The following is a 57671-nucleotide window of genomic DNA, read 5'->3' on the forward strand; positions in this document are numbered from 1 at the left end:
TCAGTTGAAATGAATTAAATGGACTCAACGCAGGCCCAAAATCTCTTAAGCCTTCCACTCTTACTCTGATGGCAAAAGCAATATTGGGAAGTCCAAGCGGGTTGTTGATTCCGAAAATATCAGAGAAAACCAATCCATGATATCCTTCAGATGGTTCAGAAAACTGCGGGAATTTTCCATTGCCCCAGTTGTAATTTCCTCCATCAACTATGATTCCACCTATGCTTGTACCATGACCTCCGATCCATTTTGTCGCAGATGCTGTCACTATATTTGCTCCATGGTCAAATGGCCTGAATATATAACCAGCTGCACCAAAAGTATTATCTACTACCAAGGGAATGTCATGTTTTTTAGCCACAGCTGCTATTGCTTCAAAATCCGGAATATTGAATTGAGGATTGCCAATCGTTTCCAGATATATGGCTTTAGTTTTATCATCAATCAAGGCTTCAAATTTTTCAGCGCTGTCACCTGATGCAAATCTGGCATCAATACCGATGCGCTTGAAAGCAACTTTAAACTGATTGTACGTACCACCATACAGAAATGATGTACTCACAAAATTATCACCTGCCTGCAATATGTTGTTTAGTGCAAGAAACTGTGCTGCCTGACCGGACGCCGTTGCCACAGCTGCTACACCACCTTCCAGAGCGGCAATTCTTTGCTCAAAAACATCGGTGGTAGGATTCATGATACGTGTGAATATATTTCCAAATTCCCTGAGGGCAAATAAGTTTGCTCCATGTTCAGCATTTTTGAAAACATATGAAGTCGTCTGATAAATGGGGACTGCACGCGAACCAGTAGTAGGGTCGGGTTGTTGTCCTGCATGCAACTGTAAGGTTTCGAACTTATAATTTTTGTTGTTTGACATGATTTTTAAGAATTAATTTGTTAAAAATAAAATATTAAAGATAGTGTTATAGAAAACCCGGGCCCTGAGTTTTACAACACATTAAAAAAAGCTAAACCAATTTTTTTTGAATGATAAGAACTTAATTTATGTGATGTGTCAATTGCAACAACAGCAACAACAGCAACACATAGAATTCTGATCTTGGATAGAAGTGGAAAGTGTCCTGAATTTTGAATTTTGAAGATTCATTTTTTAATTCATTAAATTTATATATCCCAATATCGGGAAGGAATTGGCACCTTGCTTTTGTAGGTTGCCTGAGGGTCAGTGAGCCTTTTCTCTCGCCTCATCGTTATAAATTATTCAGGAAAGAATTAAATTCCTCTTGAATTTTTCTAAATGCAAAGATACTGTCAATCTTTTTTAAAAATCAAGTAAATATAAATATTTTTTTGTTAAAATTTAAATATTTATTTATACGTATGTATTAATTATTGATTATCAATCTTAAAGATATATTGATGGAATGTAATATTTTTATTTAGAATGTCTGCTCCGCCTGTAGATGTCAAAAAAAACAACAAAAGCAGCAACAGGAATTACAAGTTTATTGATATTGGAACTTGTGGGATTTTTAGAAAATAGAAACACCATTACAATTAAAAACAGGAAAGATGCTATGAGACCACCCAGCTTCCATCTATTGTCATGTACACGATTGGGTCTGAATTTAAGCAAAAGTTTGTCTATGATGATGGTGAGAAGAAAAAGACAAGCCACCACTGTAAGGATAATCTTCATTCCGTGGTTTTCGGTTGGATAACTCTTATTTCCCTTTGTGGAATAGGAATGATGATATTATTGTCCCGAAAGATCCTGTCAATTTCAAATCTGACGTGACTTCTGACATCTTCTGCCCACATCACCTGTGTAGAAAAGAAGTACAAGCTGAAATATAATCCATTATCTCCAAAGTCATTTAATCTGACAAATGGTGCCGGTTTACTTAATACTTCATTATTGTTTTGCAAAGATTTTAATAGCAATTCTTTGATCAGGGAAGTATCAGATCCATAAGGTACAATCATGCTTACTTCAAATCTGACCACATTGTCAGAGTGGGTCCAATTTACCACTGATTGATTCACTAATTTGCTGTTGGGTATCAGCATCGAAACACTGTTTCTGGTTTCTATCCTTGATGCCCTAAGTCCTATTTTGATCACACGACCTACTTGACCATCTATTTCCAGAATATCCCCAATCATAACAGAACGTTCAAATAGTAAGACTAAACCGGAGAAAAAATCATTGAAAGTTTGTTGAAGCCCCAATCCAACACCTACTAACAATGCCGCAGCACCACCGTATATAATGCTCATATCTGAGACGATACGATCTAAAGCAAATATTATGGCTACGACATATATCACATACGAAACTAATTGATTGATAGCAAATTGAATACCTTCGTCAGTATCATTATTTTTATACATTCTGTACAATGAAATCTGAGTAACAAACCAAATGATCACCTTAGCGACAAGGATAATCATGATGGCGACCATAATATCAGATATCTGGATGGTAAATAGTTCGCCCTTGATGGTTCGTTGCATTAGGATTGCATCCAGATTTATCCTATTTAGTAGGATTTGCCCTACATATAGGTAGACAATATATCGGACCAGGCTGGTAGCTTTTGATTCATTGGTTTTTTCATCTCTGAATGACGTTCTTACAGGCACTTCTCTTTTTCTGAATCTGTTTCTTATCACTACGTGACTTATAATCCAGTCAAAAAGTACTCCGACACTAAAAAGTGTTAAGATCTCTAATGTCTGACTAAATGTAATTTCAAGGTCATTGTAACCTAATAAAATGACATCAAAATTGATGATTCTTGAGATAATCAAAGATGCTAAAAAGAATAATGAAGCTGCCAACCTTGGTTTAAGTCCGTTTAAGTTGAATCTTTTGAGCTGCTCATCACTACTATCAAAAAATTTGTAGGATTGAAACCTGAAATAGAGAAAAAAAGCAATAATTATTACCAATACACATAAAAAGACTTGAAACAAGGTAATATCAAATCCTGAGATTGAAAATATGATTGTATCCATCAAATTTGTTATAAAACAGCCGCAAATATAGCAATTATTAACATGACTCCTTGTATATCATTCCTCTAAATTGCCAAAGATGAAGTATGAAAGCCAAATACTTGAATTCACCTTCGTAAACAAATGATATTCTTGGTGATATCTAATTTAAATTTATCAGACTATTCTGTCAATTAAAACCTATGCTTCATTCTTTAGTAAACCAATTTATTTTGAGTTTAACTTTCCATTAAATTGGTAGTGGTATCAGATTTTAATACTTTTGCTTTCAAAATCATGACATATGACAGAAAATGAAAAAAACAGTAAATTGATTTTTATAAAAACTGTTGTAAATCATTCCATCAATCATGATTCCTTTAAAATAACTCTATCCAAACCCAGAGATAAAGATGCCAAAGTAGTCAATGTATATATCAAGCCATCACTTATCAAAGGAGAAATAATGTATTCATTTACATATAGATACGCTATCAGGGATGAAGTAAAAAATTATAAACAGGATCAGCTTGAAGACATGATCAGAGAACTGTTGAATATCCACTTTTATAACGCAGTACTACTTCATGAGACTAAAGAGCTTACCCTTTTGCAAAACAATAAAGGCAAAGCTTCTCTGGTATCCAAATACTTAAAATCCAAAGTAGAAGTTGAAATCACTCATGATCATCAAAAGATAAGATACATAGATGCGGGTGCAGTCTGGCTCAAAGACCTTGGCATAGCAGGTGCTGATGGCAAGATTTTGGATAAAGCTCAGGACAAATATAAACAAATCAACAGATACATTGAATTATTGGATCATTTGCTATCAGGAGAAGATGTAGGGGATGTTATCAATATTGCAGATATGGGCAGTGGTAAAGGTTATTTGACTTTTGCATTGTACGATTTTCTGGTCAATTACAAAAACTGGCGTGTAAAGATAACAGGATATGAATTGCGTGAAGACTTAGCCACAATGTGTTATAATATTGCTATGAAAAACGACTTTATTGGCTTATATTTTCAACAAAAAAGTATAGAAGATATATCACTTTCAAATGTAGATATGGTCATTGCACTCCACGCATGCGACATAGCTACAGATATGGCCATTGCTAAAGGAATACAGGCTGATGCCCGATTCATTGTGGTAGCACCTTGCTGCCATAAACAAGTTAGACTGGCTATGAAACACAGCAATCAGTTGACACCCATTTTAAAGTACGGAATTCTGGAAGAAAGACAATCTGAATTACTGACGGACGGTATCAGATCACTCATGCTGGAAGCCTATGGTTACAAGACACAAGTGATAGAGTTTGTATCGCAGGAACATACAGCAAAAAACATCATGATCACAGCAGTAAAAAAATCAGGTTTTGATGCTTCATATATTGAAAAGGTAGATGCAGTGAGAAAGTTATTCGGCATTGATTATCACCACCTTCAGAAGATGATGGATGATTGGGAAAATAACAAAAGGCACTAACAAATCCTGATGCCAATGCCTTTTGGTGTTTAACGAATATGGTTGAAATATCACAACCTACAAGACTGTCTTGAAACTATACACAATGATTTACTTGCTGCCCATCAACAGATCATCAAAACTTAAGTCGGAACACTAGTGTCTGTGAGTCAGGAATTTGTAATATTCACTTTTCAATTCCAAGTATAATTTTTTTTCGGTTTCTATTTTATCTCTGAGTAAGTCATGGTCATCAACCGGAATGGTTTCAAGGTCTTCCAAGTGTCTTTCTGCATACCGTGCCATTACTTTTTCATGCTGATTGACTTCTTTCACGAGCTTATTGATGGCATTATGATGCAGGACAAACCTGTTATGAAAGTGCTCAACTTTAGCTTTTTTTTCGTTTTCAGTATATCTTCCTACTACTTCTTCTAACCTCCTGTTAAATGAGTTTAACTCTTCGTCCCAAAATCTAAGTTCACTCAACCATTGCATATGTTCAAAGTGAAGGTCTGAAAGATATACTTTTGCTTGCTCTGTCATTATTATAAATTTTAACAAATTGTAAATATATTATCATCACAAAATTATTTTTTAAAATGGCAAAGTAAGATGACCATAGTTTTTGGTGACTATGATTTTTATCATTGAAAATGAAAGAAGCCCATTTTGTGGTTTTGGCCTCAAATATTTTATTTCCTGTAGTTTTTGAATATATTTGTTTTTTTATTCACAATCACAATATACAACAATGAGAATATTATTCCTTCTTTTGACATTTGTCACCCTGTTCATGTCATGCAAGAACACCAATGAAAACATCGCACCTAAAACAGTAAAACAATACACCATAGAACAATTCTATAAAAATATCAGGATCAATGGTGGGTTTTGGTCTACTGATGAATCAAAATTGCTTGTATCAAGTGACGAGTCTGGAATCTTTAACTTGTATCAGATCAATATCTCTGATGGTACAAAAAAACAAATTACAAAATCTGACAAAGAATCCTTTTTTGCTGCAGGTTATGTGCCCGGTACTGAACAAATGCTTTATTTGGCAGATAAAGGTGGTGACGAACTAGATCACATTTATTTATTAAATACGGATGGTACGACAAAAGACCTCACACCAGATCCAAAAGAAAAAGCAGATCTGCTCAACTGGAGTCAGGATAAAAAAACTATGTATTATATTTCCAATAAAAGAAATCCCCAGTTTTTTGACATTTATAAAACTTCTGTAAGTGACTGGAAATCTGTCATACATTTTCAGAATAATGACGGTATGGAAGTTTCCGGAATTTCAGGTGACGGAAATCTGATTGCTCTTCAAAAAAGTATCACCACCAGTGAAAATCAATTGTATTTTTATAATGTTGGAACAAAAGAAATGAAAGAAATTTCGGATCCGGTTGCCAAAGGCAATTATAATGCTTCTGGTTTTAGCAAAGATGGGCAATTCCTGGATTATATCACGAATGCCAATACGGAATTTGCATTTCTGGTCAGATATAATATCGCCACTGGTGAAAAAACTAAAATCTATGAGACAAAATGGGATGTCATGTACAGCTACAACAGTGAAAATGAAAAGTACAGAGTCATAGGTATCAATGAAGATGGAAAAAACAGCCTCAAAATTAAAGATAATAAATCAGGAAAAGACATAGAATTCCCCGAGATACCTGATGGAGATATCATGGCTGTCAACATTTCTGACAGCGAAAAATGGATGCGCTTGACAGTAGGTACTTCCAAATCTCCCAACAATATTTATGTATACAAGTTTGAAACCAAAGTCCTTAAAAAACTCTCTGAAACCCTCAATCCTGAAATAAGTGGTGATGATTTAGTTGGTGCAGAAGTAGTTCGTTACAAATCATTTGACGGACTAGAAATTCCTGCAATATATTATAAACCGCATAATGCATCACCAAATACCAAAGTGCCTGCGCTTGTTTGGGTTCATGGAGGACCTGGTGGCCAGTCTCGAGTGGGATATTCTTCTTTTATCCAATATCTGGTCAACAACGGCTATGCTGTACTGGCAGTTAACAATAGAGGCAGTAGTGGTTACGGGCAATCATTTTATAAGATGGATGACAAAAATCATGGAGATAAAGACCTGAAAGATTGTATTTGGGGTAAGAAGTGGCTTCAGGCACAAGATTATGTAGATCCTGAAAAAATTGGAATCATAGGAGGAAGTTACGGAGGCTATATGACTATGGCAGCTATGTCATTTTCTCCTGATGAGTTTAAAGTAGGTGTCAATATCTTTGGTGTGACCAATTGGCTGCGCACACTAAAATCCATTCCACCTTATTGGGAATCGTTCCGTAAAGCTTTATACGACGAACTCGGTGATCCCACTACGGTTGATTCAGTTCGCCTTTACAATATATCTCCATTGTTCCATGCGAAAAATGTCAAAAATCCTGTGATGGTATTGCAAGGTTCTAATGATCCCAGGGTGCTGCAGGTGGAGTCAGATGAAATAGTAGAAGCTGTTAAAAAGAATAATGTTCCAATAGAGTACATCGTCTTTCCTGATGAAGGGCATGGTTTTGTGAAAAAAGAGAATGAGATAAAAGGGTATGGAAGTGTTCTTGCTTTTTTAGATAAACACCTTAAAGGAAACGGCAAACTAAAAGATTAATCATACCAGGATGGTAAATAAACCATGTAGTTTAGATATTTTGAAATATTAGATATGGTCACACCTGATTTTAGTAATTTTCCTGTACTCCAAACACCAAGACTGGTACTCCGCAAACTGGAGAAGGATGATGCTCCTGGAGTATTCAGACTCAGATCTGATGCAGCAGTGATGAAGTACATTCCAAGGCCATTGGCTGTAAATATCAACGATGCAATAATTCATATTGAAATGATTCAGGATTTGGTCGCAAAAAATGAAGTGATCAATTGGGTGATCTGTGAAAAAGATGATTTATCAACCTTTCTTGGTATTATAGGAATATATCGGATGGATATTAAAAATTGGAGAGCTGAAGTAGGGTATATGCTTCACTCCCAGTATCATGGTAAGGGCTTCATATCAGAATCTTTAAAAGCAGTGCTTACTTATGCTTTTCAAGAGTTGCAATTTCATTCTATTCAGGCTTTGATAGATCCGGAAAACGTTGCTTCTGAAAATGTATTAAAAAAATGCGGTTTTTCCAAAGAAGCTCATCTTAGAGAATATGAATACTATGATGGTAGATTTTGGGATACAGTCATTTACTCTATTCTTAGTAGTGCTTATGATGATCAATACCAGTTTTAGGTTAAACCTAAATATCTAAAATGAGTTCCGTAATGAAGATCAAAAGTAAAATAAAATAAGCATTTTTGACTTCGCATCATAGCATCGCTATGGTGCATGACTGAACGGTGCGACTGCAAAATTGAGTGGAAGCTCAATTTAGTGAAGGAACCGTCAGCACACCTGACGGCATGGTCATCTTGTTTCATAGGTCAGAATGCAGTAATTTTGGTCTGTAATAGGAAATTCATTTTAGATTTTTAGGTTAAATACAAAAATATTTTACCCCAGCCATTTGTCATGACTTACAATTGGGTGTATCCCATTTTTTATTCAATTGTAGTAAAATTCCTTTTGCCCTCCTTTATTAAAGTGCAATTTCGGGATACATCCTTACATCCTATGTATCATATCCATCCTGCTGGGCTGTTTTGGGGCGCCCAAGGCATTGATGTTGTAGGTGCAGCTGAGCATAAAGTACTGACCGATACTATTGGATACAGACTCAGAGATGTTGGTTTCTGATGCAGATCTGCTGACCCCTTGATTTTGATTGAGAATATCAAATACCCTCAATTTTGTATTGATTTTGTTGTCCAGAAAGTTTTTAGATATGGAGGCTTGCCACAATTGAATGGTTGTCGACGCTCCAAAAGAACCTTGCCCGTACAAATTGATATCGTAGCGGGAATCCAGAGTCCATCCCTTACCAGCAAACCATGCAAAATATGCTTCATAACTCTGATTTAAAAAATCTGTATTGAGTGACTCATTTTGTTTGTATATATTCTGAGTGTAGCTCAATCTTGTCGTAGCTGAGATGTCGATTCTGTTTTTTGATTTGTTTTCAAGCGTAAAACTTCCTCCGTTGGACCATCTGTTGATCTCGTTTTCAATTCTATTGATAAAATTGATTCCATTGGTGACTGAAGAATTGAGATTAATTCTGTATTTGGCTTTGATCACATTCAGTGGACTACTGAAAGATAAGGAAGTTGACATAGATTTTTCTGAGTCAGTATTTACGGGGTTTTGAGTCCTGATAAATAGTTCAGGGTCAAAGAAAGATGAAGTAGTAATTCTGTTTTTAGTATAACCGAGTCTTACATTTGCAAATAAACTTCTGAACGTAAACTGATCAAAAAGGTGATACATCAGACGCATACTATGTCTGTACTCAGGTACAAGATCAGGTGACCCCTGATACAGATTGAGCGGGTCTGTGTTGTCAAGTACAGGCTGGAGTTGATCCATAGATGGCTCCCGTACAGATGTAGAATAATTAATTCTTACATGTAGTTTGTCCAGCTCGAGGTTGAATTTAGGAAGGAAATAGTTAAAACTGCGGTCTATTTTTTCACCTACACTTGGCAATCCTACCAGAGAAGAATTTTGATAATCTACTCCTGCACTGAATGAATAATTTTCTTTATTAAATCGAATATTGGTACCTGCAGTAGTGTACTTAAAGCTATTATCAAAAGTTCGGCTCAATTCTTCATTCAAGGTTCGCAATTCCGTATTATCACGATCCAGATTGAAAAAATCCTTGATCAGATCTGTTTTATTGTTTCTCTGACTTAGAGAAGTTGTCAGGAAGGCTGTAGAGCTTAAAGGCTCTGTATAAGTTGCGCCTAAATTGTAATTATTGTTGGCTGAAATTTGTTCCTGATCCTGAAATACACTGGATTTAGTATTTAGTATCAGATTCCTCCCATAAACTTCGCTCAGCACCTGATTGAGAGATTCTGATGTATTATTTCCGATACCACTATCAAATGTGATCGTGCGACCTCGCTTTTTTAATCTTTTTCTGAAATTTAGCGTAAAACCATAATTGTTGCTTATTGAGCTGTTATCTCTTTTTTGTTCATTTCTATTGAGGAGGACATTGGAAACATTGCTTGATGAGTCACTTGATGTACTATACCTGTCATTGTCCCGGATCGCGAGATTTCCGGTCACATTCATCTCAGAAGTTGAATCTATCCTAAGGTCCAAAGCAGAGTAAAAATTATGATTCAAACCATTGGTGTTACTTGTGGTGTATTTATTTGAGATCAAGGCTCCTGTCGGAAGAAATGAGTTGGTAAATGTATTTTGGATCAGATCAGTACCACTTTGGGTGAGGAAATAACTAAAATTGACTCGATTCCTCACACCAAACTGATTATTCAGATTCAAGCCCAAGGTGGCAGAGTTAGTTTCCCCGTTATTATTTTGACCAAAATTGACAGGTGCTCCCGTATTCATATTCATATTTCGGCCACTACTACCTGTCATAGAGCCGAAATCCGCTGCACTGATACCGGTATTGTTGAGATTGTTTAATGTCCCTATGAAAGATAGCTGAGTTTTTGCAGAAAATCTATTCATCATTGTTTTACCTTCATATCTTGAATCAGTGCCGGCACCTGCAGATGCATTTCCGAAAAAACCATTCCTTCTGTCTTCCTTAAGTTCGAGGTTGATCGTCGTTTCTTCCTGACCGTCACTGATGCCAGTAAATTCAGCATTTTTTGATTTTTTTTCAAAAACCTGCACTTTTTTCACAGCATTAGCAGGAAGATTTTTTGTTGCCATCTTTGGATCTTTTCCAAAAAAATCTTTACCATCAACTGTCACTGCTTTGACTTCTTCACCTTTGACTTTGATCGTTCCGTCTGCTTCTACTTCTACACCCGGCAATTTTTTCAAAAGGTCTTCAACTACAGCATTGGGTTGTGTCTTAAAAGCATCGGCTGTAAATTCAAGTGTATCTTTTGTGATTTTTATTGGAACATATTCCGCTGAAATAGTTACAGCATCGAGCATAGCTCCTTCCTGAAGCATTTTGATGATACCCAAATCAAGAATTTTTTGCTGTGGTGTTAGTTCCACCGTTTTCTCGAGGGTACCGAATCCAATGTATGTTATCTGAAGTCTAAATTTACCTTTATCAATATCTGTCATAGTAAATTTTCCATTATCAGCTGTCACAGCGTAACTTACCATCACTGAGTCTGAAGGATTCAAGGCTACTACGACGGCCCCAATCAGATTATTTTTTTCAGGGTCCTGAATCTGACCTTTTATGGAATATTCCTGGGCTGTAGCAGAAACTTGGGCTATGACTAAAACGAGTAATATTTTTAGTATTTTCATTTAAAATTGATTTTTATTTTTTCTGCTGCAAATATTATTTCTGCTGCAAATTGTATTTTTATTGACCTGAGGATCTTCGACCCATACGGTCTCCCCACATTTGTCTCATTTCCTCCGTCTTTTGTTTTACCATGGTTGTAAACTCCGATCTTGACATTTTATCTCCTTTGGAAGGTATGACCAGTTCAGTAACAGGAGAATTGATGACTTCTGTGGCTATGATGTGTGTTTGTGCACTTTGCACTTCAAGGATGACGCCCGGCAATCCACCAAACTTGTCCGGACCATTCTTTTTAGGAATTTGGGTTGTAAAAAACACAACAAAGTTATTGGTACTATCTTTATAAAATGCTTTCATGCACGTATAGCCAGCTACCACTTTTTGTTCACCTGCACTTATTTTCCATTTGAAATTTTCTATAGTATCCATTACTAAAAAATCTTTACCAAACATATTTTGATGTTCGATCACTTTGGAAGTTGAGATGTTTTTATAAATGGTTTTAGTTGGTCGCATCCTTCTGAACATCCTTGGGGTATTTTCGCTGTCATTATTTTGAGACTTGACATCAGGATCTTTTTCGTATACTGATTCATCATTTTTTAAAATCATCCTGTGGAATGATTCCATTGATTTTGGCATATCGGCCGGCATATTTTCAAACTCAAAGTACACTGTTTGTTTGTACTTGATGATACCTTCTTTAACCTGACCGATCAATGCTGATGAGTGTGCAAATAGGACTATTATAAAAAAACTTTTTAGGGATACATTCATTTTCAAAATAAAATTATTAAGAATTTTAAATAACAGAAATAGAATAAACTGAGAAACTGTATAGTTTCCCTACATATGTCAGACAATATTTAAGTGTAAAGGTTTAACTCAAAGTCAATAATCATTGAATTATATTTCTTTTAACAAGATTTTAATATAATTATATCCGGTATCTTCCAGAAATAAGATTTGAGTAATTGTGATTTCGTAATAAATTCTCACAACATTTTGCCTAATTTTATGATTTATAAAAGGTAAATTTCAACAATTGCCGATCGCAAAGGGTGTTGATTTTTTGTGTAGTATGTAGCAGTTTTTAAAAAAAATATCAAAAAAATTTATCTTGAAAAAAGTAATCATAGTAAGGCACGCAAAATCTTCCTGGGATGATTTCAGGATGACTGATTTTGAACGTCCACTTGACCAACGTGGTCTTCGGGATGCTCCTTATATGGCAAAATTATTGAAAACTGAAGGTCTGAAACCTGATGTGATCTATACCAGCGATGCTAATCGGGCTCAAACCACTGCCAACTTTTTTGCCTCAGAATTTGATATGGAAATCAAAAAAAAACATAGCCTTTATCACGGTGCACCTGATGATTATCTCGATGTCATCAGAATGGAAAATGATCATTATCAAACCATTGCATTATTTGGACACAATCCAGGCATTACTTTCCTTACTAATCTGATTAGCCCTGGAAGTACACACAATATTCCTACTTGTGGCATCATCGTAGCTGAATGGAACAGCTCAAAATGGGGTAATTGCGACTGGCAAAAAATGAAGTTATTAAAAATTTTTACACCTAAAGGCGATAATCATGAGTAAGGCCTGTGTGATTTGGCTGCTTTTAATAATTATAGGATGTGGGAAAGGCCATAGTCCGAAGCTTATCCTGACAAATGATGAGCTCGTAAAAGCCATGGTAGAGTTGTACACCATCAATGCAGCCCTCGAAATAGACGATATGACTCTCAGGGATAGTCTTTCAGCAGTTTATCTCCGCAAAGTTGCAGATATCACAGGTCATTCCCCTGAAATCATCAGGAACGATTTTGACAAATTGATTTTAATGCCTGATACTTTGCTCATGATTCAGGGTAGGGCATTGGATACTTTACGCTTTCTTCAAGATAAATCTCCCACATCATCTCCAATTAGCATTGGTTTGGAATGACTTATTTATACCAGTATAAGCTTACAACTAATATAATATCAATATATTACATAGCTGTTAATTATTTATATATTTAATTTCAATCATTCATTACTCTTTGATCAGGTTATATTTTTACTTTTGCAGTTTATTGACTGACTTTTTAGACCCGTAAAACCTTAAAATTTAAAGCCATGAGTTGGTTTAAAAGACTGAAAGAAGGAATCCAGACAGCAACAAAAAACAAAAAGGAAACACCGGATGGTTTATGGCATAAATGTCCAAGTTGCGGTGAAATGACCACGGTCAAAGACCTTCGGGAGAATCTTTTTATTTGCCCGAAATGTGATTACCATACACGTATTAGTTCATTAGATTATTTTGAAATTATATTTGACGGAAAGTACTCAAGAATGTTTGACAATATCATCTCTGTCGATATGCTTGAATTTAAGGATGTAAAATCCTATGAGGACCGTCTTGCAGAAGCCTACAAGAAAACCAATCTCAATGATTCTATGTGTGTCGCTGCTGGAAATGTCAATAAATATCCATTAGTTGTTGCCTGTATGGATTTTGGTTTTATCGGTGGTTCGATGGGATCCGTAGTAGGAGAGAAGATTTCTAGGTCTATTGACTACTGTATAGCACATCGGGTACCTTTGATGATCATTTCCAAATCAGGAGGTGCGCGGATGATGGAGTCTGCTTTTTCTTTGATGCAAATGGCAAAAACATCCGCGAAGCTGACTCTTATGGCAAAAAATGGAATTCCTTATTTTTCATTTATGACTGATCCAACCACAGGTGGAGTTACAGCTTCTTATGCGATGCTTGGAGATTTAAATTTTGCTGAACCGGCAGCACTTATTGGTTTTGCAGGTCCGAGAGTTATAAAAGAAACTATCAAAAAAGATCTTCCTGAGGATTTTCAGACTTCTGAATATCTTTTGGAACATGGCTTCCTTGATTTTATTGTACATAGAAAAAACCTTAAAGAAAAACTTGGAGATATTCTATCCTGTTTTGATCTCAAAAAGTCAGAAAGTAAAGAATTATCAGAAATACAAGAATAAAAAGCTCTTTTCAAAGGGATCACAAATGGCTATAAGTTCATCTTGCAAGGACATACCTTCCACTGATAAGTACTGCAACATGCTTTCTTTTCTTTCCTGAAGGTTGTTTTCAGGAAAGAGTTTTTGCCTTATGTTCTTTAATTGGTTTATGGCTGTTTCTTCTTTATGTTTGATGGATTTTTTGAGCCTTGCTTCAATACCTTCTATATTCTTGATCACTTTATGTCCCTCACTTAAGACATAAGGAGCCAATGTTGGGTCAATGATTTTAGCACGTTCTGATATTGATGTAAAAATCTGATTGACTTTTTCTATTTCATTGGCTAAGTGGAAATCAACTTCTGCAACATGCTCAAGATATTCCGTGATCATTTTATTTTCGTCTTTCAAAAGCAAATGGAGAGTAATTCCAGGTTTGTCCATAGATTTCTGCACTGCTTTTGTCATCATCATGAGAGAATTTCTTCTGATAAGTGCCGGAAAGAAAACACCAAAATATTCAAACTGCGATTTCCTTTCCAACCAATATGCTATTTCGCCTCCACCTCCAATATAGGCAATATTGGGCAAAATATATTCCTGAAATATAGGTCTCATAATGACATTAGGGCTAAATCGCTCCGGATACTCATCAATCAACTGCTTTATTTCAGCTTCTGAAAAAACCAGTTCTGTGTGATTTACATGATATTGATTATTTTCAAAATAGATGCGCTCCCGCAATCCATCCAGCATGTAAAATAAATTGATATCTCTCGCAAATGCTTGTGGTCGGAAACCCAAAGTAGACAATTCATCCTGCGTTTTTTGAATTAAATGAATACTTTTTCTCTCTAATATTTCTTTTTTTATGTGCGGAGCAAAAGCATTTTTAAATCTTGAATCATCCATATTAAGCACAATGAGTCCGTTTGCTCCAAAAAAATTATTCAACCATGAAAATACAAAATCATTGTAAGTATTTGCATTGTAGAGAGCTGTTTCAAATGTAGAGATGATTTCTTTTACATGATCATTGTGACCGAGGATTTCCTGAACATTTTTGATCACTTCTTCCAGACCAGCCGTCGAAAATCTACCTACCGGGCCTTTTGATTCATTTTGCCACTCAATGGATTTATTATACAAAAATATAGATTTGACTTCATCAAAGTCATGATCCTCAGATCCACTGATAAAAACCGGCACAAACTTGCAATCATTAAATTTTTGACTTAATTGTCTGCACAGATTTATAGTGGAGTATATCTTATAAAAATAATATGCAGGCCCACCCATGAGACACGGTTGATGTGCGGTGACAATAGTAAATGTATTTTCTTCCTGCAGATCTTTAATATTCTGAGTTTGAAGATCAGTGGGTTCTGATTTTGTGTACTGATCCTGCAAAACACTTACCAGGAGAGCTCTGTCTACAGGAAACCGATTCCTCCTGACTTCAATTGCATCTTTCAAACCATCCAAATCAGGCGTAAATTCAATGAAATGTTTAAGTCTCTCCGGATTTTGCTGATAAAATTTATCTTTAAATGAAAGTGAATTTATCTCGTTAAAAGGTACTTTTTCTATGCGAAGCATGTGGGTGTTACATTAAAATTTACAGGTGTTGGTATAACTTTTTGATTTTCTAATAAAGATTTTTTTTTAAACACATTGACAACAACCTGAAATTTAATAGTTTTGTTCATTTAATATAAAAATCTAACTCAAGCAGCATCATGAAAGGATTACATATAAATTGCGATATGGCAGAATCTTATGGCAATCTGACATGTGGTAATGACATTGATATCATGCCGTTCGTAGATGCAGTAAATATTGCTTGTGGATTTCATGGCGGAGACCCGTTGACTATTTTGGATACTATCACTCAGGCTCATAAATTTAATAGACAGATTGGTGCTCATCCATCGTATCCTGATTTAGTAGGATTTGGCAGGAGATACATTGAGATGACATCATCTGAGCTTTATGCAGCATTACTGTATCAGATTGGGGCAGTAAAAGCTTTGACGGAGACTATTGGAGGTAAATTATACCATGTCAAACCTCATGGTGCCTTGTACAACACCGCATTTTTAAATCAAAACGTGGCATCAATTATTGTTGATGTTGTGAAAGCTATCGATGCAGGTTTGATAATTTTCGCCCAGGAACATTCTCTTCTTGAAAAAACAGCGAACAAGTCAGGTTTGAAAGTAATGTATGAAGGATTTGCTGACAGAAAATATAATGATGATGGCACTTTGGCACCGAGACATCTGCCGGGAGCGGTTATCTCTTCGCCTGCAGAAGTCAAAGAGCAAACATTTTTGCTTCAGGAAGGAAAGGCTATGACCATCTCCGGAAAAATAATTAAAGTTGCAGCGGATACAATTTGCCTTCATGGTGACCACCCTGAAGTTATAAAATCCTTAACTTTGATCAGAAACTATTCTTAGTTTTAGTCCCATGTTTGAAAAAGTAAGACAGTTTGGTCCCAATGCTATATTGATAGAATGGCAACAATCCATATCAGACGATGTCATCGACGAAATCGCTTTTTATACCACAGAGTTAAGAGATGCAAATATTGATGGTATCGTAGATATTGTTCCTGCATATGCATCATTGACGATTTTCTTCAATCCGGAGTTACAAAATCTTCAAAAGTTGATGGAGATTTTAAATAATATCAAATACCACCAGGTTAAGTCTGTCAATGTAAATATTTGGGACATTCCGGTACGGTACGACAGTGAGCAATCAGCAGATATGATGACTCTAATGAAATACACAGGATTAAACAGAGACAGCATAGTAGCATTACACTCTGAAACAATGTATAAAGTGTGTTTCATAGGTTTTTTGCCAGGTTTTTTATACCTTAGTGGTCTTCCTTCAGAGCTTTGTATACCTCGGAAAAATGTTCCATCTACCCACATCGAAAAAGGGTCAGTGGCGATAGGTGGATGTCAAACAGGTATTTATCCCTGCGATAGTCCAGGTGGATGGCATGTGATAGGAAACACAGATTTTGATTTTATTCAATATATTAATATGCCGTATTGTCCTGTTCAGCCTGGAGATACAGTTAAATTTGTTCCTTTATTATCATCATAAAATTTTTAAAATTTTGATAAAGATACTCAGATGACTTCTTTCAGCTTTTCGATTGTATAATTCAATTCTTCGACAGTATTATATGGTGAAAATGAAAACCGGATAGTTTTTCTTTCTTTTGGATGTTTTATAGCTTGTATGACATGTGAGTCTTCTTCAATACCGGCACTACATGCGCTTCCTGATGATGCAGAAATGCCATTAATATCCAGATTCATCACCAGCATTTCAGTTTTCGGCCCAGGAGGAAATGAGACACTTAAGATATGTGCAAGAAAGTGATCATCCTGATTTCCATTGAAAGAGATGTCGCTGATACTATTTGACAATTGTTGTTTCATTAGATTTCTCAGATTTAGGACATACTTATAGTTTTCAACCATATTCTTTACAGACATATCCAGTGCTTTTTCTAAACCTGCTATAGCAGCTACATTTTCAGTACCGGCTCGCATATTTCGTTCCTGAGCACCTCCATGTATATAGGCTGGAAGTATGTATTCATTACTTATATACACAAATCCGATTCCTTTGGGACCATGAAATTTATGGGCTGATGCGGATAGAAAACTGATATTGGATGATTGGATGTCGATCGGATATTTACCAATTGTCTGAACAGCATCACAATGAAAAGGTACATTAAATTTTTTACATATTTCACCGGTTAATTGTAAGTCAATCATGGTTCCTATCTCATTGTTGCCGTGCATAAGGCTGACCATAGTTGCTGAACTGTCTTCTTCCAACAGTTTTGTGAGTTGATCAGTATCCGGATTCCCTTTTTGATCGACACGTAGATAAATGACTTCGATCAGCCTTGATATTGCTAAATATTGGACAGTGTGCAGGATACAATGGTGCTCTGTCGGTGATGTGATGATCCTTTTGATATGGAGATATTCGACTGCGTTTTTCAGAACCATATTATTGGCCTCGGTCGCCGAGGATGTAAAAAACACTTCTGATATTGAAGCATTGATTGTTTTGGCGACAGTTTTTCTTGCTTGCTCGATCAGTGACTTGGTCTTTCGGCCATGCCAGTGTATAGAAGATGGATTGCCAAAATCTTCTTTGAAAATACGACACATCACTTCGACAACCTCATCTGTCATTGGTGTTGTTGACGCATTATCAAAATATACTCTCATATTTAGATTTTTGTGTAAAAGTAAAAATATTTTGAAATCAATGTATACCAAACAGAAAATTGATTTCGAAAATTTACAATCATAATTATTTAATTTACAATACATTATGTTTTAAATATTTCGCAGAATATTTTCTGTCCACTACAATTCAGTTAAGACATCTTTATTAAGTCTTTCCCTTGTATATGAAAGATTTAGATAGGGTAAAAACAAAGAAAAATTCCTTATCTAAACGAGATTGATTTTGAAATAACAAAAATGCCGTACCTGCGAGGCAGATACGGCATGGTATTGTATCCTTTAGGATTTCATTTATAAAACTGGTATCCGTAATACTTGACCAGGGTATATAAGATCAGGTGAAGTAAGCATAGGCTTGTTTGCTTCGAAGATCGCAGGATATTTCATCATATCCCCATAATGTTCTTTTGCGATTTTTGAAAGAGAGTCACCTTTTTTGACTTCATAAAAAGTGGCTTCCGGTTCTGCATTGATCACAGAGATTCTGTCGTCTACAGTAGCAATACCTTCCGTATTACCAACTATAAGAATCACTTTTTCTTTTGCGGTTGTCGACTCTACCTGACCGTATACAGTCGCTTTGTCATCATCTACCACGATGTCCAGATTTTCTACAGGAATACCATGTGAAACTACCTGAGCTGCGAGTGCTGCGGCTTTGTTTTTTTCTGCGGCTTCTTGAAGCGCTTCCATTGCTGCATTAGGATTTGTTGCAGGTGCTGTGGGTGCTGCTTCAGATTTTCCTCCAAAAAGTTTTGATCCGGCAGCCTTTAAAAATGAAAATAATCCCATAATTAATTGATTTTAAAATTAATAAAATATAACCAATATCGGTTACGACGCAAATAACGATAATTATCTAAAATTAATTTCAAAACTTGGAAAATATTTTAAAATTTTCATATCAAATTTTAATTTTTTAATTGAAAAACTCTGATTAAAAAGACAGGTTGTACTTCATTTTTTCGCATCACATTAAAATTCATAATTTTTTTTTGCGATTCAGGCAAGATGCCTTAACATATTGCATCGTAGCTAAAAGCTACGACGAACAAACGATGCTTTAGAGACATGATCCTGCAGATAAATTACTCCCGCCAATCGGGGCAGGAGCGTAGCTCTGTCATCTTTGTAGAAAATATTAACACCTGAAACATGAGGGGTGTAGCCCTGACATCTTATAATTACCACATCTTTTAAGATCGCAGGGCTACGCCCCTACGTAATGGTGTGTGGATATTTTCGCTACAAAGATCTCAGGACTACGTCCCATTTATTAATCTCGGACATAAAGATTAGAGATAATACACAGGTTGTATTTCATTTTTTCGCATCACATTAAAAATCATCATTTTATTCGCAATTTAGGCAAGATGCCTTAATATATTACATCGAAGTTACAAGCTACGACGAACAAACGAAACTTGATAAGAAATCGAGCACAGTGCGAAAAAATGATATGCACCTAAAAGACTTCTTCTAAGATTGTAAAAAAAATATCAAAACCATTCCCTTTTCTAATGCTTTAATTGATGAAGCAAGCCATATACTATAGAATGTATTGCAAAGTCAAGCTATTAATAAACAATTTTTTAAATGCTCTTTTGAAAGGGGAAATAAAGTAGCTGATTATCATAATTTGAAAAATTAAAATAAAAATCATTTTACATTAATAAATTATATTATTTATAATCAACAGTAAAACAGTATTTTAACAAACTGATATTTTTTTTTAAAGATATGTTTTTATTATTTTCTTACAAATTTAACAAAAGTCGTATATTTGCGGAGTTTTTTCAAAAATGACATATTATTACAATGCAAGGAAAAGGTTTAGTTAAAGTATTTTTGGTATTAATTATATTGGTTTGCTTATTGCAATTCGCTTATTTTATACCCACCAACAAGATAGAAAATGCCGCAGATGATTATGCAATGAATATTGCAGGACCAAATGCTACGGAAGCAAGTAAAGAATTTAAAACTGCGAGAGCTAAATTTCTTGACTCTGTTTCAGGTCAGGAGATTTTTACTATTCCACTCATAAAATCGTACACCTACAGTGAGGTGAAAAAGCAACAATTGGCTTTGGGTCTTGACCTGAAAGGTGGAATGAGTGCCGTTCTTCAGGTTGACCTGAAAGACTTTTTAAAATCTTTGGCCGGACGAAACAGCAATAATACAAATTTTCAGAAAGCTTTGGAAAATGCCACTGCTGCTCAGAAAACTTCGCAATCCGATTACATTACATTGTTTGCAGAAGCATATAGAGCAATTGCAGGTCCTGATCAACTTGCCAGAATATTTGCCAGAAATGAAACATTGGGTGAAATTAATGCCACTACCAATGATGGAGTGGTCACTCGTCTGATAAGACAGAAAGCAAATGAAACTGTCAATCTTACCTTTGAAAGACTTAAGAAAAGGATTGATAAGTTGGGCGTAGCACAGCCAAATGTGTCTCTCGACCCCAACAGAGATATCATCATCGTGGAGATGCCAGGTATCGACAATCCTGCCAGAGCGAGACAATTCCTTTCTGCGAGTGCAAAGCTGGAATTTTGGGAGACATACAGATTTTCTGATCCTGGTGTTGTTGAAGCCTTCAGAGCGGCTGATGCAGCTTCTTCTGTCGGTGTAGTGGATACGGCTAAATCATCTGTACCATCCATAGTGATGAGGGATTCAGTGATTTATGATAACTTAGGTAAACCTGTAGATACTGTTCAGGTAGCCACTACAACTAATAACAACTCAACAAACACAGGAGTTTTGCTTAAAAATCTGTCGCTCAATGGCGGTACCATGAGTCCCAGTGTCATTGGGGTATCTGACAGAAGTAAAATTTCTACTATCAATTCCATTCTGCAAAGGGAAGATATTAAGGCAATGTTTCCAAAAAATGCTCAATTGATGTGGTCATACAAACCAAGCCAGGATGTGGATGGACTGGTTACCAATAATTATGAGCTTTACATGATCAGAAAACAAGCGAATAGCGAAAATGCTCCTCTTGATGGAGACGTAGTGACAAGTGCTGTACAGACACTAAACCCTGTAAATGGTGAAGTAGAGGTAAATGTAAGGATGAACGCTACAGGGTCTAAAAAATGGGCTGAAATGACCACCAAAGCTGCTAATGACGGCAACAGAGAGATAGCAATAGCATTGGATGGTGAAGTGGTGTCAGCGCCAAGAGTAAATGATGCAATCACTCAAGGATCTTCTTCTATTACAGGTAACTTTACGGTAGAAGAAGCGATCGATTTTGCCAGTATTCTTGAGGTAGGAAAACTTCCTGCCAGAACAGAAATCGTTCAGGAATCTAATGTTGGTCCTTCTCTTGGAAAAGCAAATATATCTAAGAGTATTAATTCACTTCTTATTGGATTCTTATTAGTCATCCTGACTATGATTGCTTATTACGCAGGAGCAGGTGTCATAGCCATCATTACATTATTGTTAAACGTATTTTTGATATTTGGTACACTTTCAAGTTTTGGTACTGTACTTACCTTGTCAGGTATTGCGGGTATCGTATTGACTATCGGTATGGCCGTGGATGCCAATGTCATCATATTTGAAAGGATAAAAGAGGAGTTAACAGCAGGTAAAACATTAAAACAAGCTATCTCTGATGGATTTTATCATTCATACTCAGCGATCATCGATGCCAATGTGACTACTATTCTTACTGCGATGATACTTTCATATTTTGGTCTTGGGCCTGTAAAAGGATTTGCAGTAGTATTGATTATAGGGGTACTGTGTTCTATATTTACCGCTGTATTGGTGTCAAGGCTTTTGATTGAATGGTGGGTTGGCAAAGGAAATGATTTATCATTCTGGACTAATTTTTCAAAAGGTGCTTTTAAAAATATCAACATAGACTGGATTGGTAAGAGAAAAATTGCATATATTATTTCAGGAGTGTTTATTCTGGCAGGACTAATATCCATATTTACAAAAGGCTTTGACCTTGGCGTAGACTACAGAGGTGGTTACTCCTACAATATACAGTTTACGCCGCAAGATGGCATGACTGCGGAAAAACTCAGAGATGGAATGACCAAGGCTCTTGGCGGTGCTCCGATCGTCAAGCAGGTGGATGCAGATAACACCTTCCAGCTTACAACTGCTTATCTCATCAATGAAACAGCTGAAGGAACTTCTTCAAAAGTGCTTGCAAAGGTGCATGAAGGAGTACAAAGTGTCACCGGATCTCCAATATCTTTAGAGGATTTTTCTAATCCTGAGACAGCAGATGAGAAGATTCATATAGTAAGCTCAGCTCAGGTAGGACCTACCATTGCAGATGACCTTAAGAGATCTTCATTATATGCGGGACTTTTCGCACTATTGGCTATTTTTCTTTATATTTTGCTGAGATTCAGCAAGTGGCAATATAGCGCAGGTGCCATTATTGCATTATTTCATGATGCACTGGTAGTATTAGGAGTATTTTCAATTTTTTACGGAATTGTGCCTTTCTCACTTGAAGTAGATCAGGCTTTTATTGCAGCCATTCTAACGGTGATAGGATACTCTATCAATGATACAGTGATCATTTTTGACAGAATCAGAGAGTACTTTGGGCTTCACGTCCATCAGTCAAAAGATGAAACTATCAATATGGCGATCAATACTACTTTATCAAGGACGTTGATGACAGCTTTCACAACAGTGATAGTTGTGTTGATTTTATTCATGTTTGGTGGTAGTAGTATCAAAGGTTTTTCATTTGCACTGCTGGTGGGTATTGTAGTAGGTACGTATTCTTCCGTATTTATAGCAGCTCCTATACTGCACGATTTGGGATCTGATCTCAAGATAACCAGACGTGAGCCAACAAAAGATGCCGGCAAATCGGAAAAGAAATCATTTGCCCGTGCAGGTAAAAATTAGTTACATTTGGACCTTTGAACTTTGATGTTCTCAAAGTTAATAAATTTTTAAAGACTTCTTCATTTGATCATACAGAACGGTTGATAAAGACCATTCTGGATTAAATGAAGAAGTTTTTTTTATTTACATCTTGTTTTTTGGTAAGACCACATCATTCTTCAGTATCTAAATTCAAATGTCGTTTAGTTAAGACCTCATTATGAAGTCTTTCCCTTGTAAGGGAAAGATTTAGATAGGGTAAAAACAATGAAAAATTGGGTGTATCCCAAAATTGCACTATGTTATCTAATTTTTAAGTTTCTAATTTAGTGTATTATTCTAGTAGTTAAGAGTTAAAAGGTGGGTCGTCTCAAGCTACGCTTGGGAATGAGGGTTATTGGGAAGGTAATTTTGGCTTTTCTTACCCCTGCCCCTTATATGTTTGCATTTTAAAAATTAATGGTTTCAAGATAAACAAATAATTTATAACTTGGCGGTTGAAGGGGAACACCCCTTGATACTTAGATATCGTCCTTTAGTGTCCCTTTCGCCAAGCTTAATCATGAGGTATAACTTGATACATTGATATCGTATAACATAAGGGAATGTAAGGCTTGACACTTTTTTTAAAACATTTTAAAGTAATTTATGTATGAAAGTTGGATTTGGAGGACTGGACGCAAGTAAAGGTTATTGTGATTTCAGTTTAATTTCGAAGGGTAATGAATTTACTAATCGCAGGATGAATTTTATTGATAATCAATCCGGTCTTGATGAACTCAAAAAGTCTTATCACAGGCACTTTTGTCTATTGATAAAATTTATTTGGCTATTGAAAGTACCGGTGGGTATGAAAACAATTGGTATAATCAATTGGTAAGTTTTGATAAGCGAATCATCATGTTCAGGATTAATCCGTTGCGGACACATCATGAGTCAAAAAAGAATATGCATCGCAATATTAATGACGCCATCAGTAGTGAAATTATAGCTAGGCATGTATCTGAAAATTATGAAGAACTAGAGAAAGCCAAGCCTAGATCCTTACATTTTTATACTGCGAAACAGATGCACAAAACTATACAAGGATTTATTAAACAAAAGACGAGAAATATCAACCAACTTGAGAAAGTAGTGTATAGTTGTATTCCTGGTCTTTTAACTTTTAGTAAAAATGGCATGCCAAAATACATGTATAAATTACTTCAAAAGTATCCATCAAAGGCAAAGATATTAAATGCGAAAACAGCTTCTTTGGCTAAAATCAAAGGGTTAACCATGGAGAAGGCTGAGGCCATCCAAAAAGCGGTGAAGCTAGATTCAGGGTCGGGTAATACGATACTTACTGAGCTAAATATTAAAACATTGGCCCAAACTATTAACTTATTCTCCACCCAGATCAAAGAACTTCAATCAGAGCTTGCTAAACACGGAGCCAACGACTTAGCGGATTTCTTAGTCACAATTCCTGGTTGCGGCATCGAGTCAGCAGTGTCATTAAGCATAGAAATAGAAGATATAAATCGATTTAACAGTGCCGCATCACTTTGTTGCTATTTTGGAGTACACCCAGAAAACCATACAAGTGGTGATATATCAAAGAAACCTAAAATGAGCAAAAAAGGAAGTAGTTCATATAGGGGTACAATATACATGGTAGCTAAAAATGCGATTATGTATGACCCTTATTTTAAAGAGATATATTCAAATCAAAGAGCGAAAGGTAAGACCTATAACGATGCTTTAGGTGTAATAATGAACAAGTTAACAAGAGTAATCTATGGTATGCTTACAAACAAAGAGGCATACGATTCATCAAAACCTAAAACACAAAAAAGCAAACCAGTAGACGCAGATCAGCAAATAGAGAAGTTGGAAAAAGAAACCGCAGATTATAAATCAGAGCTGGAAAAGATGCAAAACGCACCAGTTTCTCGTAGAGCAGAAAATAAAATAAAAAGGCAATGGAAGAGTCTCAAAACTCAATTGAAGAGTTGCGCACGAGATCAAAACCATTACCAAGTGCAAACATATAAATTTGTTTGCACTTGGTAATAAAAAACACCGCCAAATATTATAAAATCAACGGTATAACTAAAGGGGAATTCAGCGCTTATATTAGGAGAATTTGAGTGGGTCGTCTCAAGCGTAGCTTGACAGGCTCATCAGAGCTTGCCAAGCTATGCTTGGGATTGAGGGTCGCGGGCAGTTTAAACAATTTAAGTGCAAAAATGGGATACACCTGGAAAATTCCTTATCTAAACAACATTGATCTAAAACTCCATTCTTGAGAGCGGAGTTACACTTTGGTCTGAAAATAAGCCTTCCAAATATCTGTAATAGCCTGTGATACCAATCATACCAGCATTGTCTGTACACAAGGAGAAAGGTGGAATGTAAGTCTGCCACCCAAAATTTTCGCTGGTTTCAATCAATCTTTTTCGCAAAAAATGATTGGCTGAAACACCTCCGGCAATGGCAATATGGTGGATACCTGTTTTTTTACTGGCTTTTATCAGCTTTTTAATTAAGATTTCGACTATGGTAGTTTGGACAGAACAGCAGATATCATTTAGATTATTTTTGATAAATTGAGGATCGTTTTTGGTTTCTTTCTGCAGGAAATACAGAATAGATGTTTTCAGGCCACTAAAACTGAAATCAAGATCACTTACCTGAGGCTCTGGAAATGGAAACACATTTTTTCCATCCTTTGCAAGTTGGTCAATAACCGGACCAGCAGGGTAGGGCAATCCTAACATTTTTCCGGTCTTATCAAAGGCTTCTCCAGCAGCATCATCTATGGTGCTGCCCAAAATAATGAGATCAGTAAAGCTATTGACCTGCACGATCTGAGTATGTCCTCCGGAGACTGTAAGGCACAGGAACGGGAATGGTGGTTTGTTTTCTGTGGCAAAATGCGCCAATACATGTGCATGCATATGTTGTACTTCAATCAAAGGAATATCTAAAGCCAAAGCCATACCTTTTGCAGTGGATACACCTACGATCAGACTGCCGAGCAAACCAGGCCCCCTTGTAAATGCTATAGCATCAAGATCGCCGACCTCAATGTCTGCATCTTTCAAACAAGTGTCTATCACCGGGATGATATTGGAAAGATGCTGCCTGCTGGCCAATTCCGGGACCACGCCACCATAAATACTATGAATATCCTGATTGGCTGTAAGATTACTTACGATCTCTCCATCCTTGATGATGGCGGCACTGGTATCATCACAGGAAGATTCAATAGCAAGGAGATAAATATTATTTTTTGACAAGAAAGATTTTTGTTTTAGGGTTTTTATAAAAAAAAATGAATAAATTTGCCAACGATACACCAAAAGTATAAATTTGTGCATCATTATTTTTATTTTATCTGACAAAATCAATTTAATCACCTAAATTTTAACCAACGTATGAGCAAAATAATTAATATAGTACTCGTCCTGATTACACTTGTTTTGGGATATTGGCTGTATTCTTCCATCAAAGATCCTATTGAGTTCAATCAGGAACTTGAAAAGAGAAAATTTGAAGTAATCGCAAAACTGAAAAAAATTCAAACTGCCCAGGATATCTATCGTGCTGTTACCGGTAAGTATGCCAAGTCTTTTGATGATTTGACATCACAGATTCAAAACGGAAAAATTGAAGTTGTAAAATTGGAAAATGATCCGAGTGACCCTACGAATCAGGATAAGTTTGTGAAAACCTTTACTTATGTTGCCGCTAAAGATAGTATAAGATCTTTGCTGGGCGATATGGATTTAAATGAGCTCAGATATGTACCATACACAGATGGAAAAATTCAGTTTAGTATCAATGCTGACACACTTACGCACCAAAATAACCTAGTTAATGTGGTAGAAGTAGGAACCAAGTACAAGGATTTTATGGGCGAATTCGGAGATCCGAAGTATAAAAAATATGATAAGTTTTACGACCCTGAAAAGATGCTTAAATTTGGAGATATGACTTCTCCAAACACCAATGGTAACTGGTAATGATGGTATGACACTAAAGGACTTTAGTTACACAATTCCATCCATATCTTATAATAAACTGTCTGTCATTATTATGGCGGACAGTTTTTTTTATGGTATCTTTAACAATGAAAATAAACTTGTTGCACATCAGTCTTATGAGGGTATCAGGTATAGTAACAAGACTTCTTTCGAGCAAATTTTAAATGATGAAAGGCTTACAAAACATCATTATGATGACATTTCTGTCTTAGTATTGCAAGAAAATGGATATCTGACATCAACATTGGAAGAGAGCATCACTTCATTATTTCCTGGTTTGGATCATAAGATTGTGTATACTGAAAAGCTATCTGAAAGCGGACTTTTTTATTTTTTTGGTATTACATCATATCAAAAAGAACTACTTGATCTGCTTTTTGTAAATAAGAATTACGAGATGCGTTCATTGCCTGCTAATTTTTCCAGATGGTATCGTTTTAGTAGCAAAAATATAGTACACCTGCATATAGAAAATGCTTTCATTCTCATTTTCATCCAAAAAGAAAATAAAGTTGTACTTTCCAATTTCTTTAAGGTCAATGAAATTAATGACATACTTTTTTTTGTACTTGCGACCTGTAAGGCCACTGATATAGGGCTGGCAACAGAAACTATCTTTGTAAGTGGTGGTGTTGAAGTGGATTCCCCGCTATTTACAACTCTAAACGCCTATGTTGCAGATTTACAGATAGTGCAATCAAGTAATTTATTTGAAGATGATCAAATAGCACAGGCTTCACACCCTCATCATTACTTCCTGCATCTTTCAAATGTACTATGAGGATTATTGGAGGAATTTTTAAAGGCAGGAGATTTATTCCACCTGCAAAAAACTGGCCTACACGACCTACTACCGATTTTGCAAAAGAAGGTTTGTTCAACATCCTGAATAATAAAATAGATTTTGAAGAAGTAATCATGCTGGATCTTTTTGGCGGAACAGGTAACCATAGTTATGAGTTTATTTCACGAGGTTGTACAAATGTGACTTATGTGGACAAATTCCAGGGTTGTATAGAGTTTGTCCAAAAAACTGCACGGGAACTAAAAATTGAAGACAAAATAAAAATTATCAGATCAGATGTTTTCAGGTTTTTGCAGACCAATGACAGGCAATTTGATTATATATTTGCCGGACCTCCATATCCTCTACCCAATCTCAATACAATTCCGGATGTGATTTTTCAGACGGAAACGCTCGCCATAGAAGGGTTGTTTGTACTGGAGCACAATCCAAACCATGACTTTAAGAGTCACGACAGATTTGTAGAAGTCAGAAATTATGGTACTACTATTTTTAGTTTTTTTAAGTAGGGCATCTCTCAATATCCATATTTTTCTTTCCAAATTAACCTTAAGTTTTCGCGTATTTTAGTTTCTGAAGCATTATTGGATGGCTGGTATAGTGTCGTACCTGTGATTTCAGCCGGAAGACACTCCATATTGGACTCTCCCGGTACAAAATCATGTGCATATTGATATCCCTTTCCATAACCTATATCTTTCATCAGAGAAGTTGGGGCATTTCTCAGATGTAACGGGACAGGAAGATCTCCTGTTTTTTGCACAAGGGAAGCAGCTTTTTCAATAGCCAGATAAGAAGCATTACTCTTCGGCGAGCCAGCAAGATAAATAGCTGTTTGGGACATAATGATACGTCCTTCCGGCATCCCTATCTGATGTACGGCCTGAAAACAATTATTAGCCAGAAGCAATGCATTGGGATTTGCAAGTCCAATGTCTTCCGATGCTAGAATGACCATCCTTCTGCATATAAAAATCGGGTCTTCTCCGGCAGCCAGCATTCTTGCCAGATAATAAACGGTTGCATTAGGATCAGAAGCCCGTACTGATTTAATAAATGCAGAGATGATATCATAATGTTGTTCTCCGGACTTATCATATCTTGCGAGATTTTCCTGTATTACCTTATATACGAGTTCGTCTGCTATTATGATATCTTTTCCTGAGGCAAATTGATTGATGACCAGTTCTAAACAGTTATATAGTTTTCTCCCGTCACCTCCCGATAAATGTAGTAATGCATCATACGACTCAATTTTTATATTTCTAGTTTTCAGGTACTCATCTTTCGAAATTGCGTTATCAACCATTTTGATGAGGTCATCTTTTCCGAGGGATTTCAAGATATATACCTGGCACCTTGACAGCAATGCTGAGATCACTTCAAATGATGGGTTCTCCGTTGTAGCCCCGATGAGTGTTACGATGCCTTTTTCCACTGCACCCAACAGAGAATCCTGCTGAGACTTACTGAACCTGTGAATCTCATCTATGAAGAGTACAGGATTGGGTCTGGTGAAAAACTTCTGGGACTTTGCCATGTCAATAGCATCCCGGATATCCTTGACACCGCTGTTGATGGCCGATAAGCTGTGGAAAGGTCTTGATTGAGTGTGTGAAATGACTGAAGCCAAGGTGGTTTTGCCTACTCCTGGCGGTCCCCAGAGTATAAATGACGGCAAGTTGCCGGATTCAATCACTCTACGGAGTATGGCATCTTTGCCCACCAAGTGTTCCTGACCTACATAGTCGTCCAAGGAGAGTGGTCGCATTCTTTCGGCAAGAGGTTGGTTCATTTCTTTGTTTTAAAAGATAACAATCTTAAGTACCTATCTGTTCGTTAAGATGGCATATCGGAAGCTTAAAAAATTGATAAATTATTAGTTCAACTTCAGCTAACTTTACATTTTGGTACAATATTGCACCAGCAAAATTTTTGTGATTTTGTTAATATTTTGGATTCCTTTAAACGAAAAACCTATTTCAGACGTTCATTAATGGAATTAAATTTTGATATGAAGTATTTGATGACATTATTATCGACCATTGTATTAATGAGTGCTGTTGAAGGACCTACCATAAAAATCGGGCTTTTAAAATACAGTGGTGGAGGAGACTGGTATTCCAATCCTACATCTTTGGTCAACCTTGCTGCTTTTTGCAATAAGTATCTGGGTACTAATATTGACCCTGAATATGCAGTGGTAGACGCTGGAAGTGTGGAACTTTTCAATTATCCGCTGGTACATATGACAGGTCATGGCAATGTTGTTTTTTCAGATGCGGATGCTGAAAATTTAAGAACATATCTCATCGCCGGAGGATTTCTCCATATAGATGACAACTATGGCATGGATCCATTTGTTCGTGTAGCTATGAAAAAAGTATTTCCAGAGTTATCATTTACGGAGCTGCCTTTCAACCATGCAATCTATCAGCAAAAATATAAATTTGAGAGTGGAGTACCCAAAATTCATAAGCATGACGAAAAACCTGCTCAGGGCTTTGGACTGATTTATGAAGGTAGGCTGGTGTGTTTCTACAGTTACGAAAGTGATCTTGGAGATGGTTGGGAAGACCAGGAAGTACACAAAGATCCCGAAGAAATCCGGGCCAAAGCCTTAAAAATGGGAGCAAACATTGTACAATTTGTCTTTGGCAACTAAGATTTTTATTTTTAATTCTCCTACAAATCTCAATTAATTATGGATTCATTTTCATTAGTCCCGTCCATTAAAAACATAAGCCATCATACATCAAAAAATTTCTTTCTTATCAGTGGTCCATGTGCCATTGAGTCAGAAGAAATGGCAATGCAAATAGCAGAAAAACTAAAAAATATCACTTACAAACTTCAGATACCTTTTGTATTTAAGGGTTCATATCGAAAGGCCAACAGATCATCTATTCATTCTTTTACAGGTATTGGAGACGAAAAAGCACTCAAAATCCTCAGAAAAGTAGCGGTTACCTTTGATTTGCCTGTAACAACCGATATACACACTGATGAAGAAGCAGCAATGGCAGCTGAGTATGTAGATATCCTTCAGATTCCGGCATTTCTTTGTCGCCAGACTTCGCTTATAAAGGCTGCAGCTGAAACAGGAAAAGACAGTCCAGAAAGTTCGGGAGTGCCAAAATCATAAGGTCATGCTTACTGAGCGAGGAACCACTTTCGGATACCAGGATCTGATAGTTGATTATCGTGGTATTCCCGCGATGCAAGCCTTTGGTGTACCGGTGGTGATGGACTGTACACATTCACTGCAACAACCCAATCAACCATCGGGAATCACAGGCGGAAAACCTGGCCTTATAGCTACAATTGCAAAAGCAGCCATAGCAGTAGGAGCAGATGGACTGTTTGTTGAGACACATCCTGATCCATCAATGGCTAAGTCAGATGGAGCCAATATGTTACCTTTAGATCAGTTGGACGGACTACTCACCAAATTAGTTAGGATCAGAGCATCACTTCAGTAGGCTTTTGGACATATTTTAATTTTGTATATATAAATTACCCTCGATTCTGTTCTAAGTATTACCTTTGCATCAATTTTTACTAAATCTTTTAAATTGTAATTCAAATGAGAAATTTATTTTGGTTATTTATAATACTTCTTGTAATCGGCTGTAAAGATTCAGATGTTCAAAAAGAACTGGCTGAAATGAAGACCGAAAAACCGGTTGACCCAAAAAAATTAAAACTACCTTCTTCATGTGAGATGATCTCCCAGGAGAGAATAAAAGAGATTTTTAAGATCAAAGCTCCAAGTGTAAATCTAAAAGATGCGTCAGATCCGGCTGATCCTAGATCAAAGTCTTGTTTTTTTCAATGGGATGATGAAGATACCCCTAATGCAGGTATCATGATCCAATTGCAGACCAATCCGGTATTTGATGATTATAATGAGTACATCTCAAAATTTGTTACTTCAAAGCTGACAGAGGGCGAAACGATGCTAGGTGATGACAAACCCACTATTTACAAACAATTTGACGCGGGTGGGGCGGATGGTGCATATTCTTTTCAGCAAGGAAGATTTTACTGGAACTATGGTAACAATTATTTAGTGATGCTAGCCTTTAATGTTTCTACCCTAAGCGAAAGCCAGATGGTAAACGCTGCGGAAAATATTGCTGAAGAAGTTAATAAGAATTTTATAAAAGCTGTAAGATAGTACATTATAAGTGTGTAAAACAAAATAGAAGTTATTTTCTCTAATAAAGAAATTTGTTGCTAACTTGTCCTTGGTAAGAAAGAAGCCTTTATGAAAAAAGTATATATATTACAAAAGAAGGGGTTTCATAATTGATAATCAAGGTGTTATGGTGAGTTAGATGGAATTGCACTTTTGTAAAAAAAAATTAACTATTGGCATTTGCCGCTTCTTACCCCCAACCCCTTAAAGCCCCTTAAAGGGGGCCAGCCCAAATATTGAAAGAATTTGGCGGGGGTCGTCCCTTCAGGGATTGAGGGTAAAGAGGGAATTTAGGTATTTGTGCAATTTGTTATACACACTACATCAAAGGTGACGCGGGTCGTACTTGTAGGAATGAACTGAATTTGGAAATCTTTCAATTTAAAAATTATCAATTCAATATTACTCAAAATTGTCTGATTCTTGCTAACTTTAGCACAAAAATACATCATGCAATACACAGTAAAAGAAAGATTCCTTTCGTATGTCAAAATAGATACACAGGCTGACCCGCTGAGCAATACTTTTCCTTCATCATCCAAACAGAAAAACCTTACAGCCTTATTGTGTAAGGAACTGGATCAAATGGGTGTGAGCTATACTACAAATGATGCCGGCTATATCTATGCTACTTTGCCATCCAACAGTGATAAAAATGTCCCCAGAATATTTTTTTGTGCTCATCAGGATACAGCTCCGGATTGCAGCGGTACAGATGTCAAACCGATAGTACACTATGATTACGATGGAAATAGTAGTATCATATTACCTGATGATACATCTGTTGTTGTTTCGCCAGACCAGTTTCCCAACCTTAGGAAGAAAAAGGGGCACGATATCATCACAGCCAGTGGCAAAACGCTCTTGGGAAGTGATGATAAATCCGGAGTAGCTATAATCATGGATGCATTTTACCAGTTTACCAAAAATCCTTCACTCAAGCATGGAGTTGTAAAGGCTTTGCTTACAACGGATGAAGAGATCGGTAAAGGGGTTGCCAATGTAGATCTGGACTTGCTTGATTGTGATTTCGGTTACACATTGGATTCAGGAGATCTAGGTTGTTTTGAAGATGAAAACTTTTCAGCCAACTCCTTAAAAGTGCATATCAAAGGTGTTAGCGCACACCCGGGAATGGCCAAAGGTACCATGGAAAATGCCATTAAGATCGCTTCCGAAATTGTAACCAGACTGCCACGACTGACAATGTCTCCGGAGACATCTGATAAAAAAGATGGGTTTATACACCCAACTAAAATTAGCGGTGGTTTGGAAAATGCCACTATTGAGTTTATACTCCGGGATTTTGAAACCCGTAAACTGGACGAATATGTGGCTTTAGTAGCTCATATCGCTGAAAATGTTTTGAAAGATTATCCACATTCATCCTGCGATATCGAATCCAAAGAGCAATACAGAAATATGAAGGATATACTCGATTTACATCCTCATGTTTCGAAAATAGCTATTCAGGCTATGAATAATCTTGATATCATGCCTCAGATAGGAAGTATAAGAGGTGGAACAGATGGCGCAGTACTGTCGCACAAAGGCGTTCCTTGCCCCAACTTGTTTGCAGGCGAACAAGCGATACATTCTAAATACGAATGGGTCTCTGTACAAGATATGGAGCGTGGTGTAGACACGGTTATTGAGATTTGCAGATTGGTTACCGAGATGTAATGCATATTCATGTATGGAGAGCCAACTTATCCCTCTATTCCCTTTGTCCATAGTTGTCTTCCCCGGAGAAGAACTAAAGCTGCACATTTTTGAGCCACGGTATAAACAACTCATACATGATTGTAAAAAAGATGACCTGAGATTTGGCATTCCACCATATATCGAAGGAAAAAGCCTTCGGATTGGTACTGAATTGCAACTTAAAGAAATCAAAAAAGTATATGAAGATGGCAAAATGGACATCATTGCCATAGGTACCGGATGGTTTGAAATTGTGGAGTTTTACAGAATCCTTCAGGGTAAATTGTACCCCGGTGGCACCATCATCAAAAAGCCGTGGGACAATGAAAGTGATATAGTCTTGAATACGAGATTGGTGGAGCTTATTGAAGAGTTATATACGATTATGAAAATCAATAATGTACCGGTTCCTTCACCATCTTCATTTAAATCCTATATGCTTGGGCATAAATTAGGACTCAATATTGATCAGGAAATGCATCTATTGACTTTGGAGGATGAAGTCAGTAAACAACAATATCTTATAAATCATCTTGAACAACTGATTCCAATGTTGCTTGAAACTGAAAATCTCAGGAAAAAGGCAGAAATGAACGGACATTTTCAGAACATTTTGCCTCCGGGTCTGTAGTAGAGAAGATGTGTTTTATAGATTATTTCTTTGTTATACCGACGAGAATAAATTTTTCAAATAATTCTGTCGCCATTATACTCAAAATGAATAAAATAGTAAATGAAATTTTCACAAACAATTTATTTTGGGTATAAATTACCCGGACTTTATGGTTTAGTGGAAACTGTTGGGTTAACCCAACGGTTGTGACCCAAAGTAACAAATACATTTACCGGGTTTATTACATTTTTATAAAAGTGTAATTGTCTTTGATTTTTGAAGGTGACAAAGCAGAATTATGTTGACCACACCTTGTAGCATAATTTTCCGGTAAGAACAGCCCTGCCGTCACGAAGTCTGGCAATGATAATCATCTATTAAGCTTTCTCCTTTGTATCTTTCAGAGCATTCATGCGGGTTTTATCCATTTTTTTTCTACATTGAAAGGTAGTTTTAAAGTATTCGACGATATATACCAACCTATTGAATTACAAAATGTTACCTTTGCGATATTTTTAGTCAAAAAAGGAAATTAATTTAGATACGATGAAGTCTTTTTTCCCAACATTTATTGCAGCTTTCCTAGGTGTCATTGCCGCTGTAGCTCTAGGCTTTTTTATTTTGATCATGATAGGAATATCTGGCATGAGTCAGAAAGAGACTGTAAGCAAAGGCTCGGTTTTGCGATTGAATCTGGAAGATTTTATTCCGGAAAAAACGGATAACGTTCCGAATGAATCAGGTATTTTTAGTATGCAGACAAAAGCTTTGGGTTTGAACCGCATTCTCGACTTGATAGATATCGCTGCAAAAGATGACAATATCAAAGGTATCCTTTTGGAGAATAATTCTGTCAGCTATGGTCAAGCTACATTATTGAGCCTGATGGAAGGATTGAAAGAATTTAAAAAAAGTAAAAAATTTATATATTCCTATGCACACAGTCATAGCCAGTCTTCATATTTTCTGAGTTCGGTTGCTGATTCCATGTTTCTAAACCCCCAAGGAGGAGTAGATTTGAGAGGATTTGGCGCTACAGTTCCTTTTTTTAAGAACATGTTGGATAAAGTCGGGGTGGAATTTAATATCTTTTATGCAGGTAACTTCAAAAGTGCTACTGAGCCATATCGACTCAATGAAATGAGTGAGTTTAACAAAATTCAGACCCGTGAATTTCTCGCAGATATGAAAAATATCATGGTCGACAACATCAGCAAAAACAGAAAAAAGCTGACACCGGCAAAATTGGATGCTATCATGTCGGCGTATGACGGCCGAACAGCAAAAAAAGCATTGGAAAATGGTCTTGTGGATGCACTTTTTTATGAAGATGAGTTAGATGATTTTCTGGTTAAAAAACTGGCTCTCAAAGAAGGTAAAAAAATAAAATATGTAAAGCTTTCAAAATATAATCGAACCGCTGAAGCAGAAGACAAAGATAGTGATAATAAAATCGCCATTGTTCATGCAGAAGGTGAGATCATTTACGGCACGAATGACCCTGGTGTCATAAGCGAAAAAAAATATGTTGAGATGCTGGCAAAAATCAGAAAGGATAAAAAAATAAAGGCGGTAGTACTTAGAGTTAACTCACCCGGAGGAAATGCATTCAGTAGTGATTTGATCTGGAGAGAGTTGGAGCAAATAAAAAAAGCCGGGAAACCTGTGATAGCATCTTTTGGTGACTATGCAGCTTCAGGTGGATATTACATTGCTTGTGGTGCTGACAAAATTGTATCGCAACCCAACACTCTGACGGGGTCTATTGGTGTATTTATGATGTTCCCAAATGCCACAAAACTCCTGAATGATAAGATAGGCATCAACTTCGACACTATAAAAACGCACGAATTTGCTGCTGGTTTCAGCCCTTTCCATAACCTATCTGAAAAGGAAAAAGCATTATTACAGGAATCTACTCTTGAAATTTATGATCTTTTTATTGACAGAGTGTCTAAAGGCAGAAAACTTTCTGTAGATAGTACAAAATTCATCGCTCAGGGCCGTGTGTGGACAGGCAGAAAAGCTAAAGAAATAGGTTTGGTAGATGAATTGGGTGATCTCGATGATGCGGTGGCTCTTGCTGCAAAACAGGCAAAAATTGATTCCTACAGCACATCAGAGTATCCATATATAAAAGAAGATATCTTTCAGGAAATCATGCAACAGATTATGATGGGAAATCAGGAAGAGGATGCCAGCGCAAAGTTCTCCCTGACAGGTAAAGAGAAAAAATATCTTGAACAATTTAATCAATACAGAAGTATCATCAGATGCAAAGAACCGCAAGCAAGGCTTCCTTATATCTTTGATTTTTTCTGAAAAATTGTGACCAATAACTTTTACCTTTGCGTAAAATGTTATGAATATGAAATGAGCATGAACCAACGATGAGGTACACAAATCCTGATGACTATTTTCATGCGAATTCCATGGGGCAATTAAAAGAAAATTAAAAAATAAACACATGAAATTAGCCATAATTGGATGTGGAAATATGGGAATGGCCTTTGCAAGATCATTTATTCAATACGATCTTGTAAAAAGAGAAAATCTTTTGCTGATTGAAAAAAATGAAGAAAGGTGTCAAATACTTTCTAAAGAAAAAGAAGGAATTGTCATAAATACCATCAATAGTGATATTTCTCAAGCAGATCTTGTCATTCTATCTGTGAAGCCTCAGGATTTTCCTGCACTTGCTGAAGAATTGAAAGGAAACCTAAGTGAAAATCAAGTAGTGCTTTCCATTATGGCTGGTATCAAGATCAGTAAAATTCAACAATTGTTGGACCATAAGTTTATCGTGCGAGCTATGCCTAATACTCCTGCGATGTTAGGTATGGGTATTACCGGTTTTACATCTGCAGAAGGTATCAGCATCGCCAAACTGTTTAAGGTAGAAAACTTGATAAACGCGACAGGAAGGTCTATCTATATAGAAGATGAAGAAATGCTTGATGCCGTTACAGCTTTAAGTGGTAGCGGTCCCGCGTATTTTTATTATTTCGTCAAACACATGGTGGAGGCAGGAATAAAAATGGGATTTGATGAGGGAACTTCCTTACTTTTAGTGAAACAAACCATGCTTGGTGCCTATCACTTGATCAATAACGCTGAAAAAGATCTTGATTCACTGATCCAAGCAGTGGCATCCAAAGGTGGAACTACAGAGGCAGCTTTGAGTGTCTTTAACGGACTTCATCTGGATGAAGCTATAAAAGAAGGTATTTTGGCTGCTGAACGACGAGGTAAGGAATTGAGTCAATAGCCCATGAGTATCTTTGAAAAAACAGAACCATTTTCTCAATTATTTGCTATTTGTCTGAGACCTGCCAGCCATAATCTATGTATTGAAAAGAAAACTGGTTGTTTTGGTCTACAGAAACTAACACAAAACCTTCTTCTGTTCCATAATATTTGCCACCCCACCAACTGCCACTCACTGCACCACCTGTAATAAACCATGTCCCTTTGCTGAAAATCTTTTCGTCCAGATGTTGATGCCCTTGCAAAACCATCTGCAGATTGTAACCTTGAAACATATCCCATATCTCTTTGAAATTGGATATTACGTCAGATGATGAGTATTTGCCATCAACGGCCGGACTATACATGGAAAGCATCGGAACATGAAGGGTTACAACTATCGGTGCGGAAACCTTAAGCTTCTTTATATCTTCTGATAACCATTGCTTTTGCTGTGGACCGACACAGTACCTGCCTAAAGAATCTGTCTCTACAGAATTTAATACAATAAAATGAACCCCTTTATGATCGAAAGAGTAATAAGGGTTGCCAAAATATTTACTGAAGAGGCCGGTGTTATTGTATTTTGCATTCGTAGGATCTGCCCAAAATCTATCGTGGTTACCTATACAAGGATATACAGGAGTATTGCTGCTCTTAATGATGCCATGAAATCGGTTAAATAAACTGTCAGCTGTACTAAAACGACCTTTCAGTCCATCGACATCAGCATTATCTCCTCCCAAAATAAAAAAGTCAACTTTTAGTTCGTTCGCTTTGTTCATAGCCATTTTCAGCCCATTGTCACATTTTGTTACGGGATCATTATTCAGATGGATATCCGTCAGGAAAGCAAAAGAAAACTTTGTTTGTGTCGGGTTGACTGATTGTCCAAATGTGAATTGGAAGATAAAGCATGCCAATATCAGAATCACAAAATATCGAATCATTTTTCGAAAATTTTACTTTATATTAGATAATTTAAAAGCTACACCTTCTTTTAAGGCCAATTCTGATCTGAGTTTCTGATCGAGCTGGATTTTGATTTCATTGTTTTTTTGAACAAATTTTAATTTATTATTCATTCCCAAAATATTGACATTAATCTTACCTGAAAGATTTGTTTTTACATTGATTTCAGCAGGTAATTCGCTTTCCCCTTTTGCGGGTGTGTAAATAGCATAAATGGTATTTTGACCTTTTGCAGTATAGGCTACTTTGCCATCAAGATATGGTTCTACAGGATTGGTTTCAAAGATAGCTTCACCATTTACTTCAAGCCATTTGCCGAACTGTGCCAGATTTTCCTGCAATTTGGGTTCATATTCACCTTTTCCATTCGGACCTATACCCAATAAGAGATTACCGCCTTTAGCGACAATGTTTACCAGGAGGTGCACTAATTCTTTGGACGACTTGTAGTTATCATTTTTTACCCAACCCCATGCACCACCCATGGTAATGCAACTTTCCCAAGGCACTCCCAAAGGTTTATCCGGTGTTTTTTGTTCAGGTGTTAAGTAATCTTCATACTCACTTTGTACCCAACGATCTACCACAAGCATGCCCGGTTGTTTAGCCCTTGCTCGCTCTGCGATGAGCTTCATATTGATGTCCATATCATGCGGATAGGTACAAAACTCGGCAACTTTGGGGGTAATGGATGATTTGGGCATGACCCAGCAGCCGTCCAGCCACAAGATGTCCACTTTCCCATATTCTGTTGTCAACTCATTAAGCTGATTTTGAGTAAATTGAACAAATCGTTTCCAGCGATCGGGATGTTTGGTAATATCATAAGTTGGGTTTCTGTCTTTGGGAGGGTAGTACGGCCAGTAAAAATCATGCGAATTCCAGTCGGGTTTTGAAAAGTAGATACCGGTAGAAAGGCCTACTTTGCGAGTAGCATCAAGTACTTCTTTGAGTACATTTGACTTAGGGTTTGAAGAATATGGTGAACCTTTGTCTGTAATCTTAAAGTCAGTATATTTGGAATCGTAGAGGCAAAATCCATCATGATGCTTGGATGAATATATCATATATTTTGCACCTGATCCTTTGAACATTTTAGCCCATTTTTCCGGATCGAAGTTGACAGGATTGAACTTAGATTTTGTATTTCTGTAATCATTACAAAATTTGTAATAATCATCATAACCGGGACGTGTTATCCAATCTTCGGGACAAAGTGCCCATGACTCCACTATACCAAGTTCTGAATATAATCCCATGTGAATTAACAACCCAAACTTATACCCCTGCCATTTTTTGAGATTTTCCATTACTTTTGGGTCTTTGGGCCAAACGTATCCTTCTGTTTCAGATAAGTGTTGTGTCAAAGCTACAGCAGCAGGGTCGTCTTTATTCGGTTGTGTTTTTTCAACCTGACCCATGGTAACTGACAGCAAAAAAACAGTAAAAGATAGAGTAATTAAAATCCTGGGCAATTTCATGATTGACTGTTTATTAAGAGAATTAATTCGAGCCAAATATAGTATTTTATTTGACGTAATCTTAAAATGCGGTATAAAAATTTTAATACAATTTGGTAATGAGAAATATTCTTGTGTTTACAGAAAGTAATTATTTCAAAGTCGTAATAAAGTAAGATTTATTCTTTTACGAGCAGGATCTACTTCTGTCACGCGAACCATTAATTCCTGACCCAAACTCAATACTTCAGATGGACTTTTTATAAAGGATTTTGATATCTGCGAGATGTGTAAAAGGCCATCCTGTTTTACGCCGATATCTACAAATGCTCCAAAGTTGGTCATATTGGTGACTATTCCGGGCAATGTCATACCTGTGGCAAGGTCTTCTACTTTTTTTACATTTTCATCAAAACTAAAAGCCTTAGCTTCACCTCTTGGATCCAATCCCGGTTTTTCCAATTCCTTTAAGATATCTTGTAGCGTCGGAAGTCCTGCTGTTGCAGTTACGAAGTCGTGTAAATTTATTTTTTTCTTTAACTCAGTTGTTTTTAGAAAACTATTAATGTCTGTGCCGGCAAATCCAGCCATCTTTTCTACAATATGGTATGATTCCGGGTGAACTCCTGTATTGTCTAGTGGATTTTTCCCATTGCTGATTCTTAAAAAGCCTGCAGCCTGTTCAAATGCCTTCTCACCGAGTCTGGGTACCTTCCTGAGGTGTTTAATATCGGTAAAATCACCGTTACTTGTTCTGTAGTTGACAATATTTTGAGCCAATGCCGGTCCAAGTCCCGAAATATATGTCAATAAATGTTTGGAAGCCGTGTTCAGATTAACTCCCACTTTATTTACACAGCTGATGACTGAATTGTCTAGTTCTTCTTTCAGTTTATTCTGATGCACATCATGTTGATACTGGCCAACACCTATAGACTTTGCATCAATTTTGACCAATTCAGCCAATGGGTCCAACAGCCTGCGACCTATGGATATGGCACCTCTGACAGTGACATCTTTATCTGGAAACTCTTCCCGGGCAACATCCGAAGCTGAATATATAGATGCCCCACTTTCATTTACCACATATATTTCTACTTTTGAATCAAAACGTATCCCTTCCACCATACTTTTGGTTTCGCGGGACGCTGTTCCATTACCAATAGCAATTGCTTTGATTTCATGTTTGTACACAAGATTTTTCAAAATAAGGTTTGCTTCACTTACCGCATTTTGCGGAGCATGTGGGAAAATAGTTGTGTATTCCAAAAAACCACCATTGCTGTCCAGACAAACTACTTTACATCCCGTTCTGAAACCAGGATCTATGGCAAGCACTTCTTTTTGACCAAGTGGTGCTGCCATCAATAATTGTGATAGATTCACTCCAAAAACTCTAATAGCTTCATCATCAGCTTTTTCTTTGTATTCGTTAAGTATTTGTGTTTCAATAGATGGGAATATCAGTCTTTTGTAAGAATCTTCTATAGCTTCTGAGATCAATTCCGCTTCTGTACCATGAGATCTGATGAATTTTTTCTCAATCATCTGAAGTGCTCTATCGTCATCAATGCTGATAGACATTCTTAGCAACTCTTCATTTGAACCGCGATTTATAGCTAAAAACCTATGAGATGGACATCTGTTAAGCACTTCCGAAAACTCAAAATAGTCTTTGTATTTTTTAGCTTCATCTTTCTTTTTAGGAACTACCTTTGATACCAGTACTCCGTGTTTCCTTACGGTATTTCGCAGCATTTCTCTGATGGTCTGATCTTCACTCACCCATTCCGCTATGATATCCTTTGCACCACTAACAGCCTCATCTTCGGAGCGTATCTTTTCATTCAAATAACGGGATGCAGCACCAAAAATATCAGTTGCTCTCTGACTCATTATTATTTTAGCAAGTGGTTCAAGGCCATTTTCTCTTGCAATATCGGCTTTAGTCTTTTTTCGTTTTTTATAAGGCAGATATAGGTCTTCTACCTCATTGGGATCCCATGATGCAAGAATCTTTGCCTTTAGTTCAGGAATGAGCTTTCCTTGCTCTTCAATAGATTGCAGGATGGATTCTTTTCTGATTGCCAGGTCATTCAGTTTTTTGTACTGCTTTTGAATGTCAGCAATGTTGACTTCATCCAAACCGCCGGTTGCCTCCTTACGATACCTCGATATAAATGGAATAGTTGATCCCTCATCCAGCAGTTGAATGGTGTTTTTAACCGATGAAGGCGGAAGCCCCAAAGTATTGGCAATCAGACGTATAAATTCTGTTATCTGCATTTTTTTAAGAGGTAGGAATTATGTTTTAAATCAATGTCGTTTAGATAAGGAATTATTTATTTTTTACCCTATCTAAATCTTTCCCTTGCAAGGGAAAGATTTCATAAAGAGGCCTTAACTAAACGACATTGTGTTTTAAATAGTTATCATTGTAGGACAATGGGCCTTTAGCTCATGCTGGCATCTTTGGTTTTATACGCCATATAGAGCACAATAGCAAAACCGATTACCATCGCTGCTAATGTCATTGCCAGTTTTGGTGATGACATCCAGTAATCTGATGGTAGTACATTAGTTTCTTTTAGTATTTTTATTATTTCAGGGTCAAAAGACTGCAATCCGGTCAATGAGTTTACATCTGAAGCCAGACCTGTGTTTTTATCTACCACCACACTGACATTGCGCCAAGGCCATATTTTGTATAATGAGCCAATGAGGAAGCCTGTAAGAAGTACAAAAGTATTTTCACGATAATGAGTAAATAACCACGAAAGAAGCCGCGAAAACCACATAATGCCAATGATACATCCAGTGGCGAAAATGGCAATAATGTACATACTGTGAGTATCAAATTCCGTCATTATTTTTTTAAGGGAAGGAATAATCAGCGTGTACATGCCCATAAGTAAAAGCATAAAACTACCTGAAACACCGGGAAGAATAAATGCCGATATGGCAATCATACCAGCCAGAAAAATGTAGAGAGGATGCGTACTTCCTTCCGCAGGTGTGATGACAGATACAATGATCGCCAGCGCAGCCCCAGATATCAATGCTATGACTTTGAAAACATCCCATTTGCTGGTATGTTTTCCTATGAGAATGGCTGATGCCATCACTAAGCCAAAGAAAAAGCCCCAAAGTGGTTCGGGGTAATGCTCCATCATCCAGGTGATGACGAAAATTCCGAATACGATACCTACAATCATCCCACTGAGCAGACTAAGTAAAAACCATCCATTAATCTTGTCCCAAATATCTTTAAACCGACCCTTCATTAACATTCTAATTAGCTCAATATCAAAAGATTTTATTGAATTGAGCAGGTCTTCATATATACCTGAAATAAAAGCTATGGTGCCACCGGATACACCCGGTATTACTTCAGCTATACCCATGGCGGTTCCTTTGAGTGCCGTAGAAAAATTATAATTCATTGTATTTGATTGATTGTTTTATATTATCTAATTGTCGTGAGGTCGTGCTTTGATTTTATTGTCGGGAACAATTGGTTCTTCTTTAATTTTTACTACTGCATCATCAGAGGCTATGACCGGCTGTCCGGCGTTGACCCAAGCAGTATAAATGAGTGACCCCACCGCGTGGATCGATGATCTCATTTGATCTTCTACCATAGATCCTAAAGCTTTGGTATATGCATCAGTATACTCAGGACATTGAATTCGAAGTGTTACGCCGAGTCGTTCGTCATAACAATACTGCTGATCTGAATCAAAAACTTTGCTCAACCTTTTCTCTACAGCAAGAACACTGTCGAGGTGACCATGTGCTTTTATAATGATGTTCCAGATATATTCTCTGGTATTTTCTATATAATCTGCTTTTCCTACAAAAAAATCATACTCCTTTTCTGCAAAAAGTTCCGGTACTCTGGATTCCCAAAATGCATGAATGCCTACCTGATCTGTAAGTTGACCGTTATAATTGATCGTAGTATGCAAAGGGACATGTGCATCACTGATATAATGTCCAAACTCTGCTGAAATACGAAGTATAGCTGTCTTATCTTTATTTTCAAATGCTTTGGTAAGTTTATACAGTGTAGCTTCAAGATGATAGGGGACTATGCCATGCTCTGAAAAATGGTCTTCAATCAGCACATCCACTTTGTTGGCTCTGAAGTAAGAAGTATTAAACAGTTCATCCAAATCATAACCTGATAGTCTCCATTCGTCTTCATAATACATTGGTTTGACTACCTTTTTCCAGTATTTCACAAAGGTAGGATAATCCATCCCGAGGATCACACCGCCGAAGTAATCTGTAGAAAAAAAGATGCTGTCTTTGGTGATTTTTTTGTCAAAATACACTGAGTCAGAACCGGTGATCAGCATGACTTTACAATGTTTGATGATAGCTTCTTCGAAATCGCGGGGTACATTGGGAAAAGGAATTTTGTCCCACATGTCAATATCGATATAATGCCTGACTCCTTCATGTTTGGTAGCATAGCGACGTTTGTCAGGATCGACAGCATGCTCTGCCATGTAATCAATATTTTTTTTGAAAAAGCCAATAAGTTCGGGAGGCATTGTAAATACGGCCATTCTATTAATAAGCCGATGGCCGTAAAATCCCCATACATCATCACATACCGGCTTTGAAAAAGCAAATAAGATGATTGTCAGCGAAAAGAGTGAAAGTAATTTAAAATTTATCTTCATCCTCAAAAATTCGGGCACAAGATATTGAGAATTCTTCAATTTGTTAGTAAGTATGTAGCATATTCGGTTTACGATCGAATCAAAGTTTCTACATCGACAGTACAAACGTTTAAGTCACAAAAAAGAACTCCTGAAATACTAACCAAAGTTATTCTACTTTGTCAAATTATACGGACTTTCCGATTGATTGGAAAACTGTTGGGTTAACCCAACAGTTGTGATCCTAATTTACCCATACATTTATCTTTAACTATCAAAAATTATCAAGTTTCCGGTTGATTACGTTTTGATGAAAGTGTAATTGACTTAGATTTTTGAAGGTGACAAAGTAGAAGTAATCAAGATTTAAAATACAACAGAACAGCAATACCCAACATGATTAAGACATAGATTCCAATGAAATAATTTGCAGCTTTTTTATCAGATACTGTTCCAACATACCTATTTTGCGAGAAATCAAAAGTCACTTCTCTTCGTTTCAGTAGGGCATAGCACAAAAGTATTGTAGCTCCTATTGTAACTAACTGGAAGTGATATGGGATATCATCAATAAGACCATTTAGAATAAAAAATGGAGTCAAAGAAATCATAAAGTTTGTAAGATAAAGGTGTGAAATTAATTTATGAAATGAAGGTTTCCCGTTTTGATCCAAATAGTTGGAATCCGGATTGTTTTTAAAATACAGCCACACTTTCCAAACTAAAAATAGAATTACAATCCAAGGTATTAACATCATTGACCCGATCATAACCTTATTACTCCATGGTTTTAGAATTAAAGCTACATAAAATGGAATATTCATAAAGAAAAACATCATCAACAGATTCTGCTTGATCACTTTTTTATTAGTAGTATATAGTCTTGTCAGAAAGAGTTCCATGATTTGGTTTGCCATAGGTTAAGTTTAGAGTATGTTTAAACTTTTATCATTTGGCTCCAAGTGGCAAATTTAATTTTATCCAGCGTTATATTTTTCGCCGTACCGCGTCAAGCTACGCTTGAACTTCCGGCTATATTCAGTATTCGCTGCGAGCAGCTGCTCGCAGTTCCTTCTTTATTGAGTAAAGTATTTTACTCAATTCTCGTCACAGACGAGACCATTCAGTCATCTTGTCCAAAATTAAATTTCCTCACTTTCGCTCAAACATAAAAATTTAAACATACTCTTATTTCAATGTTGCGATCTTGATTTTGATGTACAAATATAAATAATTTTAATAGAAACGACGAAAAATATTATTTTTACAAACTTTTCAGAAGCTCAAAAAACGCAGATGTGTAAAACCAGAGATATTTTTTTTGTTTTATTGTTTCTAATAGCCGTAAAATCAAACGGCCAAACTCTATATGGTACTGATAATTATATCGAATACAGTGTAGGGAAATTACCTATACTGATCAGCGTTCCACATGGTGGTAACGTAGCCCCGTCTTTCATACCTGACAGAAAGTGCAACAATCCTACTACTGTCACTGATGCCAATACTATAGACCTGGCTATGAAAATGGATAGCATTTTTAGAGTTAAAACTGGTTGCAGCCCACATATCGTCTACTGTCGGCTCAGAAGGACCAAACTGGATGCCAATAGAAATATTGCTGATGGTGCTTGTGGAAATCCGGTAGCCATCACAGCCTGGCAGGAATTTCACCATTTTATAGATACTGCCAGACTTGTGATCCAGCAAAAATATGCCAATAAGGCTTTTTACTTTGATCTTCACGGCCATGGTAACCCAATCCAAAGAATCGAGCTGGGCTATCTCCTACGAGCCAGTGAGCTGGAACTCAGCGATGAAACATTAAACCAATCTCAATACATAGCAGCCAGTTCTATTCAAAATTTAGTAAAAAACAATTTTTCCAAATTATCACATGCCCAGTTACTGAGAGGACAGCATGCATTCGGTAGTATGCTGGAAAAGAGATTTTATCCTGCTGTGCCAAGTCAAAATGATCCCAGTCCAGGGTCTGCATCAGGATACTTCAGTGGCGGTTACAATACAGCAAATCACACATGTTATAACCCAAACCTTGATATCAATGGCGTTCAGGTCGAGTGTAACTTCTCAAATGTACGGGATAATGAAAAAAACAGAATCGCTTTTGCAGAAGCTTTTGTTGAGTCAGTCATCGAATATATGGTGACACATTTTAATATCGATATTAAGAAATGTACAGAACTAACAAATGTCAATGTAATAGAGTCAGATGAGATATACATTTATCCTTCTGTTGTCAGTACTAATGATATCATAAAGATATATAATGCATCAGAAAATGCGAACGTGTGGTGGTTTGATATCAAAGGCACGATACTCAAAAATCACAAAATGCATGGGAACGAGATTTCCGTACCGGACATTTTGCAACCTGGCATATACTTTCTGAAAATACAGGATGATGTAAAACAAGTGACGCAGAAAATCATAGTATCACATTAAATAAATTCATTATATAATATCAAAAATTGTAGTCCGTTGAAACCAGCTCATATCATTGTTACTTTTTACATCATGGCCACGGTAAGTGCTTGCACAGCCGGTAAAACTACTTTTTCGAAAAACACTAAACCCAACATTATCTACATTTTGGCTGATGATTTGGGTTTCGGTGAGTTGGGGATCTATGATCAGGACAAGATAGAAACGCCAAATCTGGATGCATTGGGCAGAAACGGAAAGATCTTCATGCAGCATTATTCCAGCGCTCCTGTTTGTGCCCCTGCCAGATATATGTTGCTCACAGGAAAACACTCAGGGCACTCGTATATCAGAGGTAATGACGAATGGCGGGAACGAGGGGAAGTCTGGGATTTTAAAAAGGCAGTACTTGACTCTACATTAGAAGGGCAAAGACCCATGCCGGAAAGTGAAATATTATTCGCTTCGATCTTACAGAAAAATGGCTATATCACCAGTCTTTTTGGCAAGTGGGGACTTGGAGCTCCTCATACCAACTCTATTCCCACAAAAATGGGATTTGATTATTTCTATGGATACAACTGTCAGAGACAAGCACATACATATTATCCTGTTCATCTATACGAAAACGAATCAAGAGTTTATTTAAACAATACTCTCGTCATACCCAATACCAAACTACATGAAAACGCTGATCCATCCAAAGCAGAATCATATGCCCTTTTCAACCAAAAGGACTACGCACCGGATCTCATGTTTGATAAGATGCTCACTTTTATTGCTAAAAATAGAGATAAACCGCATTTTGTGTACTGGGCGACACCAATTCCACACAATCCTATCCAGGCACCCAAAAATTGGGTCAGATACTATGAAAAGAAATTCGGAAAAGAAGCACCATACCTGGGTCAAAATGGATATTTCCCGCATCCATCACCCCGGGCTGGATATGCTGCTCAGATTTCATATCTGGACGAACAAGTTGGCAAATTGGTGGCAGGCCTGAAAAAGTCAGGATTGTATGAAAACACGATCATTTTATTCTCATCAGACAATGGGGCTACATTTTCAGGAGGTACTGATGCTGCATTTTTCAATAGCAACGGATCACATGATGAAGGGTACGGCAAAGGAAAAGGATTTTTGTATGAAGGAGGTATCAAAGTACCTTTTATGGTTCATTGGCCTAAAAAAGTAAAACCCGGAGTCAACAACACTTTGGTGTCATCTCAATATGACATGTTTACTACCATTTTGGAAATCGCAGGGGTCCACCACAACATTTCTACTGATGGCATCAGTATTTGCCCTTCGATATTTGACAAAGGTACACAAAAAGAGCACGATTTTTTATTTTGGGTTTTTCCCGAATATGGAGGTCAGGTGGCTATCAGGATGGGCAATTGGAAGCTGGTACGCCAAAATCTTAAAGACCCAAAAAATAAGCCTACTTTGGAACTGTACAATTTGTCTTCTGATCCAAATGAAAAAATAAATGTTGCGGCTAAAAATCCGGAAATCATTCAAAAAATGAGTGAAATATTCCAACGCGAGCACACACCGGCAGAAATAGAAAGATTTAAAATTCCATTGATAGAGAAGGGGTTAACCAATCAAGAGTAGCCCCGAGTATGTTTAAACTTTTATCATTTGGCTCCAAGCGGCAAATTTAATTTTCTCCAGCGTTATATTTTTTGCCGTACCATGTCAAACTGTGCTTGAGCTTTCGGGACGCTTCTGTTCCGATCAAGACATTTTTCTAAAAATCGTCTTGACCTACTACGCCTGTAAAATATGCCTCGTCCAAAATTAAATTTACTCACTTTCGCTCAAACATAAAAATTTAAGCATACTCTTATTTCCTTTTCAGCCCCATTTTATTGGCCATATTTCTGAGGTAATTGGTAAAAAACCGAAACTGACCAAATGGAATACTAATCAGAATCACGCACATAGGCCATAAAATAGTCACCAATGGTACATAAAGTATCCAATACCAAACAGATTCTTCTTCCAGTCCATAATGCAGAATCAGGCTACCTAATCTTGCGCACAGACTTCCACCCAAAGCAAAAGTGGTAAATATCAGTATAAACTGCCACCAACCGACTTTCCATTTTTCTTTTAATCTATTAAACATCTATAATTTTTATTTTGCTTTTGATGTGATTTCCAAAAATTCTGTTTCAAGTCTTTTCTTTCTTGCCACAAAATGGGTCAAAAGCAAACCGTGGTCAAAAGCCATTTGATTGATAACACTATGATCTTCTTCCTTATCAATGAGGATTTCAATGATTTTCCCATTTAAATCCAATCTTTTGACAAACGGCAGATCTGTCAAAAATGTTTTTAATTTATCCATATCATTGGCCGCTAATTCCACGGTTATGTCACTGTTGATGATAGATCCTACTGGTCCGGTAGCTAATAAAAAACCTTTTTCGATGATGGCTACATGAGTACAAATCTTTTCCACTTCATCCAGAATATGAGATGCCATGATGACAGTTTTTCCCGACTTTGCTATTTTCTGCAGGATTTCTCTCACCTCAGCAATTCCCTGCGGATCCAGTCCATTGGTTGGTTCGTCAAATATCAAAACTTCAGGATCTCCGATCAGTGTAGCAGCAATCGCCAACCTTTGTTTCATCCCAAGAGAATAAGTGCTGAATTTTGACTTCCTTCTCTCCTTAAGATTTACAAGGGTCAGCAGTTCATCGAAATTGGCATTGCTGTCATTTTTTATGTGTCTGATGATTTCGAGATTTTCATCAGCATTGAGATAAGGATAAAAATTGGGAGTTTCAAGAATGGCTCCTATTTTAAGCCTGTGCTTCTCTCCGTACATTCCGTCAAACCACTCGAAATCACCACTGTCCTGCTTAAGTATGCCAAGTATGATGCCAAGTGTGGTTGTTTTACCGCTCCCGTTTGGTCCCAACAGACCATAAATATTTCCCGCTTCTATGGTGATATTCAGGTCGTTAAGTGCTTTTACTCTTCCGTATGATTTTGAAAGATGATTTATTCTTAGTACAGGCATTTTTTTGAGCTGATGATTGACTGCAAAACTACAACTATAAACTTAGAGATGACTTATTTTATGGACGAATGATAGTGAAAAAAATACTAATGTGCATATAAACAAAACTTCAAAACTCATTTGATTTGCAATATTCACCTCACTTGTTACCTTTATGGCATGAATTGGTTTCGGGCAAAGGCATTTATCGGATATTATATCAAAGCAGTTACAAAGTTTAATACACATTCTCCATTTTTGTATGACTTTGTGATTAGTATATTGGATACAAAAAAAAATTATTATGTTTTTGATAGTATTGAAGCCCACAGAAAATTTCTCTTAAAATCTGATAAAACTTTACAAATCAATGATTTTGGGGCTGGTTCAAAAGTTTTAGCTTCCAAAGCAAAAAAGGTATCTGAAATTGCCAAATCATCCCTTTCTTCTGAAAACAAATGCAGGATTTTGTTCAATATGATTCTTAATTTCAAATGCAAAAATATCCTTGAACTGGGTACATCACTTGGGATTTCATCTTCATATCTGGCTTCAACCGGCGAGACAAGACATGTTTATACACTTGAAGGAGATACAACCATAGCTGAATTGGCTAAAAGCACACATCAATCCCTCGGTCTAAAAAACATCGACGTTCATACTGGAAAGTTTATTGACACACTACCTGATATTTTAAATAAAATAGAGTGTGTTGATTTTGCTTTTTTGGATGGTCATCACCAGGAGCAAGCTACATTGGATTATTTGGAAATGGTCATTCAAAAATGTCATGAGCAAAGCATCATCATAGTGGATGACATTTATTGGTCTGAGGGTATGTCCAGAGCCTGGGAAAAAATCAAAAATAGACCTGATGTGACTTTGACTATTGATTTGTTTGACATAGGGATAGTTTTTTTTCGGAAGCAATTATCAAAAGAAAATATTACATATATACCATATCATTACAAGCCATGGAAAATAGGATTATTTGGTTGAAAAACAAAAACTGCTTCAGATTATTGTCATCAGGTGCATTTGTTGTTGCTCTTATTTTAGTTTTTATAAATATTTCATTTGCTCAAAAAGGTGACAAAACAAATTGGAATGTCCTTCCCTACAATGAAAATATTGTAAAACTCATCTACCAGCCATCTGGATATCTGACCTCCGAAAACATCAGTGATGCAGTCATCCTAAAGCCAGTAAAACATACGAAAATTCCAATTGAAACATTAGGAAATGAAATCATCATTGGTGATAAAACAAAAGTTTCAGTCAATTATCACATGGCAGCCAATGGAATGAGAGGATTTTCTATTGGTCTGGCGGACCATGAAAAAATTTATGGAGGCGGAGAAAGAGCCCTGCCATTAAACCGACGAGGTTATAGTTTCAATTTGCACAATAATCCATGGTATGGTTATGAAAACGGTGCCGACAATCTGAACTATTCTGTCCCTTTTTTCCAATCTTCACTTGGCTATGGAATATTTTTTGATAACCCATCTTCAGGACAGGCTGACATAGGCAAATCAGTAGAAAACAAAATGAATGTCACTTTCTCAAGCGGAGAGTTGAATGTGTACATTATTTTTGGAAATACACCAGAAAAGATACTGAGTCAATACCACCTACTAACGGGAAAACAAGGTCTGCCACCAAGGTGGACTTTGGGTAATTTTATGAGTAGATTCGGATACTCCACAGAAAAGCAGGTAATGGAGATATCAAAAACAATGGTGGACGAAATAATCCCTTTTGATGGGGTTATTATCGACTTGTTTTGGTTTGGTGACAGCATCAAAGGAACCATGGGCAATCTTGAATGGGTCAATAAGTCCCGTTGGCCTGATCCGGCAGGTATGATAAAAAAGCTTAAGGATAAAAATAAAAAAACGATCCTCATCACCGAGCCTTTTATCCTGAAATCATCGCTCAATTATGAAGTTTCAAAAAAATATCACGCAACGGATTCACTTGGTCAACCTTTTGTCCTTACTGATTTTTACTTTGGTTTGGGTGGATTAATCGACATTTTCAGAAAAGATGCTGCCAACTGGTTTTGGGAAAAACATGATCGACAAAACAAAATTGGTGTGGCTGCATGGTGGGGCGACCTTGGCGAACCTGAAAAACATCCATCAGAAATGTATCATGATTTGACAGATTCAGGCTTCAAAAGAAGATTTAAAGCCAATGAAGTACATAACTTATATGGGCACTACTGGACAAAAATGCTTTATGAAAATTATAGCAAACATTATCCGGATACAAGGCTTTTTAGTCTCAACAGAAGTGGTTTTGCAGGAAGTCAAAGATACAACATCATACCATGGAGTGGTGATGTCTCTCGCAGCTGGAGTGGTTTTAAGGCTCAATTGCCATTAATGTTGGGTATGAGCATGAGTGGAATACCTTATATACACTCTGATGCCGGAGGATTTGCAGGCGGGTCAGGAGATTATGAACTTTATATCCGGTGGTTACAGTTTTCAGCATTTACACCTATACTCAGACCTCATGGCACTGCTTTGTTCGAGCTGGATCCAGCTGCTTACAGTTTTCCTTCTGAACCTGCACTGATGCCTGAACCATACAAATCTATGGCAAGGGAGGTCATTCAGTTGCGGTACAAATTGCTGCCATATAACTATACACTTGCTTATCAACAGACCATACTTGGAAAACCTTTAGTTTCACCATTATATTATGTTTTTCCCAATGACAAAAAAGCCGAACCAATCGAAGACCAGTTTATGTGGGGAGAAAATATCATGGTAGTCCCAATTACAGATAAAGGTGCCATATCAAAGGAGTGTCTTTTGCCTGAGGGTAAGTGGTATGAATTGAACTTTAATCAATCAAGAGGTGAAAAAATTATTGAAAAGTCTGTAGTTGTACCAGCATTGCTCGAAAAGCCTGTCCTGTTTGTCAAAAGTGGTAGTTTCATACCTATCATTGACAAATCAGGTGCATCTACAGAAGATTATACTACTGATACATTGACTGTCCACTATTATTTTGATAATAAGAAAAGCAGTTATACACTTTTCAATGACGATGGATGGAGCAAATCATCTCTCAAAAATGATAATTATGAATTGCTGACTTTTTCGGCTGAACCGCAAGCAGAGCAATTGTCCATTACATTACAATTAAAAAAAGGAAAAAAATTTCCGAAAAGAACACATCCGCGGCATATCATATTTGTGATCCATGGAAATGATGAGCTGATGTACACTCAACCAGGATCATCAAAAAGTAATAAACACAAATTGCAATTGGTCAATAACAGATATTCGATCGACATGACCAAAAACAAAATGAGTTTTCTGTTGACTAAAAAATAGTAGCTTCACATTAACCATAGTCAACAGTAAGTTTTAAATTATGGTTAATGTAGATGAATGCTCTTGTTAAAGTTTGACAATCATACTAAAGTAAAGTCAATCGATGAAAAAGTGAGCTGAAAACAGTTCCTATTCTGCAAAATAGAAGAATCCCGGTATAATGCCAGCGGTATATCTGCCCGTGGCTTTGCTGATGGGATCGATATGTGTGACAGTACCATCACTTTGGAAGTTACCGGCATCAGCAAGATACAACCTGCCCTTAGTATGATGGTAGCCTATAGCATAAAATGAACCATCATAGACTGATTCTTTTTCAAATGTCTGGTCAGTGATATCATGAGCAAAAACTTTTCCTGCCATCAAAAAAAACAGTCTGTCTTTGTTCTTATCGATTGCCAGCCCATTTACGTCATTGTTCAGTTTAAAACTTTTCTCCACTTTGTCATTGACTAGCCTGACCAATGCTCCGTCAGTACTTAAAGCCGGATTTGCCCAATCTGAGTTACCACCACAAAGGATCCAAATGGCTCCGTTTTTGTCAGAAACAATATGTGTTGGGTTGTCAGAGATGTCAAGTCTTTGTGTGATGGTATTGGTCTTGATATCGATGATGGCAATACTCTTTGATTTTTCAGTTACTGTACTGATAGTGACATAAAGCTTATCTCCGGATATCAACATACTTTCCGGTGCGCCTCCTGTTTTTATAGTTGCAGTGATGCTTAAAGTCTTAGGGTTAATTTCGTATACATTTCCGCTCTTGAAGTCAGCTCCCCAGGCACTGACATAAAGTTTTGTACTACTTGCTGCAAAGTACCTTGGAAGACTTATGCCCTTGATTTCACCTTGAGATTTGAATGTAGTACCGTCGCATACTGCTATTTTGTTGGCGTTGTTGACAGCAATAAAATATTTGTTATCATGGGCTATCATACTTTGAGCAATATTTCCCAGCACTTGACCGGGGTTTTCTTTTTCAAATACATTCTTGATAGTATCCTTATAGTTGTGGAATGTGATAGTGCCGGTTCCTGATTGGAAGACACCCTGATTGACTACAAAAACACCTTTGGAATATTGTCCTAAGTCTGAAGTATCGTCTTTACTGCACGAAAAGAATAAAAATGAAATGAAAACGGGTACTAAAAATTTTGAGTTCATAATGTTTGATTTTTATTTATGTTTAAAATATAATTTGAATAAAATATTTCCTGAAATACCGGGAAGTGGGAAGAATCTTACAATTTGGTATTGATGATTGGTTAGATTTTGGATGGATGCAGTGACATCAGCTTTGTCACCTATAGTATATTTATAAAAAAGATCAATGATATAATATGGTGATAAATGATATTGATTGTCAGGTGTGTAAGACCTTATACCAGTAAAACGAAAGTTGCCGTATAAGGTATGCTTTTTTTTCTTGATTAAAAAGCCTGATGTAAAGGTATGTTGCGGGACATAGATGAGTTGTTTTCCTACCAGTTCTTTTTCAAAATAGTGGTCAGAAGCTGAAGTTCGGTTATAATGATATTCAATATCTGCTTTGTAGGTAGTAGTAGATGTATTCCATTCTTTGCTGACATGACATTCAAATCCGCGGGACAAAACGGTTTTTTGATTCAATGGTGACCACAATCCATTGGATGTCGGAATCCACTGAATCCAGTCTTTTACATAATTCATATATAGCTGACTTTGTACCTTTAACCCTTTCAGTATGATGTTGTGCTTTAATTCAGCCTGATGAGAAATTTCTGTTTTCAGCTGGTTGTTACCGGATACTGGCCAATACAAATCGTTAAATCCAGGAAGATTGTAGTTACGGCTTACTTGCAAAGACATCTTTTCATGGGAGACACTCCCCGTAAATGAAAAAGGCATCCATCGGTTGTCAGTGTAGTCTTGTCTGGCAGATATAAATAGCTTATATCGATTTACTTTGAACATTTTTGAAGATGCCAGATTCAGTTGGCTGCGCACTTTTATATCTGAAAAAAATTGGCATCAACGACATCTTTTCTATAAGTGATTTTCGCTATAAACTCTTTTTTGGAGGAAAATTCAGTTCCTGAAGAATAAATTTTGACATTTGATCTTGAGTCAACCACAGGAGTGGAAAACCTTATATTTTCATCCATATACGATATCCAAGTATTAAACTTACTTTTGGCAAAAAGAAAGGTGTGGCCTGCTTTGAATCTGTTGTTACTATCTTTTTGTTGCTGTGAGACATGCGCGGAGGTGACGCCTGATGGAATCTCTCTGTCTGACGCTTGTGACCAAATACCCAGTCTTATAGCCTGATTTTTTGACAAATAATAAGTGGAGTTATATAAGAGGTTGTATTTCAACTGATTTGTACCGATTCTATTTTCTTTTTGTTTATTGAATGTGTAGGTGTAGGAGTTTTGGTGTATAGAGAGGTCAGCCCCAAGTGTTCCTGAATACCTGGAGCCTTGATGAGTATATTTTGTGAGCAAGTCCACATTTTCCAACGAAGATAGCTGAATCCCAATAAGACTTTGCCTGTCATGGGGGTTGGTTGAAATATTAAGTGCTCCTGCTATGGCATTGCTTCCTGTGAGTGTGGGTGATCCAAAACTATAAAACTGTGTTCCTGAATACAAATGAAGCGGAATCAGACTCAGATCAAAACTACCATTGACCATACTCTGGATGTTGATGCCTTCCCATAAAACCGGCAAATGCCTTGTGCCCATACCTCTGTGCAGGAGCGTTGTCAATCCTCCGGGCGATGACTGCTGTAGCTGAGCGGATGCAATCGAAGATAAAAATGTGGAGACGCCTGGCTGTATATCAGCAGGATATGTGTGGGAAGGTTTGGAATTTTTAAATAAGTGATGTACGGTATCTACTATAAATACAGAATCAATAGTGACTTGTGAACGAACACTAACCCACATCAATACATTTAATAATACCAGATAAACTATCTTCACATCAGACATTATAAGCATAGGTTTAAATTTTTTTCTTAACTCAAAGTAGAAAAATTAAACTTACACTGACTATCAATTACCCTTGTGGGCTTTCCTTTTATATTGCAGAGTGACATTGGGGAAAATCCTGAATGGTTGTAATATGCATTCCAGAAATATTACCGGTTGCAGCTTACTTATTACCAAAAAGCAAGAGTTAGTCAAAATTTTCATATTTGATCGAAAGTGTAAAAATACGTTTGTCGTTTTCAATCAAACACTGAAATTCTAAATAAACTCTCCTGAATTACTTTTTGCATAATTCACATTTAGGCTCGACTTTTATCCCGAAAGTCATCACACATAAATCTTTGAGGCAGGTCTTCTGACTTTTTCAATTTCAACGTCTTCCCATCGATACAGACAGTGACATTGCTGTTGAAACCATATACTTGAAATTACAGCTACGGGTATAGTTCCTGACTTGCACAGGATTCCCTTTTAATGAAGAGCAATTATTTATTGCCATTTCAACCTTCAAAGCAAGGCAAAGGTAGAGATATTTAAAGGATTAGTTGAATTTTTCATTTAAATTTTATAACCATAAAGCCAGAAGAAAATTAGTTCATAACATTTGTAAGGTTAGAGTATGTTTAATTTTTTTTTTAGTTGTAAATCAAGAAATTATGGTTCTGGCGATAAATTATTAACGAATTTAGTGAACTAAATGAGGCGATTATTTTGAAGTCAGGTTTATAATATATTGATTTTAAGGCAATAAAAATTTAAACATATTCTTATTTCGATTTTGATCTTTTGAAATATTTACCTACGATATCATTGAATGAAGAAAAATTTAACCCCATATCTCTTAGAGCCATATAACTCAACAGGACAGCAAAAGGCAGAAGAATAAAACACGATAACCAAGCTGCCCTCAAGCCTGAAATATCTCCGTTTTTGTTGAGCTTCTCCCCGTAAATGGTAGAGATGATAAATATCATATAAAACAGAATGGCCACTAGCAATGGATATCCATAACCACCTTTTCGTATGATACTACCTAATGGAGCACCAATAAAAAGAAAAATAATACACACTGATGCCCAACTGTATTGCTGATTGAGTCTGAGCATATATTTTTCAAAGTATCGTTTGTTGTCAGTATTTATA

The 57671-nt window shown here is 36.7% G+C and carries 47 protein-coding genes, 1 pseudogene and 2 riboswitches (2 of these 50 running past the window's edge); of the genes and pseudogenes, 25 read left to right on the top strand and 23 right to left on the bottom strand.

Annotated features, from left to right (window positions below; genetic code table 11):
• The 3 genes from IPK35_11330 to IPK35_11340 form a co-directional block, all read right to left on the bottom strand.
• Positions 1 to 880, bottom strand: partial view of an O-acetylhomoserine aminocarboxypropyltransferase/cysteine synthase gene (locus IPK35_11330; GenBank protein ID MBK8053831.1) — the 5' portion only. The gene continues 479 nt to the left of window position 1, outside the view; only the first 880 of its 1359 coding nucleotides appear in the window; the start codon lies at positions 878 to 880; its stop codon lies off the left edge, out of view.
• A gap of 245 nt (positions 881 to 1125) precedes the next feature.
• Positions 1126 to 1223, bottom strand: a riboswitch (SAM riboswitch).
• A 176-nt stretch (positions 1224 to 1399) separates the two neighbouring features.
• Positions 1400 to 1663 carry a hypothetical protein gene (locus IPK35_11335; protein ID MBK8053832.1) on the bottom strand — a complete coding sequence of 88 codons (264 nt, stop codon included), beginning with the start codon at positions 1661 to 1663 and terminating at the stop codon, positions 1400 to 1402.
• Positions 1660 to 2985 (bottom strand): mechanosensitive ion channel, encoded by a 1326-nt coding sequence (locus IPK35_11340; GenBank protein MBK8053833.1) that lies wholly within the window; start codon positions 2983 to 2985, stop codon positions 1660 to 1662. The genes IPK35_11335 and IPK35_11340 overlap by 4 nt, the downstream gene beginning before the upstream one ends.
• A gap of 283 nt (positions 2986 to 3268) precedes the next feature.
• On the opposite strand from IPK35_11340, the gene IPK35_11345 reads away from it, so the two are divergent.
• On the top strand, positions 3269 to 4459 hold the full coding sequence (locus IPK35_11345; protein MBK8053834.1) for a methyltransferase: 1191 nt from the start codon (positions 3269 to 3271) through the stop codon (positions 4457 to 4459).
• 135 nt (positions 4460 to 4594) lie between these two features.
• Here IPK35_11345 and IPK35_11350 read toward each other — a convergent pair whose 3' ends face one another.
• Entirely contained in the window at positions 4595 to 4984 is a 390-nt protein-coding gene (locus IPK35_11350) for a hypothetical protein (GenBank protein MBK8053835.1), read from the bottom strand.
• Between the two features lie 208 nt (positions 4985 to 5192).
• On the opposite strand from IPK35_11350, the gene IPK35_11355 reads away from it, so the two are divergent.
• Positions 5193 to 7103, top strand: a complete 1911-nt coding sequence (locus tag IPK35_11355) for a S9 family peptidase (GenBank protein MBK8053836.1) — start codon at positions 5193 to 5195, stop codon at positions 7101 to 7103.
• Between the two features lie 54 nt (positions 7104 to 7157).
• Entirely contained in the window at positions 7158 to 7733 is a 576-nt protein-coding gene (locus tag IPK35_11360; GenBank protein MBK8053837.1) for a GNAT family N-acetyltransferase, read from the top strand.
• A gap of 372 nt (positions 7734 to 8105) precedes the next feature.
• On the opposite strand, the gene IPK35_11365 is transcribed toward IPK35_11360, so the two are convergent.
• Positions 8106 to 10856 carry a TonB-dependent receptor gene (locus IPK35_11365; GenBank protein MBK8053838.1) on the bottom strand — a complete coding sequence of 917 codons (2751 nt, stop codon included), beginning with the start codon at positions 10854 to 10856 and terminating at the stop codon, positions 8106 to 8108.
• A 58-nt stretch (positions 10857 to 10914) separates the two neighbouring features.
• Positions 10915 to 11634, bottom strand: a complete 720-nt coding sequence (locus IPK35_11370; protein MBK8053839.1) for a GLPGLI family protein — start codon at positions 11632 to 11634, stop codon at positions 10915 to 10917.
• Between the two features lie 343 nt (positions 11635 to 11977).
• On the opposite strand from IPK35_11370, the gene IPK35_11375 reads away from it, so the two are divergent.
• From IPK35_11375 to IPK35_11385, 3 genes are all read left to right on the top strand, one after another.
• Complete coding sequence (locus IPK35_11375; GenBank protein MBK8053840.1) at positions 11978 to 12469, top strand: histidine phosphatase family protein; 492 nt, start codon at positions 11978 to 11980, stop codon at positions 12467 to 12469.
• On the top strand, positions 12462 to 12818 hold the full coding sequence (locus IPK35_11380; protein ID MBK8053841.1) for a hypothetical protein: 357 nt from the start codon (positions 12462 to 12464) through the stop codon (positions 12816 to 12818). The genes IPK35_11375 and IPK35_11380 overlap by 8 nt, the downstream gene beginning before the upstream one ends.
• Positions 12819 to 12991: 173 nt before the next feature.
• Positions 12992 to 13873 carry an acetyl-CoA carboxylase carboxyltransferase subunit beta gene (locus tag IPK35_11385; protein MBK8053842.1) on the top strand — a complete coding sequence of 294 codons (882 nt, stop codon included), beginning with the start codon at positions 12992 to 12994 and terminating at the stop codon, positions 13871 to 13873.
• Here IPK35_11385 and bshC read toward each other — a convergent pair.
• Positions 13856 to 15451 carry a bacillithiol biosynthesis cysteine-adding enzyme BshC gene (gene bshC / locus IPK35_11390; GenBank protein ID MBK8053843.1) on the bottom strand — a complete coding sequence of 532 codons (1596 nt, stop codon included), beginning with the start codon at positions 15449 to 15451 and terminating at the stop codon, positions 13856 to 13858. The genes IPK35_11385 and bshC overlap by 18 nt on opposite strands.
• A gap of 140 nt (positions 15452 to 15591) precedes the next feature.
• Here bshC and IPK35_11395 point away from each other — a divergent pair, with 140 nt between their 5' ends.
• Together IPK35_11395 and pxpB are read left to right on the top strand one after the other, a co-directional pair.
• The gene (locus tag IPK35_11395; protein MBK8053844.1) at positions 15592 to 16314 is read left to right on the top strand and encodes a LamB/YcsF family protein; all 723 of its coding nucleotides are present in this window, start codon (positions 15592 to 15594) and stop codon (positions 16312 to 16314) included.
• 10 nt (positions 16315 to 16324) lie between these two features.
• Positions 16325 to 16975, top strand: coding sequence for a 5-oxoprolinase subunit PxpB (pxpB, locus tag IPK35_11400; protein MBK8053845.1), 651 nt, complete (start codon positions 16325 to 16327; stop codon positions 16973 to 16975).
• Between the two features lie 26 nt (positions 16976 to 17001).
• Here pxpB and IPK35_11405 read toward each other — a convergent pair whose 3' ends face one another.
• On the bottom strand, positions 17002 to 18126 hold the full coding sequence (locus IPK35_11405; GenBank protein MBK8053846.1) for a cysteine desulfurase: 1125 nt from the start codon (positions 18124 to 18126) through the stop codon (positions 17002 to 17004).
• 312 nt (positions 18127 to 18438) lie between these two features.
• Positions 18439 to 18939 carry a peptidoglycan-binding protein LysM gene (gene lysM / locus IPK35_11410; GenBank protein MBK8053847.1) on the bottom strand — a complete coding sequence of 167 codons (501 nt, stop codon included), beginning with the start codon at positions 18937 to 18939 and terminating at the stop codon, positions 18439 to 18441.
• A 1026-nt stretch (positions 18940 to 19965) separates the two neighbouring features.
• Here lysM and secDF point away from each other — a divergent pair.
• The 3 genes from secDF to IPK35_11425 all read left to right on the top strand — a co-directional run bounded on the left by secDF (position 19966) and on the right by IPK35_11425 (position 25086).
• Positions 19966 to 23052, top strand: coding sequence for a protein translocase subunit SecDF (gene secDF / locus IPK35_11415; GenBank protein MBK8053848.1), 3087 nt, complete (start codon positions 19966 to 19968; stop codon positions 23050 to 23052).
• Positions 23053 to 23683: 631 nt separating this feature from the next.
• Positions 23684 to 23911: a hypothetical protein gene (locus IPK35_11420; GenBank protein ID MBK8053849.1), complete on the top strand. Its 228-nt coding sequence runs from the start codon at positions 23684 to 23686 to the stop codon at positions 23909 to 23911.
• A complete protein-coding gene (locus IPK35_11425) occupies positions 23857 to 25086 on the top strand; it encodes a transposase (protein ID MBK8053850.1) in 1230 nt (409 codons plus the stop codon). Before IPK35_11420 ends, IPK35_11425 begins: the two co-directional genes overlap by 55 nt.
• 218 nt (positions 25087 to 25304) lie before the next feature.
• Here IPK35_11425 and tsaD read toward each other — a convergent pair whose 3' ends face one another.
• Complete coding sequence (gene tsaD / locus IPK35_11430; protein MBK8053851.1) at positions 25305 to 26396, bottom strand: tRNA (adenosine(37)-N6)-threonylcarbamoyltransferase complex transferase subunit TsaD; 1092 nt, start codon at positions 26394 to 26396, stop codon at positions 25305 to 25307.
• A gap of 57 nt (positions 26397 to 26453) precedes the next feature.
• Here tsaD and IPK35_11435 point away from each other — a divergent pair, with 57 nt between their 5' ends.
• From IPK35_11435 to IPK35_11445, 3 genes are read left to right on the top strand one after another with little or no spacing between them, the layout of a single operon-like run.
• The gene (locus IPK35_11435) at positions 26454 to 27041 is read left to right on the top strand and encodes a hypothetical protein (GenBank protein ID MBK8053852.1); all 588 of its coding nucleotides are present in this window, start codon (positions 26454 to 26456) and stop codon (positions 27039 to 27041) included.
• Positions 27028 to 27843 (top strand): DUF3822 family protein, encoded by an 816-nt coding sequence (locus IPK35_11440; protein MBK8053853.1) that lies wholly within the window; start codon positions 27028 to 27030, stop codon positions 27841 to 27843. Before IPK35_11435 ends, IPK35_11440 begins: the two co-directional genes overlap by 14 nt.
• Complete coding sequence (locus IPK35_11445; protein ID MBK8053854.1) at positions 27840 to 28376, top strand: RsmD family RNA methyltransferase; 537 nt, start codon at positions 27840 to 27842, stop codon at positions 28374 to 28376. The genes IPK35_11440 and IPK35_11445 overlap by 4 nt, the downstream gene beginning before the upstream one ends.
• 8 nt (positions 28377 to 28384) lie before the next feature.
• On the opposite strand, the gene IPK35_11450 is transcribed toward IPK35_11445, so the two are convergent.
• Positions 28385 to 29662, bottom strand: coding sequence for a replication-associated recombination protein A (locus IPK35_11450; GenBank protein ID MBK8053855.1), 1278 nt, complete (start codon positions 29660 to 29662; stop codon positions 28385 to 28387).
• 219 nt (positions 29663 to 29881) lie between these two features.
• On the opposite strand from IPK35_11450, the gene IPK35_11455 reads away from it, so the two are divergent.
• From IPK35_11455 to IPK35_11485, 7 genes and pseudogenes are all read left to right on the top strand, one after another.
• The gene (locus IPK35_11455) at positions 29882 to 30532 is read left to right on the top strand and encodes a DUF4159 domain-containing protein (GenBank protein ID MBK8053856.1); all 651 of its coding nucleotides are present in this window, start codon (positions 29882 to 29884) and stop codon (positions 30530 to 30532) included.
• 39 nt (positions 30533 to 30571) lie between these two features.
• Positions 30572 to 31349: pseudogene (kdsA, locus tag IPK35_11460) on the top strand (3-deoxy-8-phosphooctulonate synthase).
• A gap of 104 nt (positions 31350 to 31453) precedes the next feature.
• On the top strand, positions 31454 to 32047 hold the full coding sequence (locus IPK35_11465; GenBank protein ID MBK8053857.1) for a hypothetical protein: 594 nt from the start codon (positions 31454 to 31456) through the stop codon (positions 32045 to 32047).
• A gap of 471 nt (positions 32048 to 32518) precedes the next feature.
• On the top strand, positions 32519 to 33751 hold the full coding sequence (gene pepT, locus IPK35_11470; protein MBK8053858.1) for a peptidase T: 1233 nt from the start codon (positions 32519 to 32521) through the stop codon (positions 33749 to 33751).
• A 13-nt stretch (positions 33752 to 33764) separates the two neighbouring features.
• Entirely contained in the window at positions 33765 to 34403 is a 639-nt protein-coding gene (locus tag IPK35_11475) for a peptidase (GenBank protein ID MBK8053859.1), read from the top strand.
• Positions 34404 to 34931: 528 nt separating this feature from the next.
• Entirely contained in the window at positions 34932 to 36707 is a 1776-nt protein-coding gene (gene sppA / locus IPK35_11480) for a signal peptide peptidase SppA (GenBank protein MBK8053860.1), read from the top strand.
• A gap of 145 nt (positions 36708 to 36852) precedes the next feature.
• Positions 36853 to 37653, top strand: a complete 801-nt coding sequence (locus tag IPK35_11485; protein ID MBK8053861.1) for a pyrroline-5-carboxylate reductase — start codon at positions 36853 to 36855, stop codon at positions 37651 to 37653.
• 46 nt (positions 37654 to 37699) lie between these two features.
• Here the strand turns inward: IPK35_11485 and IPK35_11490 are convergent, their stop codons facing one another.
• The 6 genes from IPK35_11490 to IPK35_11515 all read right to left on the bottom strand — a co-directional run bounded on the left by IPK35_11490 (position 37700) and on the right by IPK35_11515 (position 45650).
• Positions 37700 to 38581: a metallophosphoesterase gene (locus IPK35_11490; protein ID MBK8053862.1), complete on the bottom strand. Its 882-nt coding sequence runs from the start codon at positions 38579 to 38581 to the stop codon at positions 37700 to 37702.
• A 12-nt stretch (positions 38582 to 38593) separates the two neighbouring features.
• Positions 38594 to 40024, bottom strand: a complete 1431-nt coding sequence (locus IPK35_11495; protein ID MBK8053863.1) for an alpha-L-fucosidase — start codon at positions 40022 to 40024, stop codon at positions 38594 to 38596.
• Positions 40025 to 40219: 195 nt separating this feature from the next.
• Positions 40220 to 42349: an RNA-binding transcriptional accessory protein gene (locus IPK35_11500; GenBank protein ID MBK8053864.1), complete on the bottom strand. Its 2130-nt coding sequence runs from the start codon at positions 42347 to 42349 to the stop codon at positions 40220 to 40222.
• Positions 42350 to 42516: 167 nt separating this feature from the next.
• Complete coding sequence (locus IPK35_11505; protein ID MBK8053865.1) at positions 42517 to 43506, bottom strand: DUF368 domain-containing protein; 990 nt, start codon at positions 43504 to 43506, stop codon at positions 42517 to 42519.
• A gap of 27 nt (positions 43507 to 43533) precedes the next feature.
• Positions 43534 to 44754 (bottom strand): hypothetical protein, encoded by a 1221-nt coding sequence (locus IPK35_11510; protein ID MBK8053866.1) that lies wholly within the window; start codon positions 44752 to 44754, stop codon positions 43534 to 43536.
• Between the two features lie 338 nt (positions 44755 to 45092).
• Entirely contained in the window at positions 45093 to 45650 is a 558-nt protein-coding gene (locus IPK35_11515; GenBank protein MBK8053867.1) for a hypothetical protein, read from the bottom strand.
• 379 nt (positions 45651 to 46029) lie between these two features.
• On the opposite strand from IPK35_11515, the gene IPK35_11520 reads away from it, so the two are divergent.
• Positions 46030 to 47199: a T9SS type A sorting domain-containing protein gene (locus IPK35_11520; GenBank protein ID MBK8053868.1), complete on the top strand. Its 1170-nt coding sequence runs from the start codon at positions 46030 to 46032 to the stop codon at positions 47197 to 47199.
• Between the two features lie 72 nt (positions 47200 to 47271).
• Entirely contained in the window at positions 47272 to 48801 is a 1530-nt protein-coding gene (locus IPK35_11525) for an arylsulfatase (GenBank protein MBK8053869.1), read from the top strand.
• 232 nt (positions 48802 to 49033) lie between these two features.
• Here the strand turns inward: IPK35_11525 and IPK35_11530 are convergent, their stop codons facing one another.
• Together IPK35_11530 and IPK35_11535 are read right to left on the bottom strand one after the other, a co-directional pair.
• A complete protein-coding gene (locus IPK35_11530; GenBank protein MBK8053870.1) occupies positions 49034 to 49318 on the bottom strand; it encodes a hypothetical protein in 285 nt (94 codons plus the stop codon).
• A gap of 9 nt (positions 49319 to 49327) precedes the next feature.
• The gene (locus tag IPK35_11535) at positions 49328 to 50221 is read right to left on the bottom strand and encodes an ATP-binding cassette domain-containing protein (protein MBK8053871.1); all 894 of its coding nucleotides are present in this window, start codon (positions 50219 to 50221) and stop codon (positions 49328 to 49330) included.
• Between the two features lie 159 nt (positions 50222 to 50380).
• On the opposite strand from IPK35_11535, the gene IPK35_11540 reads away from it, so the two are divergent.
• Positions 50381 to 51199, top strand: coding sequence for a class I SAM-dependent methyltransferase (locus tag IPK35_11540; protein ID MBK8053872.1), 819 nt, complete (start codon positions 50381 to 50383; stop codon positions 51197 to 51199).
• Positions 51175 to 53553, top strand: coding sequence for a DUF5110 domain-containing protein (locus IPK35_11545; GenBank protein MBK8053873.1), 2379 nt, complete (start codon positions 51175 to 51177; stop codon positions 53551 to 53553). Before IPK35_11540 ends, IPK35_11545 begins: the two co-directional genes overlap by 25 nt.
• Positions 53554 to 53682: 129 nt before the next feature.
• Here IPK35_11545 and IPK35_11550 read toward each other — a convergent pair whose 3' ends face one another.
• From IPK35_11550 to IPK35_11565, 4 genes are all read right to left on the bottom strand, one after another.
• Positions 53683 to 54717, bottom strand: a complete 1035-nt coding sequence (locus IPK35_11550) for a hypothetical protein (protein ID MBK8053874.1) — start codon at positions 54715 to 54717, stop codon at positions 53683 to 53685.
• 12 nt (positions 54718 to 54729) lie between these two features.
• Complete coding sequence (locus IPK35_11555) at positions 54730 to 55506, bottom strand: TonB-dependent receptor (GenBank protein ID MBK8053875.1); 777 nt, start codon at positions 55504 to 55506, stop codon at positions 54730 to 54732.
• A gap of 35 nt (positions 55507 to 55541) precedes the next feature.
• On the bottom strand, positions 55542 to 56537 hold the full coding sequence (locus tag IPK35_11560) for a TonB-dependent receptor plug domain-containing protein (GenBank protein ID MBK8053876.1): 996 nt from the start codon (positions 56535 to 56537) through the stop codon (positions 55542 to 55544).
• Between the two features lie 318 nt (positions 56538 to 56855).
• A riboswitch (cobalamin riboswitch) is annotated at positions 56856 to 57052 on the bottom strand.
• A 243-nt stretch (positions 57053 to 57295) separates the two neighbouring features.
• On the bottom strand, positions 57296 to 57671 hold the final stretch of the coding sequence (locus IPK35_11565) for an LptF/LptG family permease (protein MBK8053877.1). Its footprint extends 1274 nt past the window's final position; only the last 376 of its 1650 coding nucleotides appear in the window; its start codon lies beyond the right edge, outside the window; the stop codon is at positions 57296 to 57298.

It is taken from the genome of Saprospiraceae bacterium (assembly GCA_016713025.1).
In the GTDB taxonomy this organism is placed as follows: Bacteria; Bacteroidota; Bacteroidia; order Chitinophagales; family Saprospiraceae; genus OLB9.

Bases quoted from the DNA above. Each gene is read 5' to 3' on its own strand.
- IPK35_11380 (MBK8053841.1), top strand. From the start codon at position 12,462: ATGAGTAAGGCCTGTGTGATTTGGCTGCTTTTAATAATTATAGGATGT.
- IPK35_11530 (MBK8053870.1), bottom strand. From the start codon at position 49,318: ATGTTTAATAGATTAAAAGAAAAATGGAAAGTCGGTTGGTGGCAGTTT.
- IPK35_11455 (MBK8053856.1), top strand. From the start codon at position 29,882: ATGAAGTATTTGATGACATTATTATCGACCATTGTATTAATGAGTGCT.
- IPK35_11485 (MBK8053861.1), top strand. From the start codon at position 36,853: ATGAAATTAGCCATAATTGGATGTGGAAATATGGGAATGGCCTTTGCA.
- IPK35_11465 (MBK8053857.1), top strand. From the start codon at position 31,454: ATGAGAAATTTATTTTGGTTATTTATAATACTTCTTGTAATCGGCTGT.
- IPK35_11350 (MBK8053835.1), bottom strand. From the start codon at position 4,984: ATGACAGAGCAAGCAAAAGTATATCTTTCAGACCTTCACTTTGAACAT.
- IPK35_11500 (MBK8053864.1), bottom strand. From the start codon at position 42,349: ATGCAGATAACAGAATTTATACGTCTGATTGCCAATACTTTGGGGCTT.
- IPK35_11395 (MBK8053844.1), top strand. From the start codon at position 15,592: ATGAAAGGATTACATATAAATTGCGATATGGCAGAATCTTATGGCAAT.
- IPK35_11355 (MBK8053836.1), top strand. From the start codon at position 5,193: ATGAGAATATTATTCCTTCTTTTGACATTTGTCACCCTGTTCATGTCA.
- bshC (MBK8053843.1), bottom strand. From the start codon at position 15,451: ATGCTTCGCATAGAAAAAGTACCTTTTAACGAGATAAATTCACTTTCA.
- IPK35_11420 (MBK8053849.1), top strand. From the start codon at position 23,684: ATGAAAGTTGGATTTGGAGGACTGGACGCAAGTAAAGGTTATTGTGAT.
- IPK35_11370 (MBK8053839.1), bottom strand. From the start codon at position 11,634: ATGAATGTATCCCTAAAAAGTTTTTTTATAATAGTCCTATTTGCACAC.
- IPK35_11535 (MBK8053871.1), bottom strand. From the start codon at position 50,221: ATGCCTGTACTAAGAATAAATCATCTTTCAAAATCATACGGAAGAGTA.
- IPK35_11555 (MBK8053875.1), bottom strand. From the start codon at position 55,506: ATGTTCAAAGTAAATCGATATAAGCTATTTATATCTGCCAGACAAGAC.
- IPK35_11475 (MBK8053859.1), top strand. From the start codon at position 33,765: ATGGAGAGCCAACTTATCCCTCTATTCCCTTTGTCCATAGTTGTCTTC.
- tsaD (MBK8053851.1), bottom strand. From the start codon at position 26,396: ATGCACAAATTTATACTTTTGGTGTATCGTTGGCAAATTTATTCATTT.
- secDF (MBK8053848.1), top strand. From the start codon at position 19,966: ATGCAAGGAAAAGGTTTAGTTAAAGTATTTTTGGTATTAATTATATTG.
- sppA (MBK8053860.1), top strand. From the start codon at position 34,932: ATGAAGTCTTTTTTCCCAACATTTATTGCAGCTTTCCTAGGTGTCATT.
- IPK35_11550 (MBK8053874.1), bottom strand. From the start codon at position 54,717: ATGAACTCAAAATTTTTAGTACCCGTTTTCATTTCATTTTTATTCTTT.
- IPK35_11510 (MBK8053866.1), bottom strand. From the start codon at position 44,754: ATGAAGATAAATTTTAAATTACTTTCACTCTTTTCGCTGACAATCATC.
- IPK35_11365 (MBK8053838.1), bottom strand. From the start codon at position 10,856: ATGAAAATACTAAAAATATTACTCGTTTTAGTCATAGCCCAAGTTTCT.
- IPK35_11385 (MBK8053842.1), top strand. From the start codon at position 12,992: ATGAGTTGGTTTAAAAGACTGAAAGAAGGAATCCAGACAGCAACAAAA.
- IPK35_11495 (MBK8053863.1), bottom strand. From the start codon at position 40,024: ATGGGTCAGGTTGAAAAAACACAACCGAATAAAGACGACCCTGCTGCT.
- IPK35_11545 (MBK8053873.1), top strand. From the start codon at position 51,175: ATGGAAAATAGGATTATTTGGTTGAAAAACAAAAACTGCTTCAGATTA.
- IPK35_11345 (MBK8053834.1), top strand. From the start codon at position 3,269: ATGACAGAAAATGAAAAAAACAGTAAATTGATTTTTATAAAAACTGTT.
- lysM (MBK8053847.1), bottom strand. From the start codon at position 18,939: ATGGGATTATTTTCATTTTTAAAGGCTGCCGGATCAAAACTTTTTGGA.
- pxpB (MBK8053845.1), top strand. From the start codon at position 16,325: ATGTTTGAAAAAGTAAGACAGTTTGGTCCCAATGCTATATTGATAGAA.
- IPK35_11435 (MBK8053852.1), top strand. From the start codon at position 26,454: ATGAGCAAAATAATTAATATAGTACTCGTCCTGATTACACTTGTTTTG.
- IPK35_11405 (MBK8053846.1), bottom strand. From the start codon at position 18,126: ATGAGAGTATATTTTGATAATGCGTCAACAACACCAATGACAGATGAG.
- IPK35_11360 (MBK8053837.1), top strand. From the start codon at position 7,158: ATGGTCACACCTGATTTTAGTAATTTTCCTGTACTCCAAACACCAAGA.
- IPK35_11560 (MBK8053876.1), bottom strand. From the start codon at position 56,537: ATGCTTATAATGTCTGATGTGAAGATAGTTTATCTGGTATTATTAAAT.
- IPK35_11515 (MBK8053867.1), bottom strand. From the start codon at position 45,650: ATGGCAAACCAAATCATGGAACTCTTTCTGACAAGACTATATACTACT.
- IPK35_11440 (MBK8053853.1), top strand. From the start codon at position 27,028: ATGGTAACTGGTAATGATGGTATGACACTAAAGGACTTTAGTTACACA.
- IPK35_11445 (MBK8053854.1), top strand. From the start codon at position 27,840: ATGAGGATTATTGGAGGAATTTTTAAAGGCAGGAGATTTATTCCACCT.
- IPK35_11335 (MBK8053832.1), bottom strand. From the start codon at position 1,663: ATGAAGATTATCCTTACAGTGGTGGCTTGTCTTTTTCTTCTCACCATC.
- IPK35_11540 (MBK8053872.1), top strand. From the start codon at position 50,381: ATGAATTGGTTTCGGGCAAAGGCATTTATCGGATATTATATCAAAGCA.
- IPK35_11340 (MBK8053833.1), bottom strand. From the start codon at position 2,985: ATGGATACAATCATATTTTCAATCTCAGGATTTGATATTACCTTGTTT.
- IPK35_11505 (MBK8053865.1), bottom strand. From the start codon at position 43,506: ATGAATTATAATTTTTCTACGGCACTCAAAGGAACCGCCATGGGTATA.
- IPK35_11520 (MBK8053868.1), top strand. From the start codon at position 46,030: ATGTGTAAAACCAGAGATATTTTTTTTGTTTTATTGTTTCTAATAGCC.
- IPK35_11525 (MBK8053869.1), top strand. From the start codon at position 47,272: ATGGCCACGGTAAGTGCTTGCACAGCCGGTAAAACTACTTTTTCGAAA.
- pepT (MBK8053858.1), top strand. From the start codon at position 32,519: ATGCAATACACAGTAAAAGAAAGATTCCTTTCGTATGTCAAAATAGAT.
- IPK35_11490 (MBK8053862.1), bottom strand. From the start codon at position 38,581: ATGATTCGATATTTTGTGATTCTGATATTGGCATGCTTTATCTTCCAA.
- IPK35_11450 (MBK8053855.1), bottom strand. From the start codon at position 29,662: ATGAACCAACCTCTTGCCGAAAGAATGCGACCACTCTCCTTGGACGAC.